At 73.4% G+C, this 55,573-nt stretch carries 56 protein-coding genes (2 of these 56 cut by a window edge); 33 read left to right on the top strand and 23 right to left on the bottom strand.

Annotation, left to right across the window (positions count from 1 at the left end; genetic code table 11):
* The 4 genes in view from ACWCHM_RS10255 to ACWCHM_RS10240 are tightly spaced (at most 34 nt apart) and all read right to left on the bottom strand, a layout consistent with a single transcriptional unit that may run on beyond the window.
* Positions 1-447, bottom strand: partial view of a carbohydrate ABC transporter permease gene (locus ACWCHM_RS10255; RefSeq protein WP_239485956.1) — the 5' portion only. It extends 435 nt beyond the left edge of the window; 447 of the gene's 882 nt are visible here — the first part of the coding sequence; its start codon is at positions 445-447; the stop codon falls past the left edge of the window.
* Positions 447-1,424 (bottom strand): carbohydrate ABC transporter permease, encoded by a 978-nt coding sequence (locus tag ACWCHM_RS10250; protein ID WP_454222226.1) that lies wholly within the window; start codon positions 1,422-1,424, stop codon positions 447-449. Before ACWCHM_RS10250 ends, ACWCHM_RS10255 begins: the two co-directional genes overlap by 1 nt.
* 34 nt (positions 1,425-1,458) lie before the next feature.
* Entirely contained in the window at positions 1,459-2,799 is a 1,341-nt protein-coding gene (locus ACWCHM_RS10245; protein ID WP_204960555.1) for an ABC transporter substrate-binding protein, read from the bottom strand.
* Between the two features lie 16 nt (positions 2,800-2,815).
* Entirely contained in the window at positions 2,816-3,934 is a 1,119-nt protein-coding gene (locus ACWCHM_RS10240) for a LacI family DNA-binding transcriptional regulator (RefSeq protein WP_204960554.1), read from the bottom strand.
* 237 nt (positions 3,935-4,171) lie between these two features.
* On the opposite strand from ACWCHM_RS10240, the gene ACWCHM_RS10235 reads away from it, so the two are divergent.
* The 6 genes from ACWCHM_RS10235 to ACWCHM_RS10210 all read left to right on the top strand — a co-directional run bounded on the left by ACWCHM_RS10235 (position 4,172) and on the right by ACWCHM_RS10210 (position 12,429).
* On the top strand, positions 4,172-5,500 hold the full coding sequence (locus tag ACWCHM_RS10235; protein ID WP_454222224.1) for a Gfo/Idh/MocA family protein: 1,329 nt from the start codon (positions 4,172-4,174) through the stop codon (positions 5,498-5,500).
* Positions 5,501-5,561: 61 nt separating this feature from the next.
* Positions 5,562-6,986 (top strand): glucuronate isomerase, encoded by a 1,425-nt coding sequence (gene uxaC / locus ACWCHM_RS10230; RefSeq protein ID WP_281897028.1) that lies wholly within the window; start codon positions 5,562-5,564, stop codon positions 6,984-6,986.
* Entirely contained in the window at positions 6,983-8,287 is a 1,305-nt protein-coding gene (locus ACWCHM_RS10225) for an enolase C-terminal domain-like protein (protein WP_281897027.1), read from the top strand. Before uxaC ends, ACWCHM_RS10225 begins: the two co-directional genes overlap by 4 nt.
* The gene (locus tag ACWCHM_RS10220) at positions 8,278-9,768 is read left to right on the top strand and encodes a mannitol dehydrogenase family protein (RefSeq protein ID WP_454222222.1); all 1,491 of its coding nucleotides are present in this window, start codon (positions 8,278-8,280) and stop codon (positions 9,766-9,768) included. Before ACWCHM_RS10225 ends, ACWCHM_RS10220 begins: the two co-directional genes overlap by 10 nt.
* Positions 9,765-11,048: a Gfo/Idh/MocA family protein gene (locus ACWCHM_RS10215; RefSeq protein WP_454222221.1), complete on the top strand. Its 1,284-nt coding sequence runs from the start codon at positions 9,765-9,767 to the stop codon at positions 11,046-11,048. The genes ACWCHM_RS10220 and ACWCHM_RS10215 overlap by 4 nt, the downstream gene beginning before the upstream one ends.
* Positions 11,049-11,082: 34 nt before the next feature.
* Positions 11,083-12,429 carry a pectate lyase family protein gene (locus ACWCHM_RS10210; protein ID WP_421488227.1) on the top strand — a complete coding sequence of 449 codons (1,347 nt, stop codon included), beginning with the start codon at positions 11,083-11,085 and terminating at the stop codon, positions 12,427-12,429.
* 47 nt (positions 12,430-12,476) lie between these two features.
* Here ACWCHM_RS10210 and map read toward each other — a convergent pair whose 3' ends face one another.
* Entirely contained in the window at positions 12,477-13,247 is a 771-nt protein-coding gene (map, locus tag ACWCHM_RS10205) for a type I methionyl aminopeptidase (RefSeq protein ID WP_281897016.1), read from the bottom strand.
* A 66-nt stretch (positions 13,248-13,313) separates the two neighbouring features.
* Here map and ACWCHM_RS10200 point away from each other — a divergent pair, with 66 nt between their 5' ends.
* The 3 genes from ACWCHM_RS10200 to ACWCHM_RS10190 all read left to right on the top strand — a co-directional run bounded on the left by ACWCHM_RS10200 (position 13,314) and on the right by ACWCHM_RS10190 (position 14,998).
* A complete protein-coding gene (locus ACWCHM_RS10200; RefSeq protein ID WP_204960547.1) occupies positions 13,314-13,604 on the top strand; it encodes a helix-turn-helix domain-containing protein in 291 nt (96 codons plus the stop codon).
* A 122-nt stretch (positions 13,605-13,726) separates the two neighbouring features.
* Positions 13,727-14,221 (top strand): ATP-binding protein, encoded by a 495-nt coding sequence (locus ACWCHM_RS10195; protein WP_281897014.1) that lies wholly within the window; start codon positions 13,727-13,729, stop codon positions 14,219-14,221.
* 60 nt (positions 14,222-14,281) lie between these two features.
* Entirely contained in the window at positions 14,282-14,998 is a 717-nt protein-coding gene (locus ACWCHM_RS10190) for an HD domain-containing protein (RefSeq protein WP_204960545.1), read from the top strand.
* 57 nt (positions 14,999-15,055) lie between these two features.
* On the opposite strand, the gene ACWCHM_RS10185 is transcribed toward ACWCHM_RS10190, so the two are convergent.
* The 3 genes from ACWCHM_RS10185 to ACWCHM_RS10175 form a co-directional block, all read right to left on the bottom strand.
* Positions 15,056-15,496, bottom strand: coding sequence for a barstar family protein (locus ACWCHM_RS10185; protein WP_454222217.1), 441 nt, complete (start codon positions 15,494-15,496; stop codon positions 15,056-15,058).
* A 61-nt stretch (positions 15,497-15,557) separates the two neighbouring features.
* Positions 15,558-15,959 carry a ribonuclease domain-containing protein gene (locus tag ACWCHM_RS10180; RefSeq protein WP_308447890.1) on the bottom strand — a complete coding sequence of 134 codons (402 nt, stop codon included), beginning with the start codon at positions 15,957-15,959 and terminating at the stop codon, positions 15,558-15,560.
* A gap of 277 nt (positions 15,960-16,236) precedes the next feature.
* A complete protein-coding gene (locus ACWCHM_RS10175) occupies positions 16,237-17,484 on the bottom strand; it encodes a cellulose-binding domain-containing protein (RefSeq protein WP_454222215.1) in 1,248 nt (415 codons plus the stop codon).
* Between the two features lie 394 nt (positions 17,485-17,878).
* Between ACWCHM_RS10175 and ACWCHM_RS10170 the strand changes: the two genes are divergently transcribed.
* On the top strand, positions 17,879-18,931 hold the full coding sequence (locus tag ACWCHM_RS10170; protein WP_204960543.1) for a hypothetical protein: 1,053 nt from the start codon (positions 17,879-17,881) through the stop codon (positions 18,929-18,931).
* A gap of 180 nt (positions 18,932-19,111) precedes the next feature.
* Here the strand turns inward: ACWCHM_RS10170 and ACWCHM_RS10165 are convergent, their stop codons facing one another.
* The 4 genes from ACWCHM_RS10165 to ACWCHM_RS10150 form a co-directional block, all read right to left on the bottom strand.
* A complete protein-coding gene (locus ACWCHM_RS10165) occupies positions 19,112-19,966 on the bottom strand; it encodes a hypothetical protein (protein ID WP_454222213.1) in 855 nt (284 codons plus the stop codon).
* A 386-nt stretch (positions 19,967-20,352) separates the two neighbouring features.
* Entirely contained in the window at positions 20,353-20,628 is a 276-nt protein-coding gene (locus ACWCHM_RS10160) for a GntR family transcriptional regulator (RefSeq protein ID WP_454222211.1), read from the bottom strand.
* 75 nt (positions 20,629-20,703) lie between these two features.
* On the bottom strand, positions 20,704-21,441 hold the full coding sequence (locus tag ACWCHM_RS10155; protein ID WP_454222210.1) for a VOC family protein: 738 nt from the start codon (positions 21,439-21,441) through the stop codon (positions 20,704-20,706).
* Between the two features lie 99 nt (positions 21,442-21,540).
* Positions 21,541-23,343, bottom strand: a complete 1,803-nt coding sequence (locus tag ACWCHM_RS10150) for an ABC transporter ATP-binding protein (protein ID WP_454222208.1) — start codon at positions 23,341-23,343, stop codon at positions 21,541-21,543.
* Between the two features lie 164 nt (positions 23,344-23,507).
* Between ACWCHM_RS10150 and ACWCHM_RS10145 the strand changes: the two genes are divergently transcribed.
* Positions 23,508-23,900: a MarR family winged helix-turn-helix transcriptional regulator gene (locus ACWCHM_RS10145; RefSeq protein ID WP_454223053.1), complete on the top strand. Its 393-nt coding sequence runs from the start codon at positions 23,508-23,510 to the stop codon at positions 23,898-23,900.
* A 364-nt stretch (positions 23,901-24,264) separates the two neighbouring features.
* Here the strand turns inward: ACWCHM_RS10145 and ACWCHM_RS10140 are convergent, their stop codons facing one another.
* A complete protein-coding gene (locus tag ACWCHM_RS10140) occupies positions 24,265-25,227 on the bottom strand; it encodes an endonuclease domain-containing protein (protein ID WP_421488222.1) in 963 nt (320 codons plus the stop codon).
* A 385-nt stretch (positions 25,228-25,612) separates the two neighbouring features.
* On the opposite strand from ACWCHM_RS10140, the gene ACWCHM_RS10135 reads away from it, so the two are divergent.
* From ACWCHM_RS10135 to ACWCHM_RS10105, 7 genes are all read left to right on the top strand, one after another.
* Positions 25,613-26,932 (top strand): flavin monoamine oxidase family protein, encoded by a 1,320-nt coding sequence (locus ACWCHM_RS10135; RefSeq protein WP_454222207.1) that lies wholly within the window; start codon positions 25,613-25,615, stop codon positions 26,930-26,932.
* Positions 26,933-27,111: 179 nt separating this feature from the next.
* Entirely contained in the window at positions 27,112-27,846 is a 735-nt protein-coding gene (locus tag ACWCHM_RS10130; RefSeq protein ID WP_454222205.1) for a lysozyme, read from the top strand.
* A gap of 35 nt (positions 27,847-27,881) precedes the next feature.
* A complete protein-coding gene (locus tag ACWCHM_RS10125; RefSeq protein ID WP_454222203.1) occupies positions 27,882-28,616 on the top strand; it encodes a peptidoglycan recognition protein family protein in 735 nt (244 codons plus the stop codon).
* A 36-nt stretch (positions 28,617-28,652) separates the two neighbouring features.
* On the top strand, positions 28,653-29,024 hold the full coding sequence (locus ACWCHM_RS10120; protein ID WP_204922997.1) for an ArsR/SmtB family transcription factor: 372 nt from the start codon (positions 28,653-28,655) through the stop codon (positions 29,022-29,024).
* On the top strand, positions 29,021-29,662 hold the full coding sequence (locus ACWCHM_RS10115; protein WP_454222202.1) for an SRPBCC family protein: 642 nt from the start codon (positions 29,021-29,023) through the stop codon (positions 29,660-29,662). Before ACWCHM_RS10120 ends, ACWCHM_RS10115 begins: the two co-directional genes overlap by 4 nt.
* 79 nt (positions 29,663-29,741) lie before the next feature.
* Positions 29,742-30,344 carry an NADAR family protein gene (locus tag ACWCHM_RS10110; RefSeq protein ID WP_454222201.1) on the top strand — a complete coding sequence of 201 codons (603 nt, stop codon included), beginning with the start codon at positions 29,742-29,744 and terminating at the stop codon, positions 30,342-30,344.
* Between the two features lie 34 nt (positions 30,345-30,378).
* Positions 30,379-30,885 carry an NUDIX domain-containing protein gene (locus ACWCHM_RS10105; protein WP_454222200.1) on the top strand — a complete coding sequence of 169 codons (507 nt, stop codon included), beginning with the start codon at positions 30,379-30,381 and terminating at the stop codon, positions 30,883-30,885.
* 51 nt (positions 30,886-30,936) lie between these two features.
* On the opposite strand, the gene ACWCHM_RS10100 is transcribed toward ACWCHM_RS10105, so the two are convergent.
* Entirely contained in the window at positions 30,937-31,605 is a 669-nt protein-coding gene (locus ACWCHM_RS10100) for an NAD(P)-dependent oxidoreductase (protein ID WP_454222198.1), read from the bottom strand.
* A gap of 89 nt (positions 31,606-31,694) precedes the next feature.
* Positions 31,695-32,405 carry a DsbA family oxidoreductase gene (locus ACWCHM_RS10095; protein ID WP_454222197.1) on the bottom strand — a complete coding sequence of 237 codons (711 nt, stop codon included), beginning with the start codon at positions 32,403-32,405 and terminating at the stop codon, positions 31,695-31,697.
* A 105-nt stretch (positions 32,406-32,510) separates the two neighbouring features.
* Between ACWCHM_RS10095 and ACWCHM_RS10090 the strand changes: the two genes are divergently transcribed.
* The gene (locus ACWCHM_RS10090; protein WP_204960530.1) at positions 32,511-32,924 is read left to right on the top strand and encodes a winged helix-turn-helix transcriptional regulator; all 414 of its coding nucleotides are present in this window, start codon (positions 32,511-32,513) and stop codon (positions 32,922-32,924) included.
* A gap of 128 nt (positions 32,925-33,052) precedes the next feature.
* Here ACWCHM_RS10090 and ACWCHM_RS10085 read toward each other — a convergent pair whose 3' ends face one another.
* Positions 33,053-34,231: an LLM class flavin-dependent oxidoreductase gene (locus tag ACWCHM_RS10085; RefSeq protein ID WP_454222195.1), complete on the bottom strand. Its 1,179-nt coding sequence runs from the start codon at positions 34,229-34,231 to the stop codon at positions 33,053-33,055.
* Between the two features lie 129 nt (positions 34,232-34,360).
* Here ACWCHM_RS10085 and ACWCHM_RS10080 point away from each other — a divergent pair, with 129 nt between their 5' ends.
* The 5 genes from ACWCHM_RS10080 to ACWCHM_RS10060 are packed head-to-tail and all read left to right on the top strand — an operon-like array spanning position 34,361 to position 39,027.
* Positions 34,361-35,332, top strand: a complete 972-nt coding sequence (locus tag ACWCHM_RS10080) for an aliphatic sulfonate ABC transporter substrate-binding protein (protein WP_454222194.1) — start codon at positions 34,361-34,363, stop codon at positions 35,330-35,332.
* On the top strand, positions 35,329-36,162 hold the full coding sequence (locus tag ACWCHM_RS10075; protein ID WP_454222193.1) for an ABC transporter permease: 834 nt from the start codon (positions 35,329-35,331) through the stop codon (positions 36,160-36,162). The genes ACWCHM_RS10080 and ACWCHM_RS10075 overlap by 4 nt, the downstream gene beginning before the upstream one ends.
* Positions 36,135-36,965 carry an ABC transporter ATP-binding protein gene (locus ACWCHM_RS10070; protein WP_454222191.1) on the top strand — a complete coding sequence of 277 codons (831 nt, stop codon included), beginning with the start codon at positions 36,135-36,137 and terminating at the stop codon, positions 36,963-36,965. The genes ACWCHM_RS10075 and ACWCHM_RS10070 overlap by 28 nt, the downstream gene beginning before the upstream one ends.
* Positions 36,966-36,979: 14 nt before the next feature.
* Complete coding sequence (locus ACWCHM_RS10065; protein ID WP_454222190.1) at positions 36,980-38,398, top strand: selenium-binding family protein; 1,419 nt, start codon at positions 36,980-36,982, stop codon at positions 38,396-38,398.
* The gene (locus ACWCHM_RS10060; protein ID WP_454222189.1) at positions 38,395-39,027 is read left to right on the top strand and encodes a hypothetical protein; all 633 of its coding nucleotides are present in this window, start codon (positions 38,395-38,397) and stop codon (positions 39,025-39,027) included. The genes ACWCHM_RS10065 and ACWCHM_RS10060 overlap by 4 nt, the downstream gene beginning before the upstream one ends.
* A gap of 366 nt (positions 39,028-39,393) precedes the next feature.
* Here the strand turns inward: ACWCHM_RS10060 and ACWCHM_RS10055 are convergent, their stop codons facing one another.
* The gene (locus ACWCHM_RS10055) at positions 39,394-40,821 is read right to left on the bottom strand and encodes an endo-1,4-beta-xylanase (protein ID WP_454222188.1); all 1,428 of its coding nucleotides are present in this window, start codon (positions 40,819-40,821) and stop codon (positions 39,394-39,396) included.
* A 223-nt stretch (positions 40,822-41,044) separates the two neighbouring features.
* The gene (locus ACWCHM_RS10050) at positions 41,045-42,988 is read right to left on the bottom strand and encodes an ABC transporter ATP-binding protein (protein ID WP_454222187.1); all 1,944 of its coding nucleotides are present in this window, start codon (positions 42,986-42,988) and stop codon (positions 41,045-41,047) included.
* Between the two features lie 234 nt (positions 42,989-43,222).
* Here ACWCHM_RS10050 and pgi point away from each other — a divergent pair, with 234 nt between their 5' ends.
* From pgi to ACWCHM_RS10030, 4 genes are all read left to right on the top strand, one after another.
* Positions 43,223-44,860, top strand: coding sequence for a glucose-6-phosphate isomerase (gene pgi, locus ACWCHM_RS10045; protein ID WP_454222186.1), 1,638 nt, complete (start codon positions 43,223-43,225; stop codon positions 44,858-44,860).
* Between the two features lie 153 nt (positions 44,861-45,013).
* Positions 45,014-45,715 (top strand): FadR/GntR family transcriptional regulator, encoded by a 702-nt coding sequence (locus tag ACWCHM_RS10040; protein WP_454222185.1) that lies wholly within the window; start codon positions 45,014-45,016, stop codon positions 45,713-45,715.
* 100 nt (positions 45,716-45,815) lie between these two features.
* Positions 45,816-46,643: a sterol desaturase family protein gene (locus tag ACWCHM_RS10035; protein WP_421488212.1), complete on the top strand. Its 828-nt coding sequence runs from the start codon at positions 45,816-45,818 to the stop codon at positions 46,641-46,643.
* Complete coding sequence (locus ACWCHM_RS10030; protein WP_454222184.1) at positions 46,640-47,353, top strand: lysoplasmalogenase; 714 nt, start codon at positions 46,640-46,642, stop codon at positions 47,351-47,353. The genes ACWCHM_RS10035 and ACWCHM_RS10030 overlap by 4 nt, the downstream gene beginning before the upstream one ends.
* Here the strand turns inward: ACWCHM_RS10030 and ACWCHM_RS10025 are convergent.
* Positions 47,298-48,137, bottom strand: a complete 840-nt coding sequence (locus tag ACWCHM_RS10025; RefSeq protein ID WP_421488210.1) for an ATP-grasp domain-containing protein — start codon at positions 48,135-48,137, stop codon at positions 47,298-47,300. The two genes, ACWCHM_RS10030 and ACWCHM_RS10025, sit on opposite strands and share 56 nt — an antisense overlap.
* 206 nt (positions 48,138-48,343) lie before the next feature.
* On the opposite strand from ACWCHM_RS10025, the gene ACWCHM_RS10020 reads away from it, so the two are divergent.
* A complete protein-coding gene (locus tag ACWCHM_RS10020) occupies positions 48,344-48,643 on the top strand; it encodes a hypothetical protein (protein WP_454222183.1) in 300 nt (99 codons plus the stop codon).
* A gap of 126 nt (positions 48,644-48,769) precedes the next feature.
* On the opposite strand, the gene ACWCHM_RS10015 is transcribed toward ACWCHM_RS10020, so the two are convergent.
* Positions 48,770-49,804 carry an ABC transporter substrate-binding protein gene (locus ACWCHM_RS10015; RefSeq protein ID WP_454222182.1) on the bottom strand — a complete coding sequence of 345 codons (1,035 nt, stop codon included), beginning with the start codon at positions 49,802-49,804 and terminating at the stop codon, positions 48,770-48,772.
* Between the two features lie 103 nt (positions 49,805-49,907).
* Here ACWCHM_RS10015 and ACWCHM_RS10010 point away from each other — a divergent pair, with 103 nt between their 5' ends.
* The 3 genes from ACWCHM_RS10010 to ACWCHM_RS10000 are packed head-to-tail and all read left to right on the top strand — an operon-like array spanning position 49,908 to position 52,835.
* Entirely contained in the window at positions 49,908-50,948 is a 1,041-nt protein-coding gene (locus ACWCHM_RS10010; RefSeq protein WP_454223052.1) for a FecCD family ABC transporter permease, read from the top strand.
* 35 nt (positions 50,949-50,983) lie between these two features.
* Positions 50,984-52,009 carry a FecCD family ABC transporter permease gene (locus tag ACWCHM_RS10005; protein WP_454223050.1) on the top strand — a complete coding sequence of 342 codons (1,026 nt, stop codon included), beginning with the start codon at positions 50,984-50,986 and terminating at the stop codon, positions 52,007-52,009.
* A gap of 37 nt (positions 52,010-52,046) precedes the next feature.
* Positions 52,047-52,835 (top strand): ABC transporter ATP-binding protein, encoded by a 789-nt coding sequence (locus tag ACWCHM_RS10000; RefSeq protein WP_204960746.1) that lies wholly within the window; start codon positions 52,047-52,049, stop codon positions 52,833-52,835.
* On the opposite strand, the gene ACWCHM_RS09995 is transcribed toward ACWCHM_RS10000, so the two are convergent.
* The 3 genes from ACWCHM_RS09995 to ACWCHM_RS09985 are packed head-to-tail and all read right to left on the bottom strand — an operon-like array spanning position 52,808 to position 55,397.
* Positions 52,808-53,362, bottom strand: coding sequence for a GerMN domain-containing protein (locus tag ACWCHM_RS09995; RefSeq protein WP_454222181.1), 555 nt, complete (start codon positions 53,360-53,362; stop codon positions 52,808-52,810). The genes ACWCHM_RS10000 and ACWCHM_RS09995 overlap by 28 nt on opposite strands.
* Positions 53,359-54,714, bottom strand: a complete 1,356-nt coding sequence (locus ACWCHM_RS09990) for a sensor histidine kinase (RefSeq protein ID WP_454222180.1) — start codon at positions 54,712-54,714, stop codon at positions 53,359-53,361. The genes ACWCHM_RS09995 and ACWCHM_RS09990 overlap by 4 nt, the downstream gene beginning before the upstream one ends.
* Positions 54,711-55,397 (bottom strand): response regulator transcription factor, encoded by a 687-nt coding sequence (locus ACWCHM_RS09985; protein ID WP_454222179.1) that lies wholly within the window; start codon positions 55,395-55,397, stop codon positions 54,711-54,713. Before ACWCHM_RS09985 ends, ACWCHM_RS09990 begins: the two co-directional genes overlap by 4 nt.
* 150 nt (positions 55,398-55,547) lie before the next feature.
* Between ACWCHM_RS09985 and ACWCHM_RS09980 the strand changes: the two genes are divergently transcribed.
* On the top strand, positions 55,548-55,573 hold the 5' end (the start) of the coding sequence (locus ACWCHM_RS09980) for an STAS domain-containing protein (RefSeq protein ID WP_204960513.1). The gene runs 373 nt beyond the window's last position; the window shows 26 of its 399 coding nt (coding positions 1-26); it begins with the start codon at positions 55,548-55,550; its stop codon lies beyond the right edge, outside the window.

Genomic DNA, 55,573 nt, shown 5'->3' with positions numbered 1-55,573 from the left:
GCCGACCAGGCCGAGGCTGCGGAACAGGATGTACTGCGGCACGATCAGCACGTGGCCGGGGAGCAACAGGGTGCCGATCATGACCGCGAACCAGACCCCCCGCAGCCGGAACCGCAAGCGGGCCAGGGCGTACGCCGCGAGCAGGCAGGAGACCGCGTTGCCGACCACGGTCAACAGGCTGACCATCGCGCTGTTGAGGAAGAACGTGCCGAAGCTGAGGTCGAAGTTGCCCCAGCCGGTGGTGTAGTTGCCGGGGGTGAACCGCTCGGGCAGCAGGCCGATGTTGTTGACGATCTCTTCCTGCGACTTGACCGAGGTGCCCAGCATCCACAGCAGCGGGTAGAGCACCACCGCCACGATCACGATCAGCACCAGCAGCCGTACGGCCTGCCGGCCGCCCTGCCGGCGACGGCCGGGCCGCCGCGCCGTCGAGGTCACCGCCGCCATCACTTCTCCCCGTCGGAGTAGTGCACCCAGAACCGCCCGGTGCTGAAGAAGACCACGGTGATCAGGCCGATCGCGAGCAGGAACACCCAGGCCATCGCGGAGGCGTAGCCCATCTCCAGGTCGGTGAAGCCCGATATGTAGAGCTTCAGGGTGTACATCAGGGTGGAGTCGACCGGCCCGCCGGTGCCGTTGCTGAGCACGAAGGCGGCGGTGAAACCCTGGAACCCGTTGATGGTCTCCAGCACCAGGTTGAAGAAGATGACCGGGGAGAGCATCGGCAGGGTGACGTGCCAGAACTGCGACCACCGGCCGGCGCCGTCGACGGAGGCGGCCTCGTACAGTTCGGTGGGCACCTGCTTGAGCCCGGCCAGGAAGATCACCATGGGCGCGCCGAACTGCCAGATGGCCAGCACCATCAGGGTCTGCAACGCCCAGTCCGGGTCACTGACCCAGGGCAGTCCCTCGATGCCGAACAGCGCGAGGAACGAGTTGAACGCGCCGTCCCGGTTGAACATGTTGACCCAGACGATGGCCAGCGCGACGCTGCCACCGAGCAGCGACGGCAGGTAGAACAGCGCCCGGAACAGGCCCACCCCGCGCCACGCCTTGTTGAGCAGCAGCGCCACCCCGAGGGCTGTGGCCAGCTTCAGCGGGACGGCCACCAGGGCGAAGGTCACCGTGACCCGGACCGCGTGCCAGTACGACGGGTCGGCGGTGAACATCCGCTCGTAGTTGGCCAGCCCCACCCACTGCACCTCGGACAGCGGGGTGAGGATGTCGTAGTTGGTGAAGCTCAGCCAGAGCGAGAGCAGCATGGGGATCGCCGTGACGCCCATCAGGCCGATGAGCCAGGGCGAGAGGAATACGTAGCCCGCCAGTCCTTCGGCGTGCCGGTCCCGCCCGCCCCGACGCCGGTTGGCGCGGGGGCGGGCGGAACCGGTGCGTCCGGTCCGGCCGGGCGCCGTGGTGAGGGCCACGGGCCGGCTCCTTTCGTCGTCCGCGACGGGTCGGTCAGGCGATCGCGGACTTGCAGGCGGCGATGAACTGCTCCGCCGCCTGCGCCGGGCTGGCCCGCTGGTACTGGACGTTCTCGGCGGCCTTGACCAGCTCGGACTTGACCTTGCTGTGTCCCTTGATGGGCACCTGCGGCGACTGGCCGAACTTCTGCGCCAGCTCGGTCTCGACCTGGATGGACTGCTTCATCGCCGGGTCGGTCACCGTCTCGCTGACCGTGGCCCGCAGGTCCATGTTCGACGGCAGCCCCCGGTCGGTGCCGAGCAGCGCCGCCGCCTCCGGATCGTTGGCCAGGAAGTTGATCACGTCGACGGCGGTGTCCCGGTGCTTGCTGCCCTTGAACACCGACCAGTACATCGAGGCGCGGGCCCACTGGGCGCTCGGGTCACCCGGGTACGCCACCACACCCAGTTCGTCCTTGGTGTTCTTCTTCAGGTCAGGCATCTGGTTGACCCAGACCCAGGAGGTCGCGGCCTTGCCGGTGACCACCAGCTGCTTGGTCACGTCGCTGGCGTTGCCCTCATGGATCACGTCGGGGGTGGGGGTGGCACCCCGGTCCCGGGCACCCTTCCACAGCTCGAACCACGTCGTCACGTCCTCGGCGGTGAAGCCGAGGTCGTTGCCGTTGTAGAGGTCCTTGCCCTGCTGGCGCAGCCACACCCAGAACGCCTTGTAGTCGGCGCTCGGGTCCTGGGTGCCGGGGACCTTGGCCTTCTTGGCCACCTGCTCGGCCCAGGCGATGTGCTCCTCCCAGCTCTGGCCGGTGGTCGGCTCGGGCAGGGCGTTCTTGGCCAGCAGGGTCTTGTTGTAGACCAGGCCCTGGGTGTTCTCGCCGGCGGCCACCCCGGCCAGCTTGCCGTCGACGACGCCGTACTCCAGCAGGCTCTTGGGGAACTTCGACACGTCGAGCTTGCCGGAGTCCTGGTAGCTCTTGAGGTCGAGCACGGTGCTGCGGCCGGCGTACTCGGCCAGGTAGTTGTCGTCGATCTGGAACAGGTCGGGCGGGTTGCCGCCGGCGGTGAGGGTGGCCAGCTTGTCGAAGTAGCCCTGGTTGGCCTGCCAGGTCTTCTCGAACGTCACGTTCGGGTGCTTCTTGGTGTAGAGGGCGAGGGCGTCCTCGGTGAGCTTGGCCCGCGCCTCACCGCCCCACCAGAAGACGGAGAGCTTGACCTGGCCGTCGGCGCCGGCGTCGTCGTCGCCGCAGGCCGCCGCGCCGAACATCAGCGGTACGGCGACGGCGGTGGCGACCAGGCCGCGCAGGAATCGACGACGGGGCACGGGGGTACGGTGGTGCGGTTCGGCCGGCGTGCCGGCGGTGGGGGACGTTGCGGGGTGCATGCGCTCACTCCTCGGGCTAGGAGGCGACGACGCCACCGGTGGTCACGGTCGGGCCGCCCGGGTCCGCAAGGCGATGCGGGCCCGGGCCATCCGGAACGGATCCGGGACGGGATCGACCGGGTACGGGTCCGGTCGAGTCGCGAATGACCAGTTCGGTCTGGAGCATTACCTGTGCGGTGGTACGACGGTCGCCGACGGCCGCTGCCCGACCCGCGCCGCGCGGGCGCGGGTCGGAGTCGTGTTGCAGCAGCATGTCGACGGCCGTCCGGCCGGCGGCCGCGGTTGGCGTGGCCACCGTCGTCAACTTGGGGCGGGTGAGTCGGCTCAGCGTGATGTCGTCGACGCCGACCACGCTGACGTCCTGCGGCACCCGGATGCCGAGGTGGTCGAGCCCCTCGATCAACCCGATCGCCATCAGGTCGTTGTAGGCGAGCACGGCGGTGACGCCGCTGTCGCGTACCTGGGCGGCCAGTGCGCCGCCGCCGGTCTCGGTGGGCGGGTTGGGCCCGAGCACGGTCAGCTCGGCCCCGCCGGAGCGGGCGGCGGCACCGGCCGCCCGGCGCATCTGCTGGTTGGTCCAGGAGCCGCGCGGCCCGCCGAGCAGGGCGAGCCGCCGGTGGCCGAGGCCGAGCAGGTGCTCGATCGCCGTGCGCGCCCCCTGGCCGACGTCCATCATCACGCAGGGCAGGCCGGTGACCTGCCGGTTTATCACCACCACCGGCACCTCCCGGCTGACCTGCTCGATCAGGCCGTTGCTCATCCGGGGGCTGCACAGCAGCACCCCGTCGACCTGCTTGGCCAGCGCGTGGACCAACTCCTCCTCGGCGGCCGGGTCCTCGTTGGTGTCGGCCACGAAGACGTGGTAGTCGCGGTGCCGGGCCTGCCCCTCGGCCGCCTTGATCAGCGGCGGGAAGAACGGGTTGGCGATGTCCGCGATGATCAGACCGATGTTGTGGGTGCGGCCGGTGATCAGGGCGCGGGCGGCCCGGTTGGGCCGGTAGCCGAGGTCCTCGGCGCAGGCCAGCACCCGGCCCCGGGTCTCCGGGTTGACCAGGTGCGGCGCCGAGAAGGTGCGGGACACCGTGGAGATGTGCACGCCCGAGGCCCGCGCGACGTCGCGGATGGTGGCTGGCACGGGCGGCCCTCTCGTCGATGGTGTGGTCGGGGTCACGTGGGTGTCGCCAATTAATGCAAACGGTTGCTCCACTGTCAACGGGAGTTTGTTACAGGTCGATTGCAGGAGGGCTCCTGCCATGCCCCCTTAAGCGCATGAAACGGTATCTATGCCACGGGATTGGCATCGATCGTTGACGTGCTCTTCATCCGCGTGGTTTCTTCACTGCAAACCTTTGCAGCCACGGGAGGTCCACGGATGTCACCACCAGCCACGCCGCGTCGACGGCACGCCCTCGTCGGCACCGGGGCGCGGGCGGAGATGTTCGTCCGGGCCCTGGTCACCGCGCACGCCGACACCGCCGAGCTGGTCGCCTTCGCCGACGTCAACCAGACCCGGATGGACGCCCACAACCGGTGGCTGACCGAGCTGGGCCAGCCGGCCGTGCCGACGTACCCGGCCGCCGACTTCACCGCCATGCTCGCCAAGGAACGCGTCGACGTGGTGCTGGTGACCAGCGTGGACGTCACCCACGACGAGTACATCGTGGCGGCCCTGCGCGCCGGTTGCGACGTGGTCACCGAGAAACCGATGACCGTCGACGCGGCCCGCTGCCGGCGCATCCTCGACGCGGTCGCCGAGACCGGCCGGCAGGTCACCGTCGCTTTCAACTACCGCTACAACCCGTTGCACGAGCAGGTCAGAAGGCTGCTCGCCGACGGTGCGGTCGGCGAGATCGGCTCGGTGCACTTCGAGTGGCTGCTCGACGTGCGGCACGGCGCGGACTACTTCCGCCGCTGGCACCGGGACAAGGCCAGCTCCGGCGGGCTGATGGTGCACAAGGCCAGCCACCACTTCGACCTGGTCAACTGGTGGCTCGACGCCACCCCCGTCGAGGTGTACGCCGCCGGCCGGCTGTTCTTCTACGGCGACGCGGGCCGCCGGCACGGCTACGCCCGCGACTACGACCGAGCGCACGACTCCCCCGCCGCCGCCGACGACCCGTTCGCCCTACGGATGGCCGAACACCCCCGGCTGCGGGAGCTGTACCTCGACGCCGAGGCCGAGGACGGCTACCACCGCGACCAGAACGTCTTCGCCCCCGGGGTGAGCATCGAGGACGACATGGCGGTGCTGGCCCGCTACTCCACCGGCGCGACGATGACCTACCACCTCACCGCGTACGCCCCCTGGGAGGGCTACCGGGTGATGGTCAACGGCAGCCGGGGCCGGCTCGAACTGGAGGTCACCGAGAGCGACTTCGTCAGCCCGGCCGCCGCCGGGGCGCTCAAGGGCGCCGCCCTGCACGGCGACGAGGCCGCCGCCGAGAACGGCGCGGCCACCCTCACCCTGCGCCCGTTCTGGGCCCCGCCCCGCCGGATCCCGGTCGAGGGCTACACCCGGCAGGGCCACGGCGGCGCGGACGTCCGGATGACCCGGGTGATCTTCGGCGGCGAGGCGGACCCGCTGGGCCGGGCCGCCACCGCCCGCGACGGCGCACTGGCCCTGCTCACCGGGCTGGCCGCCAACCGCTCCTTCGACACCGGCGCACCGGTCCGCGTCGCCGACCTGCTCACCCTGCCCTGACCGGGCCGGCCCCGCCCCCCGAACCGCCGACCCTCCGCCCGCACCCGAGGAGTCCCCCGACGTGCCGACCTCTCCCGACCTGCTCCTGCCGACCGACCCGGGCGTCCGGGCCATCGCCCGCGAGCTGTACGCCCTCGCCGGCCCGCAGCCGATCATCTCGCCGCACGGGCACGTCGACCCGGCGCTGCTGGCCGAGGACCGCCCCTTCCCGGACCCGGCCCGGCTGCTGATCGTGCCCGACCACTACCTCACCCGGATGCTGCTCAGCCAGGGGGTGCCGCCGGCCGAGCTGGGGGTGCCCAGCGTCGACGGCAGCCCGGTGGAGACCGACGGCCGGACCATCTGGCGGCGCTTCGCCGACCACTGGCACCTGTTCCGGGGCACCCCGTCGCGGCTGTGGCTGGAACGCACCTTCACCGACGTGTTCGGGGTGGACACCGCGCTCAGCCCGGCCACCGCCGACACCGTCTACGACGCGCTGGCCGCCCGGCTCGCCGAGCCGCAGTTCCGGCCCCGGGCGCTGTTCACCCGGTTCCGCATCGAGGTGCTCGCCACCACCGAGTCCCCGCTGGACGACCTCGCCGCGCACGCCAAGCTCGCCGCCGACGGCTGGGGCGGTCCGGGCGGCCGGGTGGTCACCACGTTCCGCCCCGACAACGTCGTGGACATGGAGTTCGACGGCTGGGCCGACAACGTGGCCCGGCTCGGCGAGGTGGCCGGCGTCGACACCGGCACCTACGCCGGCTACCTGGACGCGCTGCGGGCCCGCCGGGCGGCGTTCGTCGCGGCCGGCGCGACCTCCTCCGACCACGGCCACCCCACCGCCCGGACGCTCATGCTCGACGCCGACGAGGCCGCGCGGCTCTACGACCGGGGCCGGCGCGGACTGGCCGACGCCGCCGACGCCGAGGCGTTCCGGGCGCACATGCTGGTGGAGTTCGCCCGGATGTCGCTCGACGACGGGCTGGTGCTGCAACTGCACCCCGGGGCGGTGCGCAACCACAACCGCAAGCTGTACGCCACCCACGGCCGCGACGTCGGCGGGGACGTCCCGCACGCCACCGAGTACGTGCACGCGCTGGCCCCGCTGCTCGACGCGTACGGCAACGACCCCCGCCTGCGGGTGGTGCTCTACACCCTCGACGAGTACACGTTCACCCGGGAACTGGCCCCGCTGGCCGGCGGCTACGCCGCCCTCTACCTCGGCGCACCCTGGTGGTTCCTGGACTCCCCGGAGGTGCTGCGCCGGTTCCGGGAGGCGGTCACCGAGTCCGCCGGGTTCTACAACACCGCCGGGTTCGTCGACGACACCCGCGCGTTCTGCTCCATCCCGGTCCGCCACGACGTGGCCCGCCGGATCGACGCCGGTTTCCTGGCCCGCCTCGTCGCCGAGCACCGGCTGAGCGAGGACGAGGCCGCCGAGACGGTCGTCGACCTGGCGTACCGGTTGCCCAAGAAGGTCTTCAAGTTCGGGGAGTCCGCATGAGCACCAGGATCACCGACGTCGACGTGCACGACGTCCGGTTCCCGACGGCGGCGGCCGGCGACGGCTCCGACGCGATCAACCGGGGTGACTACTCGGCCAGCTACGTCGAGCTGCGCACCGACGACGGGCCGACGGGCGCCGGGTTCACCTTCACCAACGGCCGGGGCAACGAGATCACCTGCGCGGCGATCGAGGCCCTCGCCCACCACGTCCGGGGACGCACCGTCGCCGAGATCGCCGCCGAACCGGTGGCGTTCTGGCGGTCGCTCACCGCCGACGTGCAGCTGCGCTGGCTGGGGCCGGAGAAGGGGGTCATCCACATGGCCGCCGGCGCGCTGGTCAACGCGGTCTGGGACCTACGGGCCAAGCTCGCCGGCAAGCCGATGTGGCGCTACCTCGCCGAGCTGTCCACCGACGAGCTGGTCGCCAACATCGACTTCCACCACATCACCGACGCGCTCACCCCCGACGAGGCGGCCACCCTGCTCGACAAGGGGCTGGTCGGGGCGGCGGACCGGCTCGCCGTGCTGGAGCAGGACGGTTTCCCGTCGTACACCACCTCGGTGGGGTGGCTGGGGTATCCGGACGACAAGGTGCGGGCGCTGACCCGCGAGGCGTACGCCCAGGGGTGGCGGGCGATGAAGATGAAGGTCGGCGGCCCGCCCGCCGACGACCTGCGCCGGGCAAGGATCATCCGGGCCGAGATCGGCCCGGACGCGCTGCTGATGATGGACGCCAACCAGGTCTGGGACGTCGACGAGGCGATCACCAACATGACCGCGCTGGCCGAGGTCGACCCGTACTGGATCGAGGAGCCGACGCACGCCGACGACATCCTCGGCCACGCCCGGATCGCCCGCGCGGTGACCGGGCTGACCGACGGCCGGTGCCGGGTCGCCACCGGCGAGGTGGCCGCCAACCGGGTGATCTTCAAGCAGCTGCTCCAGGCCGAGGCGATCGGCGTGATGCAGATCGACGCCTGCCGGGTCGCCGGGGTCAACGAGGTGCTGGCCGAGATCCTGCTGGCGGCGAAGTTCGGGGTGCCGGTCTGCCCGCACGCCGGCGGTGTCGGCCTCTGCGAGTACGTGCAGCACCTGGCGATCTTCGACTACCTGCGGGTCGGCACCAGCCTGGACGGACGGATGGTCGAGTACGTCGACCACCTGCACGAGCACTTCGTCGACCCGGTCCGCACCCGGGGCGGCCGGTACCTGCTGCCCACCGCCCCCGGCTACAGCGCCACCATGCGCCCCGAGTCGGTCGCGCGGTTCCGCTTCCCGGACGGCCCGGTGTGGCGGTGACCGTGGACACCGACCGGCTGGGCCTGGCCACCCTGCACCGGCTGCCCGAGCAGAGCCGACCGCTGGTCCGGCCGGGCACCGTGCCGGCCGGCATCGTCCACCTGGGACTCGGCGCGTTCCACCGGGCCCACCAGGCGGTCTGCACCGAGGCGGCGATCGACGCGGCCGGCGGTGACTGGGGCATCGTCGGCGTCGCCCCGCGCAGCACCACGCTGGTCGAGGCGCTCGCCGCGCAGGACGCCCTGTTCAGCGTCACCACGCTGGCCGCCGACCGGTCGGCCACCCGGGTGGTCGGCGCGCTGGCCGGGGTCCGGCACGCCGCCAGCGACCCGGCGGCGGTGGTCGCGTTGCTCGCCGACCCGGCGATCCGGGTGGTGACGCTGACGGTGACCGAGAAGGCGTACCGGCTCGACCCGGTCTCCGGCGCGTTGCGCGCCGACGACGAGCTGACCCTCGACCTGACCACCGACCGGCCCCCGGTCACCGTGCCCGGTCTGCTGGTCCGTGGTCTGCTCGCCCGCGCCGCCGCCCAGGCGGGGCCGATCGCGCTGGTCAGCTGCGACAACCTGCCGTCCAACGGGCGTCGGCTGCGCGGCCTGGTGCAGCAGTCACTCGCCCTGGCCGGGGTCCCGGACGCCGTCCAGGACGCCCTCGCCGGGCAGGTCAGCTTCCCCGGCACGATGGTGGACCGGATCGTTCCGGCCAGCACCGACGCGACGCTGGCGGTGGCCCGCGCCGCGCTGGGCGTCACCGACCTGGCGGCGGTGGCCGCCGAGCCGTACCTGAAGTGGGTCGTCGAGGACGACTTCCCCGGCGGCCGGCCCCGGTGGGAGCAGGCCGGCGCGGTGCTCACCACCGACGCCGGCCCGTGGGAGCGGCTGAAGCTGCGCGGCCTCAACGGCGTCCACTCGGCGGTGGCCTACCTGGGGGCGGTGGCCGGCCACGAGACGATCGCGGACGCGCTGGCGCTGCCCGGCCTGACCGACGTGCTGCGCCGGTTCGTCGCCGACGACGTGGCCGAAAGCTTCACCCCACCCGAGGGGGTACGGGTCACCGACTACGGCGACGAGGTGCTGGCCCGGTTCGCCAACCCGGCGATCCGGCACCGCACCCTCCAGGTGGCCATGGACGGCTCGCAGAAGCTGCCGCAGCGGGTCCTGCACACCGCCGCCGACCTGCGCGCGCAGGGCCGGCCGGCGTACTGGTCGGCGCTGGTCGTGGCAGCCTGGCTGCGGTTCCTCGACGGGCGGGCCGACGACGGCACGGTGCTGCCGCTGGACGACCCGCTGGCCGGGCGGATCACCGCCGCGCTCGCCGCCGCCGACGGCACCCCCGCCGGCACGGTCGGGGCGGTGTTCGCCCTGTCCGAGGTCTTCCCGGCCGTGCTCGCCGACGACGACGGGTTCCGCGCCGACGTCGCCGGTTGGTTGGGCGCGTTGCGTACCCACCCGGTGGCGGCGGTCCTGGCCGGTGCGGCGTGACCGCCCCGGTGCCGCCGGCCGCCGTCGACGGGCCCGCCGCCGCCCGGGGCATGCCGGCCACCCCGACCGGGGCCCCGTCGGCCAGCCCGGCCGGGCCCGACGCCACGGCCGTGCCCCGGGTGGCGATCGTCGGCGCGAACGGCCACGGCCGCTGGCACCGGCGCAGTGTCGCCCCGCTGCACGCGGCGGGACGGCTGCGGCTGGTGGCGCTGGTGGACGTGCGGCCGATCGAGGACGAGCCGGCCGCGCCGGTGCCGCCCGGAACCACGGTGCACACCGACCACCGGGAGATGCTCACCGCCGCCCGCCCCGACGTGGTGATCGTCTGCACCCCGCCGCACACCCACCTGCCGATCGCCCTGGACGTGCTCGCCGCCGACGCGGACCTGCTGCTGGAGAAGCCGCCGGTGCTGTCCACCGCCGAACACCGCACGCTGGCCGGGGAGCTGGCCGCGACCGGCCGGGCCTGCCAGGTCGGCTTCCAGGCGCTCGGCTCGATGGCGCTGGCGCAGCTGTCGGCCGCCCTCGGGCAGGGCCGGCTGGGCACCGTCACCGGCATCGGCACGGTCGCCTGCTGGCAACGCCCCGACGGCTACTACGCCCGCTCGCCGTGGGCCGGCCGGCGCAGCCTGCACGGCCGGCCGGTGCTCGACGGGGCGCTGGCCAATCCGCTGGCGCACGCGGTGATGCAGTGCCTGGCGGTCGCCCAGACGGTGACCGGCGGGCCGGTCCGGCCGTCCCGCATCGAGCTGGAGCGCTACCGGGTCCGGCCGATCGAGGTGGACGACACGGCCACCCTGCGCATCGTCACCCCGGACGGGCCGCCGATCGTGGCGGCGGTGACCCTGGCCGGGGAGGACTTCGTCGCCGGTGAGGTGATCGTGACCGGCACCGCCGGGCGGGCGGTGCTGGAGTACCCCACCGACCGGCTACTGCTGCCCGGTGACCCGCACCCCCGGCAGGTGCCGGGGCGGCGGGGGCTGCTGGAGAACCTGCTCGCCCACCGCGCCGACCCGGCCGGCACCCCGCTGATCGCCCCGCTGGCCCGCACCGCGCCGTTCACCGCCGTGCTGGAACAGGTGCAACGCGCCCCCGAGCCGACCCTGCTCGACGGTGACCTGGTCACAGTCACCGGCAGCGGGCCGGAACGGGTGGTGACGGTGCCCGGGATCAACGCGGCGCTGCGCCGGGCCGCCGGGCAGGGGGCGCTGCTGTCGGAACTGGCGGTGCCGTGGGCGGTGCCGCCGGCGCGTATCCCCCTGGCGGCCCAGGACGACTGACCCGCCACCCACCACCACCCTTCGGGAGAGTCCCATGCGTCCACGCACCACCGGGGCGGCCCTGGTCGCCCTCACCCTCCTGCTGAGTTCGGGGACCGCCGCATCCGCCGCGCCACCCGACGGGCCACCCCGGGCGGTCGAACGGATCGCCAGGCAGACCCTGCCGGCCGGCGACGGCTGGGCGGCCGAGGGCCCCGGCACCACCGGCGGCGCGACGGCCGCCCCGGATCAGGTCCACCTGGTGCGCAGCCGGGCCGACCTGGTCCGGGCGCTGGGCGGCGACAACGCCACCAACAAGAGCAACGCCACCCCGAAGGTGATCGTCGTCGACGGCACCGTCGACGGGTTCGCCGCCGACGACGGCCACCTGCTCGGCTGCGCCGACCTGGCCGACCCGGAGTACAGCCTGCCCGCCTACCTGGCCGCGTACGACCCGGCGGTGTGGGGGATGGTGCCGCCGACCGGGGCGTTGGAGGCGGCCCGGGTGCGGTCGGTGGCCAACCAGACCCGGCAGACGCAGATCAACGTCGGCCCCAACACCACCATCGTGGGGCGGCGCGGGGCGGTCCTCACCGGGCTGACCCTGATGATCGACGGGGCGAGCAACGTGATCGTCCGCAACCTGACCTTCGACGACGCCCGGGACTGCTTCCCGGCCTGGTCCCCCACCGACGGCGCGACCGGCAACTGGAACTCCCAGTACGACCAGATCTCGGTACGCCGCAGCGAGCACGTCTGGGTCGACCACAACACCTTCACCGACGGCGACAACCCGGACAGCGCCCAGCCGGTGTACTTCGGCCGGCCCTACCAGGTGCACGACGGGTCGTTGGACGTCACCCACACGGCCAGCCTGGTGACCGCCTCGTACAACCGGTTCTCCGGGCGGGACAAGCTGATGCTGATCGGCTCGTCCAACACCGTCGGGCCGGACGTCGGCAGGTTGAAGGTGACGCTGCACCACAACCTGTTCGACCGGGTGCTCCAGCGGCTGCCCCGGGTCCGGTTCGGTCAGGTCGACGTCTACAACAACTGGTACCGGCTGGCCGGCGACGACTTCGTGTACGCGATCGGGGTGGGCGTGCAGTCCGCCGCGTACGTGGAGAACAACTTCTTCACCCTCGGTGCCGGCATCGCCCCCGGCAACCTGCTCTACGACTGGGGTGGCACCGCCGTCACCACCCGGGGCAACTGGGTGGACGCGCACGGCGCGCTGCCCCGTCCGGTCGACCTGGTGGCCGCGTACAACGTGACCCACGACCCGGACCTGGGCGGCGACGCCGGGTGGACGCCGACCCTGCGCGCGGCGCAGCCGGTGCCCGCGCCGCTGGTGCCGCTGGTGGTGGGGCCGTTCGTCGGGGCCGGCCGACTGCCGTTGTGAGCAGCCTGCGTCGGGCCGCGCCGTCCGTCGGCGCGGCCCGACCGGGGTCACCTCGGCAGGGTGAGCACCTCCGCGCCCTCGGGGGTGATGGCGATGGTGTGTTCGCTGTGTGCCGTGCGGCAGCCGGTGGCGCTGCGCAGCGTCCAGCCGTCGGCGTCGGTGACGAGGGTGGCGGTGTCGGCCATGATCCAGGGTTCCAGGGCCAGCAGCAGCCCGGGACGCAGCCGGTAGCCGCGACCGGGCCGGCCGGAGTTCGACACGTGCGGGTCCTGGTGCATGGTCGACCCGACGCCGTGTCCGCCGAACTCGGTGTTGACCGGGTATCCCGCCGCGTGCAGGACCGTGCCGATGGCGTGCGAGAGGTCACCGACGCGTGCGCCGGGGCCGGCGGCGGCGATCCCGGCGCGCAGCGCCCGCTCGGTGGCGTCGATCAGCGCGACGCTCTCCGGGGGGCGGATGTCGCCCACCAGGAAGCTGATCGCCGAGTCGGCGACCACCCCGCCGAGGGAGACGGCGAGGTCGAGGGAGAGCAGGTCGCCGTCGGCGAGGTGGTAGTCGTACGGCAGCCCGTGCAACACCGCGTCGTTGACCGAGGTGCAGATGTAGTGGCCGAAGGGTCCGCGGCCGAAGGACGGCGCATAGTCGACGTAGCAGGACGTCGCCCCGGCGTCGACGATCATGCGCTGCGCCCAGGCGTCGATCTCCAGCAGGTTGGTGCCGACCACGCTGCGGCTCCTGAGTGTCTGGAGGATCTCGGCGACCAGCGCGCCGGTGTCCCGTGCGCGCCGCACGTCGGTGGGGCTCAGGATCTCGATCATGCGGCGCCTTCCGTGGACCACCAATAATTATCCCGGCCATGTTATCCCGGTACTAGAATCGCAGCCATGGTCAGGCTGCCGCTCACCCCCGCAGAGGTCGCCCGCGGGCGACGCCTCGGCGCCCTGCTGCGTCGCGCCCGGGGACAACGGTCGATGCTCGGCACCGCGCTGGCCGCCGGGCTGTCACCGGAGACCCTGCGGAAGATCGAGTCCGGCCGGGTGGCCACCCCCGCGTTCCCGACCATCGCGGTGCTCGCCGACGTCCTCGGCCTCTCCCTCGACGCCGTCTGGTCGGAGATCAACCAGTCCGACACCGGGCTCGTCGTGCCCGGCCCCGGCGAGCGGCTGGCCTCCTAGCCCCGCCGCCGGGCATTGCGCCCAGGGGCGGTGCCCGGCGGCGGGCCGGGACAGGGAGAATGGCCCGGGTACGGTCGGGCTGCCGACCCCGGGCGACGATGATCAGCGGGAGGTGGACCCGGGTGGCCGGTGGACGCGACGTCGGGGCGGACCGGCCCGATCCGGCGGCCGGCCCGGCACCGCACGTCGACCCGGCAGCGTCGGCCGGTATCACCGCCGACGGCGCGCCGTCGGCGTTCCGGACGACACTGGCCGCCGATCCGGCCCAGCTCTCCCCCGCCCGCGAGGCGCTGCGGGCGTGGCTCACCGGGGCCGGGGTCGACGAGGCCGACGTGGAGGTGGTGCTGATCGCCGTCGGGGAGGCGTGCGCCAACGCCATCGAGCACGGCTGCCGGTTCGCGCCCGGGACGAGCGTCACGGTGTCGGCCCGGCTGCGCGCCGGGCGGCTGGAGGTCGAGATCCACGACGCCGGCGGCTGGCGCGCGGGCCCGTCGCAGGGACGCGACCGGGGCCGGGGACGACTGATCATGACCCGCTTGATGGACGAGGCACAGCTCGACGGCGGCCCTGACGGGACGACAGTTCGCCTGGTCAAGCACCTTTCCGGCCGGCAATGAGGCCGTCACATGCCCGATGACGGGGTCGGACCGACAGTGAAGATCGGCTATAAGTAGGCGATGGAGTTCCCGCCGTACCTCGCCACCATGCCGATGCACGCGATCACCGAGCTGCACGGCGAACCGGGCCTGCTGGCCCGGTTCCGGCTGGAGTTGCCGGCCTTCGCCACGGCCGACCGGGAGCGGCTGGTCGAAGCCCTCGACCTGGCCGCCGAGCTGCACCGCGACGACCGGCGGTCCCGCGAGCCGTACCTCAACCACCTGCTGCGGGTGGCGATCCGGATGATGCACCACTACCAGGTGCGCGACCCCGACGTGATCGTCGCCGGACTGCTGCACGACGCGGTGGAGGACCACCCGGGCGAACTGGCCGGCGCGGGCGCGGCCGACCCGACGGCGGCGGCGCTGGCCGCGCTGGCCGGCCGGTTCGGCGACCGGGTGGCCCGGCTGGTCGCCGCGGTCACCAACCCGGTGTACGACCCGGAGCGGGACCCGCACGTGCAGTACCGCGAGCACGTGGCGGCCAGCCTGGACCGGGAACCCTGGGCCCGGGTCATCAAGATCTCCGACTTCACCGACAACGGGGTGGGCGTGGTCTACGCCGTCGGACCGAAGGTGGCCCGCTCGGCGGCGAAGTACCGGCCGCTGGTGCCGGTCTACCGGGAGCTGATCGCCAGGCCGGACACCCCGCTGTCGGCACCGGTGAAACGGCACATCTTCGCCCAGCTCGACCTGGCCGAGGAGCGGTTCAGCGCAATCCTCGACCAGCCCAACTGACCCCACCACCGCCCCGCCGGGCGGGACGGCGACGGTGGGCCGGTGGCGACGGGGCGCTCAGCGCACCGCGCCGCCGGGTGGGACGGCCACCCCGCCGCCACCGAGGACGGCGTGCAGCCGGTGCCGCAGCTCGGGCAGTCGCTGCGGGGTGTCGCGCAGCAGCAGGCAGATCGGCTCCCGGGCGCCGGCCGACACCCCGCCGACCACGTCGAGCAGCGTCCCGAGCTGACCGGGCGGCTCGTCGGCCAGCAGCAGGCCGGCGTCGGTCACCTCCAGGGTGAGCGGGCCGGCGTCGAGCCGGTCGGCCAGCACGTCGGCGAGCGCATCCCAGGTACGACCGAAGTAGCCGGGCAGGTCGAGCACGTCGGCGAGCGCGTCGAACAGCGCGGGGCGGGTACGGGCCGCCGCCCCGGCCACGGTGACCGACGGCGTCGGATGCCCCGACGGCCGGGCCTCGTCGGTCACCCGTAGCCAGCCCGGCTGGCGCTGTCCGGTCATGGTGCATCCTCCTGCTCGACGGGGCGGGCCGGCGGACCGGCCCGCCCCGGGTGGTCCTCGGTCAGATCCGGTAGAAGTTCGCGTAGTGGTCGGGAGAGAACCAGGTCGCTCCGCTGCTCTTGTTCACCACGATGCGGTACGCGTCGCGCGCCGCGCCGGAGACCCGCGGGTAGACGTCGTACTCGTAGTAGGTGGCACCGGCGGGCAGCTGCCCCTCGTAGTTGTAGAACTGGCCGCCGGCGAAGTTCGACAGGCCGCCGCTCCAGCTGTACCAGCCCCGGCTGGTCGGGAATCCCTTGGCCGACCAGCCGGAGCGGGCGGTACGGGCGTCCGCGCAGCGGGACATCGTGCAGGAGCCGTAGACCGCCGCCGACGCGGAGTCGGTCAGCCTCGGGGTCACCACGGACGGTCCGACGAGCAGCGTGGCGACCAGGGCGGTCAGCAGCGCGAGGATGCCCGGCAGACGGCGGGCGCGGGGGCGCGGGGTCGGGGCGGTGGCGGGGGTGACGGGGTTCGCGGGAGTGCTCAACGGGTCCTCCGGGTCGCGGGGGCCGACAGGAATGCATCGATCGGAATGGTTGTCCCGATCAGCCACATTCTGGCGGGAGGCGAGCCCCGCCGACCAGAGGTCAGCCTGGCAACCGTGGATGAACGCGCCATGATCGGCATGCCACCGCCGGCTGAAATGCCCGGTGCACGCGGGACCGGGCGGCCCGGTCGGCCACCCGGTCCCGGTCGGGTCAGCAGCCGATCCGGCTGGCCCCCAGGGCGACATCGTCGTACCAGAGGGTGTCCGCGCCCTCGCCGTAGCTTTCCCAACCCAGCTTCAGGTCGGTCAGCCGGGGACGCCAGGTGCGGTTGTACCACTGGCTGTCGATGTCGTGGGTGGGCGTCCCGTCGGCGGTCAGCCCGGTGACGGCGACCCCGTCCAGCCAGGTGCGCAACTGCCCCTGGTTGCCGTCGACCATGAATTCCAGGCACGTCCACCGGCCGGTGGGCAGCGGCACGCTCAGCGCCACCCCGGACGGGCTCTGCTCGGGCAGGGTCGCGTCGTCGGAGGCCCGGTTCCACTGCAACGCGGCGTTCTGGCCGCCCATCCGCAGGTCCTTGTTGCCGTCGGCGGCGTCGGTCATCGCCATCATGGTGACGTGCTGGGTCGGCAGGGCGGTGGTGTGGCGCAGCCAGATCCGGCCGTACCGGACGGTGCCGACCGCGCTGAGATCCTTGGTGGAGCGCACGAAGACGTGGTTGCAGTAGCCCTGCGCGCCGTCGATGCGCAGCGAGCGGCTGCCGCTGTGCGTGGTCGCCGTGTCCACCGAGGCCCGGCCCGTCCCGGAGCAGTCCGGGTTGACCACGCTCCAGTCGCCGGACGGCGTCGAGCCGCTCTGGTTCTCGAAGCCGTCACAGAGCACCGCACCGGCACACCCGGCCGGCGGCGGCGTGGTCGGCGGCGGGGTCGTGGGGGGCGGGGTGGTGGGCGGAGGCGTAGTCGGCGGAGGCGTCGTGGGCGGCGGGGTCGTGGGCGGCGGCGTGGTGGGCGGAGGCGTGGTGGGCGGAGGCGTAGTGGTCGGCGGCGGAGCGCCGTTGCACGGTACGCCGTTGAGCGTGAACCCGGTCGGCGCGGCGGAACCCGAGGTGCTGGTGCCCTGGACGCCGAACTCGGTGGAACCACCGGCCGGGACGCTGCCGTTCCAGGCGGCGTTGCGGGCGGTGACCGTCGTGCCGGCCTGGCTGACCGTGGCGTTCCAGCCACCGGTGATCCGCTGCCCGCCCGGGTAGGACCAGGTGACGGTCCAACCGCTCAGGGCGGTGTCGCCCGGGGAGACCCGGACGTTGGCGGTGAAGCCGCCGCTCCACTCGTTGGGCTGGTAGTCGATCCGGCAGCCCTGGGCCGCCGAGGCGGTGCCGGCGAGCACGGTGGTGACGGCCGCGGCCACCGTGGCGGTGGCGGCCACGACGGCGGTGATACGGGTACGGGAGATCCTCACAGGGGTCCTTCCGGCTGGCCGTCGGTGTGGACCGACGGCGCGGGAGCAGTGACGTCGCTCGCGCGTCGACGCGCCGTGTCGACGCGTGGACAACAGCCCGGCTCAGGCCAAACAGCCGCCCGGCAACCCAGCGGCACCCGAACCCAATGTAGTGATGGTTGCCTATGGAAACAAGTCCCGGTGATCAGCCGCAGGCCACCGGTCGCAGCCCGGCGCGGGAAACCGCCGCCACTCCGCCAGCACACTGTCGAGTTCCTGTCATTGACACACCCGTATAGATTTTTTGAAGATTTGCGGTGCCTCGGCGGTCCGGCGGTGCCCGAGCCGGCCCCCCGAGCGTAGGAACCCGCCGGTTCCCGAGAGATCCGACAAGAGGACTGCCGTGCTGCAAATAATGCTCTGCGGTGCATCCGACACCGACCGGATCAAAGGCCAGTTCGTCAGGATCGTCAGCGACTACGGCGCAGAGCCCTGGCACTACCAGTCCGGCCGCGTCCTCCATCTGAACATGGCCGGGGCGAGCTGGGCGGGCAACTCCCGTTCCACCGTGCAGAACGCGGACCTGTGCGTCTTCGTCATCGTCGAGAAGTACGGCTCCATCACCTGGGAGACGGAACTGCGCACCGCGCTGCTGGCCGGCAAGCCGTTCCTGGTCTTCTGTCTGGAGGACACCTACAAGGCGTATCTGACGCTCAGGAAGAGCGTCGCCGACCTCTCGACCCTGACGAACCCCAACGAGAAGCGCCTCGTGGAGATCATCCGAGAGTTGGAGGGCGACAGGCAGTTCACGGTGATCCCATTCTCCTACGACCTGTTCGGCGAGGAGTTGCGACGACAACTGGCCACGTTGTTCGGACTCTCGCTGAACCGTCTCGAAGAGCGGAACCTGCGCAGCCTCGCCGCGCGGATGTTCGGCGATCCGGCTCGCCTCACCTCTGCCGACCTGGCCGTGGCGGCGACGATCGCGATCGACGAGGTCGAGGAGAAGGGCCTGCGCAAGCAGGCGGTACGCGCACTCGCCGAACGTCGGGCAGCCGACGAGGAGACGGTGTTGAGCCTGTTGGGAAGTACCGAACAGGGCGTCCAGCGGTTGACTCTGCAACTGCTGCCCGACCTCTACACGCCGCGTCCGGCCGAGCCGGACTTCCTCGAACAGTGCGTCCGGGTCGCCAACAGCTCCGATGATGTCGGCCTCGCCCGTCGGCTCATCCCGTCGCTCCTGTCGTTGGACCTGGCGGGGGCGGTCCAGGCGTTGGCTGAGCTGGACCTGTCCGAGGTCGGCTCGCGACGGCGGCTGGCCACGGCGCTGGAACAGCACGAGGCCGACATTCGTCGGCTCCGGCTCACCGCGGAGGTCCGTGCCCTGCTCATCCGGTGCCTCGGCGGCACCGACGAGTCGGACTGGAAGGCACGGTGCAAAGCATTCAGCGACCGGCTCGGCTCCTGAGCCGCCCCTACCCGTCTGCCGGGCCGATGCCCTGAGCAGCCGACGAGGAAGGTGCCTGCGGCCGTGCCGCGAGACCGCAGACACCATGGCGGCCGGGCGTTGCCCACGGCGTCGACCGCGCTGGCCGGCCCGGCGGCGGCCAGCGCCGGCGCATCGGCGGCCCGGGGTTCCCCACCGGCGTCAGCGGCCGGCGGAGAGGCTGGCGCAGTCGGTCTCGTCGGGCAGCAGCGGGCGCAGGGTGACCGCCCAGGGCTTCCCGCCGGAGGTCCACGCCGTCGCCGCGTTGGCCCTGCCGGCCGCGTCGATCAGCTGCTTCACGGCGTCACCGGTGACCGTCACACACCCCAGGTCGAGCCCCGCGCCGAGGCTGGCACCGGGCAGCGCCGGACCGGGCCAGGCCACCCTGGGCTGCTTCGCGGTCTCCGGCGTGGCCACCCAGGGCGCGGCCACCGCCGCGATCGCCGTCGGCTGGTACGACTGCGTCGCCGCGTTCCCCGGGTCGGCCAGCCGGTCGGCGAAGGTCCGCAGTTTCTCCCGGGCTGCCTGCTGGGCGGGGGTCAGGCCGGCCTCGGGACCGGTGGCCTCGCCCAGGGCGTAGACCTCCAACTGCTCGCTGCCGACCGTTTCCCGGATGGTGAAGCGGGTGGTGGTCACGTCGGTGATCGTCGGGGTACCCACGTCGACGGAGCTGCCCACCCCGGCCGCGCGGGCCTGCTCGACCAGCCTGGTCACCTCGGCCGCGCTGACCATGCGGACCTGGAGGTTGGGCAGCGCCGGGCCGGGATAGCTCAGGATGGTCGGCCCCTGCGTGATCACCCGTCCGTCGCTGTAGACGCTGACGGACGGCAGCCGGGTCACGTTCGTCTCGGGTCGCACGAAGCCGCCCGTCTGGTCGATCTGCAGGACCGCCACGTCGGCGGGAAGAGTGAGAGGGGCCGCATCGGGTGCCACGCCCGCCCCGTCCTGTCCCGCGCAGGCAGCCGTGAGCAGAACCACCGGCACGACCGCCACCCACACACCTCGAAATCTCGTCATACCCCTTGGACGCCCCCCGACCCCCCACGGCTCCCCCCACTTTCCCCCAACCCCCCACACCCCACCCCCACCCGCCCCGCCCGACCCGCCACGCCCCGTTGATCAAGAGGTTTACGTCAACTTCGATCTTCAACGTGACGTAAACCTCTTGATCAACGGAGCCAATCGACGCGAACGCCCCCTGCAGGCAGAGCCGGACCGCAACAGCCCCCCAGAACGCCCCTGCTGTTGGTGATCAAGAGGTTCGCGTCACGTCAAAGATCGAAGTTGACGTAAACCTCTTGATCACTTGACGCAAAGCTCTTGATCACCGGGCAGGGCCCGGGGGGCGAGGGATCGGCGACGAGGGCAGGGCGTGCAGGGGCGGGTGGGGGTGGGGTGCCTGGTCAGGGTTCGCGTCTGCAGAGCTTCGGGTCGGCGATGACGATGCCCTTGCCCCGGTGCCGGCGAATGACACGCAACGCCTCCAGCCGCACGTGGACCAGCTGGATGGTGGACGTGCCGACCTTGTCATCGGCAGCCATCTTCGCGCTGGAGGGCAGCGTGTCGTCTGGCTTGAGCCTCTCGCCCCGGACCCCGGACATGGGATCGTCGGCGATGCGGATGTCATCGGGGAGGTCCTCGTCCGACTCGCCGGCCTGCGTCCGCCTCCGCCCCGGCACAGGCGGCTCGGCACCCCGGGGGTCGCTCCCGCCGCGCCTCCGGTCGGGTCGGGCTCGGCACGGCGGCGGGCTGGGTCAGGCTCCCGGCGCGGGTGCGGGAACCTGCCGATCCGGCTGAGGTTGACGGTCGGGCTGAGGTTGACGGTCGGGCTGAGGTTGACGGGCCCGCAGGAACGGGCCCAGGCCCGTGCCGTCCTCGGTGGCCAGGAACGCGCCGCGCGCGGTCAGCAGCGTCTCGTCGGCGTGCGCCATGCAGCTCCACGCCGTGTCGCCCCACGAGTCGGCGAGCTTGACCTCGGCCGGCTCGGTACAGGGCTCACCGCGCGGGCCGCCGATCTGGCAGCGGGCCGGTGCGCCACCCCGTCGGCCGACCGCCTCGGCGGCCTCCCGGATCAGCGAGAACCGCGCCTCGCCGCCCGCCTGCGGGTCACGCTCCTGCTGCGGTACGGCCTGCCGCTGCCCGAAGGCGACCACGTTGCCGTCGGGGTCGGTGACCCGGCACTCGCCGCCCGGCGCGTGCTGCGGGTAGCCGGCCTTCTCGACATGGTGCCCGGCGGCGGTGAGCCGTTCGGCGGTCGCCGTCAGGTCGTCGACGTACAGGTAGACCAGCAGCGGCAACTCCACGGTGACCAGGCGCGGGGTGACCGCCGCCAGGAGCAGCGTCAACTCCCCGCACCGCAGGTACGACCAGCGCGATCCACCGTCGCCGCCGGCCCGGATCTCGGTGTAGCCGAAGTTCTCGTAGAACTGTCGGGCCGCGTCGGCGTCCGCCACGTACAGCACCGGCACCTGGGCCCGCACACCATTTTGCACGGCGTCACTCTAGTCACCGATGATCGGCGACTCGCGTCTTGCAGATCGGGTTTCTCTACCCCACCGGGCCGCTCCTGGTCACGGCCCTGCCCGCCCGGGTCAGCCGGCCAGGGTGGCGTACCGGCCGGCGCGGGCCAGCAGCGTCTCGTGGGTGCCGGACTCGACGATCCGGCCGTGGTCGAGCACCGCGATCTGGTCGGCGTGGCGCACCGTGGAGAGCCGGTGCGCGATGGTGATCACCGTACGACCCTCGGCGAGGGTGTCGAAGGCCCGTTGCACGGCCCGTTCGGTCTCGGTGTCCAGCGCGCTGGTCGCCTCGTCGAGCACCAGCACCCGGGGGTCGCGCAGCAGCGTACGAGCGATCGCCAGGCGCTGTTTCTCGCCGCCGGAGAAGCGGTGGCCCCGGGAGCCGACGACCGTGTCGTACCCGTCGGGCAGGGCGGCGATCAGGTCGTGGATCTGCGCGGCGCGGGCGGCCTCTTCCAGCTGGGCGTCGGTGGCGTCGGGGCGCGCGTACCGCAGGTTTTCCCGGATCGTGGTGTGCAGCAGGTAGGTCTCCTGGCTGACCACGCCCACGACGGCGGCCAGGTCGGTCAGCCGCAGGTCGCGCAGGTCGACGCCGTCGATGGTGATCCGGCCGGCGTCGGGGTCGTGCAGCCGGCTGACCAGGGCGGCGAGGGTGCTCTTGCCGGAGCCGGTCTCGCCGACCAGGGCGAGGCTGGTGCCGGCCGGGACGTCGAGGCTGATGCCGGCGACGGCGGCGGTGTCGCTGCCCGGGTAGCTGAAGGTGACGTCCTCGACGCGCAGGTGACCGCGCACCCGGGCCGGGTCGATGGTCACCGGCCGGGCCGGATCGTCCACCTCCACCGGCAGGTCGAGGTACTCGAAGATCCGGGCGAACAGCGCCAGCGAGGCGGTCAGCGTGACGCCCACGTTGAGCAGCCCCATCAGCGGCCGGAACAGCCCGCCCTGCAGGGCGGTGAAGGCGACCAGGGTGCCTATGCTGAGCGTGCCGGCGGTGCCGGGCAGCCCCGCGCCGAGATAGATGACCGCCGGGATGGCGGCGAAGATGATCGTCATGGTGGCCATCCGCCACCGGCCGGCCAGCTCCGAGCGCAGCTCCAGGTCGACCAGCCGGGCCGAGCTGGCGGTGAACCGGTCGATCAGCGCGCCGCCCGCGCCGAGGGTCTTGCTGAGCTGCACGCCGCTGATCGACAGCCCCTCCTCGATGGTGACGTTGAGGTCGGCCAACTCCCGCTGGCGCTGGGCGGTGATCTCGCGGCGCATCGCGGCGACCCGGCGGGTGAGCCAGATGGCCGGCGGCAGCACCACCAGCGAGACGAGGGTGAGCCGCCAGGACAGCGCCACCATGGCGACCAGCGTGGCGACCACCGTGGTCAGGTTGGACGCGATCGAGGTGGCGGTGGAGGTGACCACGGTCTGCATGCCGCCGATGTCGTTGGTGATCCGCGACTGCACCTCACCGGTGCGGGTGCGGGTGAAGAACGCGATCGACTGCCGGTGCAGGTGGGCGAAGACGTCGGTGCGCAGCCGGTGCATCACCAACTGCCCGACCCGGGTGGAGATCCAGGTCTGCGCCACGCCGAGCACGGCCGTCACCGCGGCCACGGCGATCATGCCGGCGACCAGCCAGACCAGCAGGGTCAGGTCACGCTCCGGCAGGGCCCGGTCGATCACCGCCCGCAGCAGGAACGGCGAGGCCATCGCGACCACCGACGACACCACGATGATCGCGGTGACCACGGCCAACTGACCACGGTACGCGGTGAACAGCCGGCCGATGCGGCGCAGCGAGACGTTGCGGGCCTGGGACTTCTCGGCGGCACTGACGGTCCGGGGGGCGCCGCCGCGGCCCTCCCGGTGGGTTGGCGTGGTGTCCAAGGGGGTCCTTCTTCCGTCCGGGGATGTTTACTGAGGTTACCTCATCATGAGGGAACAACAGCGACTCCTGCTACCGTATTCCGGTGACCGGCGCGACATTCGACCCGCCAACCGATCCGGCCGCACGCTGCGCCGGGCCACCGACCGACCCGGCCGAGGAGAGCCTGGCCGAGCTGTTCTGGGCGGTGGCCCGTCGGCTGCGTCACCAGTCCCGACGTACCCTCGAACCCTGGGACGTCAACCCCGGCCACGCCCGCGCCCTCGCGGTGCTGACCCGGCACGGCGCGATGCGGCTCAGCGCCCTCGCCGAGCACCTGCACATCGCGCCCCGCTCCACCACCGAGGTCGTCGACGGCCTGGAGGAACGCGGGCTCGTCGCGCGCCGTCCCGACCCGGCCGACCGGCGGGCGACCCTGGTCGCGCCGACCGACGAGGGAACCCGGGTCGGCGCGGCCATCCGGACGGCCCGCAGCGCCGAAGCGGAACGCTTCTTCGGTCACCTTCCCCCCACCGACCACGCCGACCTCACCCGCATCCTGCGCACCCTGCGCGACTGACTGCGCCCCGCGTCACCCGCTCCACCCGACCCCGACCCGCCCTGCCCAGCTCGACCCGGCCCACCGACCCTGCCCGACCAAGTGGCGGCCGACCCAGCCCCACCCGGCCCAGCCCTGCCGACCCAGCCCGGCCGACCCAGCCCAGCCCGAGTAGCGGCCGACCCCGCCCTGCCTGGCCCAGCCCTGCCCGACTCGCGCTTCGGCCGCTACTCGGCCGGCAGCTCGACCGGGTTCCGCGCATGTCGGATCCTGGAGGAGGGCCCGCGATCCGGGAGCCCGCAGGCCAGGGAGTCGGGGCCGGTGCGCCGACCAGCGGCGGCGCGGGCTGGCCCGGCGACGCGTGAGTCATCGGCCGGCGCGCCGGTCACCTAGCAGCCGCATCGCGGCGGGTGGCGAGGATGGCGCGTACCTCGTGGCGGACCGCGTCGGGCTCGTGGATCAGGCGGTGGCGGGCGAAGCGCACCACCAGGATGCCGACGGTGGCCAGCAGGGCGTCCCGGCGCAGGTCGATCTCGCGTTGGCGGGGATCGCCGTGGGTCGTCGCGCCGTCGAGTTCGATGTCCACCCGCTCCCGCTCGGCGTACACGTCGAGGTACATGGTGCGGCGGCCGACGACGATCCGGGCCTGCCTGCGGAACGCGGGCATCCCGGGGCCGGTGAAGACGTGGTCGTGTCCCCAGATCTCCAGCGGACTGCGGCATCCGGCGGCGAGTCGGTCGAGCAGGGTACGCAGCTGCGCACGGCCGGTCAGCCTCGGCACGGCGGCGAGCGCCGACGCGATCCGTGCCGGGGTGGTGAGCCGGTCGTTGACGGCCCTGATCACCGGGGCGGGGCGATCCGGCACGGGCAGCAGCGGCCAGGCGTCGACCAACGCCCGCTCCAACCGCACCACCGGACGACCACCCCGAATCAGCACCTGGGGTGGGACCAGGGCGAAACCCTCTCGATGGTGGATCTTCAGGTGCGCCCGGGTACGGAGCCCGGAGCCGGCGACCACGTTCAGGCACACCGGTTCCCCGGCCGGCTGGCCGCGCACACCCCACGCGGCCAGCGCGGTGAGGCTACCCAGCGCCGCGCGCCCCTGCGCCCAGGCGAGCGCCGCACGGATGCGATGGGCCACGTCGAGCAGTGGAAAGGTCGAACCACCAGCCGGGTGGGCAGCGGCGGGAACGACGGCGGCGTCGACGTAGACGCCGGGCAGGACCTGTCGGAGTTGGCCGACGCGATCAGCGTGGGCGAGCACCCAGGGTGGAACCACCTGCACCGCCGCTCGTCGGGTCAGCACGCCACCGCCCTGCTCGACGAGGGATCGCAGGACCGGGTTCATGTCCCGAGGCTGCCCTCCCGACCCGCACCACCTCCACCTTCCACCCTCTCCCTGTGGACGCGGACCCCCCTTGTGGACAACCCCCAGGTCCACCGGAACCCTGCTATGGAGCCTCAAGATCGTATTGCGATTTGTTGCACTCTCCCCGGCGTGTCGTCTGTATTTCGGCAATTTGATCATGGGCTGGGCTGGGCTGGGCTGGGCTGGGCTGGGCTGGGCTGGGCTGGGCTGGGCTGGGCTGGGCTGGGCTGGGCTGGGCTGGGCTGGGCTGGGCTGGGCTGGGCTGGGCTGGGCTGGGCTGGGCTGGGCTGGGCTGGGCTGGGCTGGGCTGGGCTGGGCTGGGCTGGGCTGGGCATAGCGGGTCGGCGGCGGGGTATGCCCGGTCGTGCGGGTGGTGGTGGTCGGTGCGGGGTTCTCGGGGCTCGCCGCGGCGGCGGCGTTGTGCCGGGGTGGGGCGCGGGTGGTGGTGCTGGAGGCGCGGGACCGGGTCGGGGGGCGGGTGGCGACCCGACGGCTGGACGACGGCACGGCGCTGGACCTGGGCGCGCAGTGGATCGGCCCGACCCAGGAACGGATGGCCGCCCTGGTGGCCGAGCACGGGCTGACCACGTTCCCGTCGGCCGCGCAGGGCCGGCCGGTGGTGCGCTGGGACGGCCGGTCGCGGGAGACGCCGCCGGCGTCGGTCCGGCAGACGGTCAGCCTGCTGGACGACCTCTCCGCCGAGGTGGACCCGGCGGCCCCGTGGCGGGCGGCGCGGGCGGACGAGTGGGACCGGCTCACCCTCGGCGGCTGGTTGGGCGCCGCCGCGCCCGATCCGGTGACTGCCCGGTACGTGGGGCGGCTGATCGCCGGCGGGTTGCTGGCGGTGGACCCGGACGAGGTGTCGCTGTTGCAGGTGCTGTTCTATCTGCGCAGCGGCGGCGGGAGCGGGTTGCTGCTGGGGATGGCCGGGGGCGCACAGCAGGATCGGCTGGTGGGCGGGCCGGCCCTGCTGGCGGAGCGGATGGCGGCGGCGCTGCCGGCGGGGACGGTACGGTCCGCAGCGCCGGTGCGGACGGTCCACCAGGACGGTCACGGGGTGGTGGCGTACACCGACGAGGGGGCGTACCGGGCGCAGGCCGCGGTGGTGGCGGTGGCCCCGGCGCTGGCGGGCCGGATCGCGTACTCACCGGCGCTGCCGGCCCTGCGCGACGCGTTGACCCAGCGGATGCCGATGGGGTCGGCGCTGAAGCTGCACGCGGTCTACCCGACGCCGTTCTGGCGGGCCGACGGGTGTTCCGGGGTGACCACGTCGACCGACGGGCCGCTGACCGAGACGGTGGACAACTCGACGCCGGGTTCGAGGCGTGGGGTGCTGACCGCGTTCAGCTACGGCCGGCAGGCCCGGGAGCTGCGCCGGCTGTCGCCGGGCCGGCGACGGGCTGCGGTGCTGGCCGCGCTGGTGGAGCTGGTCGGCCCGGCCGCCGCGGAGGCTGACGACCTCGTCGAGTACGACTGGTCGGCCGACGAGTGGACCCGGGGCTGCTTCTGCGGGGCGTTGACCCCCGGCTCGTGGCGGGACTACGGTCCCGAGCTGCGCCGGCCGGTGGGGCGGGTGTACTGGGCGGGCACCGAGACGGCGACCCGCTGGGCCGGTTACCTGGAGGGCGCGGTGCTGGCCGGCGAACGGGCGGCGGCCGAGGTCCTCGCCCACCATGCCGCCTGACCCGGGGACCGGTCGGCCCGCCCGAACCGGATTGTCGGGAGCACAGCCGGCAACGGCACGTACAGGAATAGATAATCTTGATTCAATCTATTGAAAACTATCTCCGGTCGTGACCTAATACCTGACAGTTCCTTTCGTCGCTCCCGCCGTAACCATGCGGCATCCCCCAGGGAGGAAGGATGAACCGTCTCCGTACGGTCACGGGCACGCTGCTGGCGACCGCCACCATGGTCGCCGCCGCCACCCTCGGCGTCGCCACCCCGGCCGCCGCCGCCCCGGCCGGCCTGCCCGGCATGGACGTCTCCAGCTATCAGGGCAACGTCAACTGGTCCGCCGCCTGGAACAACGGTGCCCGGTTCGCCTACGTGAAGGCCACCGAGGGCACCTACTACACCAACCCGTACTTTGCCCAGCAGTACAACGGGTCGTACACCGTCGGGATGATCCGGGGTTCGTACCACTTCGCCCGGCCGGACACCTCGACCGGCGCCGCCCAGGCCAACTACTTCGTCGACCACGGCGGCGGCTGGTCGAAGGACGGCCGGACACTGCCCGGCGCGCTCGACATCGAGTACAACCCCTACGGCGCGACCTGCTACGGGCTGAGCCAAAGCGCGATGCGCAGCTGGATCGCCTCCTTCGTCAACCAGTACTACGCCCGCACCGGGCGCTGGGCGACGATCTACACCACCACCGACTGGTGGACCACCTGCACCGGCAACTACAGCGGGTTCGCCGCCACCAACCCGCTCTGGCTCGCCCGGTACGCCGGCACGGTGGGCACGCTGCCGGCCGGCTGGGCCACGTACTCCTTCTGGCAGTGGGCGTCGTCGGGCGTCTTCCCGGGCGACCAGAACGTCTGGAACGGCACCCTCGACCGGCTCCGGGTGCTGGCCTGCAACGGCCCCTGCTGACCCCGCCCACCCCCGGAGCACCCGAGGAGCCTGCCATGTCCGTACCCGTGTCCCGGCGCAGCGTGCTGCGCGGCGCGGTCCTGCTCGGCACCGCCGGGGCGTTCGCGCCGACCCCGTTCGGCGGATCCGCCGCAAGCGCCGCCACGGTGGGCCACTCCCCCGTCGACCCGACCCTGACCACCGGCGGCACGTCGGCCGGCGGCCGGGTCACCCTCGGTCGGGTGGACCAGCCGGTGATCGCCAACTGCGCGACCTGGGGGGCCCGGCCGCCGTCGTCGCCGGTGAGCGTGGTCGGCAGCCGACCCAACAAGATCATCGTGCACCACACCGCGTTCCCGAACTCGACCGACTACAGCCTGGCCCACGCGTACGCCAACTCGCGGGAGATCCAGGACCTGCACATGGACGGCAACGGCTGGTTGGACTCCGGGCAGCACTTCACCAACAGCCGGGGCGGCCACCTCACCGAGGGCCGGCACGGCAGCCTGTACGCGCTGCTGCACGGGCAGACCATGGTGCAGGGCGCGCACTGCGTGGGGCAGAACAGCCAGGCCATCGGGATCGAGAACGACGGGATCTACGTCGACGTGCAGCCGCCGCAGGCGCTGTGGGACAGCCTGGTGGTGTTCTGCGCGTTCACCTGCCAGCAGTACGGCATCCCGGCCAACCAGATCTACGGCCACAAGGACTTCGCCAGCACCCAGTGCCCGGGGCTGCTGCACGACCGGCTGCCCGAGCTACGCTCCGCAGTCGCCGCTCGACTTGGCTGATTGCTTATATAAGTGATGCCTGATACAAAGGGGACCGTGCACGCCTTCGACGTCCTCGGCGACCCGGTGCGCCGGCGCATCCTCGAACTGCTCGCGCAGGGCGAGCGGAGCGCCGGCGGGGTCTGCGCGGTCATCCAGGAGGAGTTCGGGATCACCCAGCCCGCCGTCTCGCAGCACCTCAAGGTGCTGCGGGACAACGGGTTCGCCACGGTCCGCCCGCAGGGCGCCCGTCGGCTCTACGCGGTCGATCCCGCCCCGCTGCGGGAGGTCGACAGGTGGCTGGAGGGGTTCCGCCGGTTCTGGACGCCGGCCCTGGACGCCCTGGCCACCGAGATCGCCCGGGGTCGGCGCGAACGGCGGGCGCACACCACGACCGACGACCCGACCGAGCACCGGAGCACTTCATGATCGAGACCAGCCACCAGATCAGCGCCGTACGACGCACCGTGGGCAGCCGCAGCCTCGAAGCGGGTGAGGCGCGGGTGCTGACCATCAGCCAGACGTACCCGACGACGCTGGACGACCTCTGGGACGCCTGCACCAACGCCGACCGCATCCCGCGCTGGTTCCTACCGATCTCGGGCGACCTGCGGCTGCACGGCCGTTACCAGTTCGAGGGCAACGCCGGTGGCGTGGTGCAGCGCTGCGACCCGCCGAAGAGCTTCGCCGCCACCTGGGAGATGGGCGACGAGATCAGCTGGATCGAGGTCCACCTCACCCCGGAGGCCGACGAGCGGACCCGGTTCACCCTGGAACACGTCGCCCACGTCGACGACGTCCGGTGGACCGAGTACGGCCCCGGCGCGGTCGGCGTCGGCTGGGACTCCGGCCTGCTCGGTCTGGCCAGCCACCTCGACGCCGACGGTGGCGGCGTCACCCCCGACCAGGCCGCCGAGTGGATCGGCTCCGAGGACGGGCGACGCTTCATGACGCTCAGCGGCGGGGCGTGGGCCGAGGCCGACATCGCCGGCGGCACCGACCCGCAGGCCGCCCGGGCCGCCGCCGCCCGCACCATCGCCGCGTACACCGGCGCGCCGCCGGCCTGACGGTACGGGTCGCGCCGGGTCGCCCGGCCCGGCGTAACCCAGGTGCGTGCTGCCGGTGCCGGCGGTCAGACTGGGCGGTATGTCGATGCGCCGCGCCGAAGACGTCCTCGCCCTGCACCGCGCCGGGCAGCGGGTGCGCTACCTCTGCTTCTGGGGGCACCGGCCGCAGCGGGACGGCAGCGTGGGCCGCAGCTGCCTGAGCCAGTGGTGGCCGGCGTCGTTCACCGTCGACGGGCGGCGCTTCGCCACCGCCGAGCACTGGATGATGTGGCGCAAGGCGCTGCTGTTCGACGACGCCGAGGCCGGCGAGCGGGTGCTCGCCGCCGGCCACCCGCAGCAGGCCAAGGCGGTCGGCCGCCAGGTCCGCCGGTTCGACCAGGCGGTGTGGGAGGCCGAGCGGTACGCCGTCGTGCTGGCCGGCAGCCTGGCCAAGTTCGGCCAGCATGCCGACCTGCGGGCGTACCTGCTGGGCACCGGGGACCGGGTGCTGGTGGAGGCCAGCCCGGTCGACCGGGTGTGGGGGGTCGGGCTGGCTCCCGACGACCCGCGCGCCGAGGACCCGGCCCGCTGGCGTGGGCTCAACCTGCTCGGGTTCGCCCTGATGGAGGCCCGGGAGATGCTGCGCGACGAGCGGCCGTCCGGCCCCGGGCGGCCCGCCCGGTCGACAGCGGACCTGCCCTGAGCCGGGCGGCCCGGGGGCGGTAACGTGCGGCGGCATGACCGTCCTGCCGTACACGCACTGTCACTACTGCGGGGCGGCCTACCCGCCGGACGCCGGCTGGCCCCGGCTCTGCGTGGCCTGCGGGCAGACGGTGTGGCGCAACCCCACCCCGGTCGCGGTGGCGCTGCTGCCGGTCCGCACCGACGCCGGGCTCGGCCTGGTGGTGGTACGCCGGGACATCGAACCGGCCCGGGGGCAACTCGCCCTACCCGGCGGCTTCGTCGAGTACGGCGAGGAGTGGTCCGAGGCGCTGGTCCGGGAGCTGCGTGAGGAGACGGGGCTGGTCGACGAGGCGCAGCGGGCCCGGCTGTTCGCGGTGCACGGCGCCCCGCACGGCGGCACCATGATGATCTTCGGGGCGCTGCCGGAGCGGCCGGCCGCGCAGCTCCCCCCGTCGACGCCGACCGAGGAGGCCACCGAGTGGCTGGTCCTCACCGAGCCGGTCGAGCTGGCCTTCTCGACCCACACCCGGGTGCTGGCCGACTTCCTGGCCAGCACCTGAGGCGGAGCGCCCCGGCTGATGGCGGGACCACCCGCATCCCGACGGGACGGGTCAGCCGCGGGTGTTCCAGACCAGAGGCGCTGCGCGGATCCACGCGTCGTCCTCGATCGTCCGGACGAGGAACCGGGCGAGGTCGGCGCGGTTGATCCGCGCGCCGGGCTTCTCGGTGCCGGCCTCGGCGGCCCGTACGGGACCACCGGCGGGCTTGTCGGTCAGGGTCACGGCGCGGGCCAGGGTCCAGTCGATGCCGGACGCGGCGCGGACGACCCGCTCGACGCCAGCGTGGTCCTCGAAGCCCGTCCTGATGTTCGACCGCTTGATGAACGCCCTGACCAGCGGGTTGAGCCGGGCCCAGTCGTCGCCCGCGCCCTGCGTGGACGTCAACACGATCCGGCGGATGCCCTGCTCGCCCATGACGGTGAGGGTGTGGCGGGCGGCGGTGGTCATGAACATCGGCGGGCTGACCGGCCTGGCCCACGGGTTGTCGGAGGCGCGGGCGTTGTTCAGCACGCTGATCACCCCCTCGACGCCCTCGGCGGCCCGGCGGATGTCGTCGATGGCCGCCGGGGTGCCCCGGATCAGCTCGACGCCGGCCGGTGCCTGCACCCGGTCGGGGTCGCGGACGAGCGCGCGGACGCGGTGGCCGCGCCCAGCCGCGTACGCCAGCACGTGAGCGCCGGTGCGGCCGCTGCCGCCGAGGACCAGGAGGTTCGTGCTCATGGTGATCAGATGCCTTTCGCTCGGTTCCGGGTGGGTCAGGCGGTCGGTCGACCGGTCAGGGCAGAGCCCGCGCGGTGGGGCAGCCGGGATCAGGCGCGCTGGGGGACGGCGCAGCCGTCCGATCCGCAGACCGGGTCGTCACCGGCGCGACCGGTGCGGGGGTGACTGTCGTTCCAGACCGTGCGCAGCAGTTCAAGGAGGCTGTCGCTGTCCTGGGCACCAGACACGCCGTAGCGGTCGTCGACGACGATGAACGGCGCGCCGGTCGCCCCCAGGCGTCGGGCGCGGGCTGCGTCGTCGCGGACCTGCCGGCGGTAGCGGCGGTCGGTGAGGGCCTGGCGGGTCTGCTCGCGGTCCAGGCCGAGTTCGTCGGCCAGCCCCAGTAGGTCGTCGGAGGAGAAGACCGGCTCGGCCCGGCCGAAGTAGGCGGTGAAGACCGCGTCCCAGGCCTCGCGGTTCCTGCCCTGGGCGCTGGCGTGGGCGAGGAACTCGTGCGCCAGGTCGGTGTTGCCCACCGTGTTGTCCAGCACCTGGTACGGGGTCAGCCCCTCGCTCGCGGCGAGCTTCTCGATCCGCCGGGTCGAGGTCTCGGCCTGGCTGCCGCCGACACCGTGCCGGCGGAGCAGGGCCTCGCGGACGGGGAAGGTGTCCCCCTCGGGGAAGCTGCTGCTGAGCGGGAACGAGTGGTGGACCAGTTCCACCTCGTCCGCATGCTCAAACCGCTCGATGGCCTTGGTCACCCGGTGGTTCCCGAGGCCGCACCAGGGGCAGGTCACCTCGGACCAAATATCCACTTTCATCGCGTACCTCCTTTTCCTACGAGTTGTGCGTAGCGCAACGGTAGGCCAGCATGGGAGGCGATACAAAAGGCACACCGGTGTGCGTGCCGGAGAGGAATGTGCGTCATGGAGTTGGCCGACGGAACAGAGGCGACGGCGGGGGCGGCGGCGATCGGGCCCTGCGCGGCCATCCCTGCCGAACACATGGACTTCATCCGCCAGACCCTCGACCGCGTCGGCGACAAGTGGAGCCTGCTGATCATCGCGGTCCTGGAGTCCGGACCGCTGCGCTACACCGACCTGCAACGGCAGGTCCCCGGCATTTCACAGCGCATGCTCAGCCTCACCCTTCGCCAGCTCGGGCAGGACGGCCTGATCACCCGCACCGCCTACGCCGAGGTCCCGCCGCGCGTCGAGTACGCCCTCGCCCCGCTGGGCCGCGGTCTGCACGAGATCGTCACCTCGCTGATCGGCTGGGCCGCCGACCACCACGACGAGATCCGCGCCAACCGCGAGCGCGCCGCGACGACCGGGTCCTGACCGCCACGCGGGCGGAACGCCCCCCTCCTCGCCGGCCGGCACCGACCCGACGCGCCCGGCCGGCCGGCGGGTCGGGTCAGCCGGCGGCGTCGGGTCAGCCGGCGGGTCGGGTCAGCCGGCGGGTCGGGTCAGCCGGCGGGTCGGGTCAGACGCGGGCCGGCTGGGGGGGCGAACGGGATGCTCGCCGTCGCCTCGGTCACCGGGTCGCCCGCCGGATGCCGCCACAGGCCCCGGGCCCGCAGGATCGGCAGCACCCCCTCGCCGAACCAGTACGCCTCCTCCAGGTGCGGGTGGCCGGAGAGGATGAACTCGTCGATGCCGAGCGCGTGGTACTCGGCGATCCGGTCGGCGACCTCGGTGTGGCTGCCCACCAGGGCGGTGCCGGCCCCGCCCCGGACCAGCCCCACCCCGGCCCAGAGGTTCGGGGCGACCTGCAGCCCGTCGCGGCTGCCGCCGTGCAGGGCGAGCATCCGGCGCTGCCCCTCGGACTCGCTGCGCCGCAGCCCCTCCTGGGCGGCCCGGATGTCAGCCTCGTCGATACCGTCGAGCAGCCGCCCGGCCTGCGCCCACGCCGCCTCGGCGGTGTCCCTCGCGATGACGTGCAGGCGGATACCGAAGCGCGGTGACCGGCCGGCGTCGGCGGCGAGGGCGCGGATCCGGTCGAGTTTGCCGGCCACCTGGGCGGGCGGCTCGCCCCAGGTCAGGTAGACGTCGCTGTGCCGGACAGCCACCGGGCCGGCGGCGGTGGACGAGCCACCGAAGTAGACCGGGGGCACCGGGTCGGGCAGCCGGGCCAGCCGGGCGCCCTCGACCCGCAGGTGTTCCCCGGCGTGGTCGACGGTCTCGCCCCGCCACAGTGACCGCACGACGTGCAGGAACTCGTCGGTGCGGGCGTATCGGGCGTCCTTGTCGAGGAAGTCACCGTAGGCGCGCTGCTCGGTGGATTCCCCACCGGTGACCACGTTGAGCAGCAGCCGGCCGCCGGACAGGCGCTGGAAGGTGGCGGCCATCTGGGCGGCGAGGGTGGGTGAGAGCAGCCCGGGGCGGAACGCGACCAGGAACTTCAGCCGTTCGGTGACCTCGGCCAGCATGGCGGTGGCCAGCCAGGCGTCCTCGCACCACGCCCCGGTCGGGGTGAGCGCGCCGACGAAGCCGAGCTGCTCGGCGCTGCGGGCGATCTGCCCGAGGTAGGCGACGGTGGCGGGGCGGGCCCCACCGGCGGTGCCGACCGCGACGCCGTGGCCGCCGCCGACGATGTCGCGGCTGTCGCCGTAGGTGGGCAGGAACCAGTGGAAGGTCAGCGACATCGGGGGTCCTCCTGAGGGATGGGACGACGACCACGACAGGCTACCCATAAAACCTATCGGCTTGGTAGGTTACTGCGCGCCGCCGACCTGCGGCGTCGCGAGCACACCGTCCACTCCCGAGGAGCCGACATGCCCACCCCGCCGAGGAGCCTGCGCCGGCTGGCCACCGCCCTGTTCACCGCCCTGTCCCTGGTCGCCGTCGGCGGGGTCACCGGCTGCGCCGACGACGCCGCCGACGCGCAGGCCGGCAAGGGCCCGCTGCGCATCGGCTACCAACGCTTCGGCGGCCTGAGCCTGGTCAAGGCCCGCAACGCCGCACCCGACGCGCAGTGGTCGCTGTTCGAGAGCGGCCCGGCCCTGACCGAGGCGCTCAAGGCCGGCGCGATCGACATCGGACAGGTCGGCGAGGCACCCCCGGTCTTCGCCGCCGCCGCGAAGATCCCCTTCTCGGTGATCGGCACCTCGGCCCCGATCCCGCAGGGCGAGGCGGTGCTGGTCAAGCAGAACAGCGGCCTGAGGACCTTCGCCGACCTGCGCGGCCGGACCGTGGCGCTGAACAAGGGCAGCAACGTGCACTGGCTGCTGGTCCGGCTACTGGCGGCGAACAACATGACGCTGAAGGACATCAACGTCAAGTACCTCAAGCCGGCTGAGGGACGACCCGCTTTCGACAACGGCCAGGTCGACGCCTGGATCATCTGGGACCCGTACTTCGCCCTCGCCGAACAGCCCGGGGTGAAGGTCCTCGCCGACGCCACCGGCCTGGCCAGCAACCGGGAGTACGTGCTGGCCTCCCCCGAGGTGGTCCGGGACCGCACCGACGACGTCCGCGCCTTCCTCACCGCGTACCGGAAGGTCACCGACTGGGGCATCGCCAACCCGGCCGAACGCGCCACCGTGCTCGCCCCCGAGCTGAAGATCCCGCTGGACGTCACCACCCGGGCGCTGGCCCGCAGCGCCCGCCCGCTGGCCCCGGTCACCCCCGCCGTCGGCGTCGAACTCCAGGCCATCGCGGACGGCTTCACCACCCTCGACCTCGTCCCCGGCCCGGTCGACATCGCCGGTCGGGTGGACGACCGGTTCAGCGCGGTGTTCCAGTGAGCACCACCGTGGTGGTCACCGCGCCACCGGCCGCCGTCCCGGCCCCACCCGACGCCGGCCCGCGCCGTCGGGCCGGGCGGCGCCGGTGGCGACTGGTCAGCCCGGTCCTGCTCGTCGCCGGGTGGGAGGCCGCCGCCCGCGCCGGGCTGCTCGCCGAGGACAAGCTGCCCGCACCGAGCCGGGTGCTCACCACCGGCGTACGGCTGGCCGGCGACGGGACCCTCGGCGTCCACCTGCTCGACTCGCTCACCCGGGCCGGCATCGGGCTGCTGCTCGGCGGGGTGCTGGCGCTGGTGCTCGGTGCCGCCGCCGGCCTGCTCCGCCTCGGTGACGACCTGGTCGACCCGCCGGTGCAGATGGCCCGGATGCTGCCCCACCTGGGGCTCGTCCCACTGCTGATCATCTGGGTGGGGATCGGCGAGTCGTTGAAGATCACCCTGGTCGCGCTCGGGGTGTTCTTCCCGATCTACTTCAACACCTACGCCGGCATCCGGGACATCGACGAGCGGCTCGTCGAGGCGGCCCGCACCTGCGGCCTGGGGCCGGCCGCGCGGCTGCGGCACGTGGTGCTGCCCGGGGCGCTGCCGTCGCTGTTCCTCGGGCTGCGGCTGGCGATCGGGGCGGCCTGGCTCAGCCTCGTCGTCGGCGAACAGGTCAACGCCCAGACCGGCGTCGGCTTCCTGATGATGGAGGCCCGGGAGTTCAGCCAGACCGACGTGGTGGTGCTCGGTCTGGTCATCTATGCGCTGCTCGGGCTGCTGTCCGACCTCGCCCTGCGGATCCTGGAGAGGAAGACCCTGACATGGCGACGCGGCCTGCGCGCGACCTGACCGGCGGGGCGGACGACGCCGCACGCGCGGTGACCGGCCCGCACGACGCGGTGACCGGCGGGACGACCGGCCCGGCCGGCGCGGCGGCGGTGCTCACCGCCCGCACGGTGCGGCGGGCCTTCGACGGCCGGCCGGTGCTCGCCGGGGTCGACCTGGCCATCGCCGCCGGTGAGGTGGTGGCGCTGCTCGGCGGCAGCGGCTCCGGCAAGAGCACCCTGCTGCGGATCCTCGCCGGCCTGGACGCCGACGCCACCGGCGAGACCCGGGTGCGGGGCACCGCCGCCGTGGTCTTTCAGGAACACCGGCTGCTGCCCTGGAAGCGGGTCGGCGACAACGTCGCGCTGGGGCTGACCGGCCCCGACGTGCGCGCCCGGGTGGACCGGGCGCTGACCGAGGTGGGGCTGGCCGACCGCCGCCGGGCCTGGCCGGCGGAACTGTCCGGCGGTCAGGCGCAGCGGGTCGCGGTGGCCCGCGCGCTCGTCCGCGAGCCGGACCTGCTGCTGCTCGACGAGCCGTTCGGGGCGCTCGACGCGCTGACCCGGCTGCGGATGCAGTCCCTGCTGCGGCGGCTGCGCGCCGAGCACGGCTTCGCCGCACTGCTGGTCACCCACGACGTCGAGGAGGCGCTGCTGCTCGCCGACCGCATCCTGCTGCTCGACGGGGGCGTCATCGCCGAGGAGATCGTCGTCGACCTCGGCCCCGCCGGGCACGCCGCCGACCGCCCCGCCCGCTCCCCCGAACAGCCCGCCTTCGGCGCGTTGCGTCGCCGGCTGCTCGACCGCCTCGGCGTACCCGCCGCCTGATCCCGGAGATGACGATGACCCGCTGGACACCCGACCCGAGCTTCTACCCCTCCCCCCGCGAGGCGGCCACCGCGCCCGTCGAGAAGCTAGCCTACGTCGCGGCGTTCGACCGTACGGCGCAGCGGCCCGACGCGATCGTCGTGCTCGACACCGATCCGGAGTCCGCCGACTACGGCCGGGTGGTGGGCTGGACGGACCTGCCATACACCGGCGACGAGCTGCACCACTTCGGCTGGAACGCGTGCAGCAGCTCGCTCTGCCCGACCGCCCCGCACCCGCACGTCGAGCGGCGTTACCTGATCGTGCCGGGGCTGCGGTCGTCACGCATCCACGTGTTCGACACCCGGCCGGACCCGCGCGCCCCGCAGCTGGTGAAGGTGATCGGCGCGCAGGAACTGGCCGAGAAGGCCGGCTACTCCCGCCCGCACACCGTGCACTGTGGCCCGGACGGCATCTACCTGTCGGCGCTCGGCGGCGTCGACGGTGCCGAGGGTCCGGGCGGGATCGCCGTGCTCGACCACACCACCTTCGCCGTCCGTCGGGCGTGGGAAGCCGACCGGGGCCCGCAGTTCCTGGCGTACGACGTGTGGTGGCACCTCACCCAGGACGTCCTGGTCACCAGCGAGTGGGGAACCCCATCGATGATCGAGGACGGCATCGTCGGCGAGCTGCTGCTGGGACGGAAATACGGGCACGCGATCCACTTCTGGGACCTCGCCAAGCGCCGGCACGTGCAGCGGGTCGACCTCGGCGACCAGTACCAGATGGCGCTCGAACTGCGTCCCGCGCACGACCCGACCCGGTCGTACGGCTTCGTCGGGGTGGTGATCAGCGTCGAGGACCTGTCGGCGTCGGTCTGGTTGTGGCACCGCGACGGCGACGGCGCGGGCGCGCCGTGGGCGGTGACCCGGGTGATCGACATTCCCGCCGAGCCCGCCGACCCGGCCAGTCTGCCCGACCTGCTCAAGCCGTTCGGCGCGGTCCCCCCGCTGGTCACCGACATCGACCTGTCGGTGGCCGACAGGTTCCTCTACGTCTCCTGCTGGGGCACCGGGGAGCTGCGCCAATACGACGTAACCGACCCGTTCCACCCGGTGCTGGTCGGCTCGGTGCGCCTCGGCGGCATCGTGGCCCGCACGGCCCACCCGGCCGCTCCGGACGAGCCCCTGGCCGGTGGTCCGCAGATGGTGGAGGTCAGCCGGGACGGCCGCCGGGTCTACGTCAGCAACTCGCTCTACGGCTCCTGGGACGACCAGTTCTATCCCGACGGGGTGGGCGCGTGGCTCGCCAAGCTGGACGTCGACCCGGAACGCGGCGGGCTCACCCCGGACGTGCGGTTCTTCCCGCACGGCGAGCAGTTCCGGGGGCTGCGGGTGCACCAGACCCGGTTGCAGGGCGGCGACGCCAGCTCCGACTCGTACTGCTTCCCGTGACCGGGCGGACCCTGCTGGCGGTGGCGGCGCTCGGCGCGTTCCACGGGCTGAACCCGGCGATGGGGTGGCTCCTCGCGGTCGCCCGGGGGTTGCAGGAGCGTCGCCGGGCGGCACTGCTGGCCGCGCTGCCTCCGGTCGCGGCCGGTCACCTGGCCTCGGTGGCGGTGGTCGCCGCGCTGGTCTGCGCCACCCGCTCGGTCACCGCCAGCACCGCGCTGACGGTGACCGGCGGGGCGGTGCTGGTCGGGTTCGGGCTGTGGCGGCTGTTGTCGCGGCGGCACTTCCGCTGGGCCGGGATACGGATGTCGACGGCGCAGGTCGCCGGCTGGTCGTTCCTGATGTCGTCGGCGCACGGCGCCGGGTTGATGCTGCTGCCGGTGCTGCTGGCCGACCCACCGGCCGGCGGTCACGCCGGGCACCTGGGGGCGGCACCGGCCGGCGCGCTGACCGGACTGGCCGCCGCCGGGGCGCACACCGTGGCGATGCTGGCCGTCGCGTCGGCCGTCGCGCTGCTGGTGTACGAGGTGCTGGGGGTCGGGGTGCTGCGCCGGGCCTGGTTCAACGTGGACCGGCTCTGGGCCGGGGTGCTGGTCGCGGCGGGGGTGGTGACGCTGGCCGCCGCGATCTGACCGAATGGCCCCGGCCCGGGTGGGCCAGTGGTTCTCCCCCGGTCGCAACTCCTACTGATTCAATAGGAGTTGTCGCCGCCGAGCCGAAGGAGCCCCGGTGTCCACCGTTCTGTCGTACGACGAGGCCGACCACGACGCCCGCCGGGCCCGGCAGTGGCTGGCCGGCCAGGCCCGCGCCGACGGGGTGTCCCGCGCCGCCCTGGTCGCGTGACCGGCCGTGGTCAGGCCGACCGGGCCGGGGTCGACGACCTCGGGTACCTCTTCGACGGGGTAGTCCGGCATCCGGTGACCGCGGTCTGACCCGCCCGCCACCCGTCCGGCCCGCCGACCGCAGGACTGCCCGGCACCCGCCGCCCGGGTGGCCGGTCAGGGGCGGGCGCAGGTCGCCGCGCCGGTGGGACCGTTGCCGGTGCCCTGGAAACCGAATTCGGTGCCGGTTCCCGCACCGACGGCGCTGTTGTAGCCGAGATTGCGGAAGCTGACGTCACCGGAGGTGCCGGTGTTCTGCGCGCTCCACACGTTGGTGACGGTGACGCCCGACGGCAGGGTCAGGTCGACCACCCACCCGTCGAGCCCGGCCGGGCCGGCGGTGACCGTGACGGTGGCCACGAAGCCGCCGGACCAGGCGTTCACCGACACCGACGCGGCGCAGTCACCACCGGGCGGCGGGCTCGTGGTAGGAGGCGGCGGGGGCGTGGTGGGCGGTGGGGTGGTGGTCGGCGGCGGCGTGGTCGGCGGGACGGTGGTGCCGCCCGCGTTGAGCGCGTCCAGCGTGGAGGTGTACGCGGCCTTCTTGGTGCCGTTGCCGTCGAAGAGCAGCGGGGTGACGCTGGCCCGCCACGAGTCGGTGTCCCGGATGCCGGAGACGGTGATGCCGGTGCAGCGGGAGATCGCCAGGCAGGCCCTGACCACGCGGGAGTAGCTGTCGGCCTGGGCACTGCCGGAGCCCTCGACGTCCAGCTCGGTGATCTGCACCTCGACGCCGAGGTCGACGAAACGCTGGAGGTTGGCCTGGTAGTCCGACGGCACCGGCGACTGGGCGGTGACGTGGGACTGGAAGCCGACGCAGTCGGTCGGCACGCCCCGGGCCCTGAAGTCCCGGACCATGGCGTACACGGCGTTGCTCTTCGGGTTCTGCCCGTCGGTGTTGTAGTCGTTGTAGCAGAGCTTCGCGCCCGGGTCGGCGGCGCGGGCGGCCCGGAACGCCGCCTCGATCCAGTCGTTGCCGGTGCGCTGCAGGTTGGAGTCACGACGCCCACCGCTGCCACCGTCGGCGAACGCCTCGTTCACCACGTTCCACGCGTCGATCCTGCCCCGGTAGTGGGTGGCGACCTGGGTGACGTGGTTGAGCATGGCGTTGCGCAGCGCGGTGCCGGACAGGACCGCCGTCCAGCGTGGTTGCTGCTGGTGCCAGGCCAGCGTGTGGCCACGGACCCGCATCCCGTTGGCCTCGGCGTGGCTGACCAGCTTGTCGCCGCCGGCGTAGGTGAACTGGTTCGGGCTGGGCTCGGTGGCGTCCCACTTCATCTCGTTCTCGGCGGTCACCGAGGTGAACTCACGGTTCAGGATGCCGACGTAGACGGCGTCGGAGAGCCTGTTCACCGCCACCGCGGCGCCGAAGTAGCGGCCCGTCTCGGCGGCGGCGGCACCGAGGGTGGTGCCGGCGCTGGCACTGGCGGCGAGGGCGACGGTGGTGCCGACGGCGACCACGCCGGTGGCGATCGAGAGCAGTGCGGCACGCAGCCGCGGTGGTGTCGTCCGACGCCCGCTGCCGCGGGCGGACACACGTGTCATGGCAGAAGCCTTTCACGACGGTGGGGGTGCACCGTCCGACCTTTCGCCCGAGTGCGGTGGCCGGCCCGGGGAGGCGGTGTGGTCGCCCGGAGGCCACACCCGCCCGCGTCGTCGCCCAGCCGCCACCGCCGAGGTCGAGCGGTTACCCGGGTGACGCTATCGAAACATCTCCAAGAGTTCAACGAACGTCGATGCCTTGGTCGCGTCCTCGCCGGAGCCGCCGCTAGTCGGTGGCGGCGAGGTAGCCGCTGGCCTGCAACGCGAACAGCTCCCGGTAGGGCCCGTCGGCGGCCATCAACGTGTCGTGGTTGCCCTGCTGCACCAGCCGGCCACGGTCCATCACGAAGATCTGGTCGGCGTGCCGGACGTTGGCCAGCCGGTGGGTGATCAGCACGACCGTGCGGTCGGGCCGCCGCCGCAGCTGCTCGAAGAGCGCGTGTTCGGCGCGGGCGTCGAGGGCGGCCGACGGTTCGTCGCAGATCAGCAGGCGGGCGTTCCGGTAGAGGCCACGCGCGGCCACCAGCCGCTGCCACTGCCCGCCGGAGAGGTCGTGGCCGTTCTTGAACTCCCGCGCCAGCAGGGTGTCGTAGCCGAACGGCAGGCCGGCGATCATGTCGTGCGCGGCGGCCGACCGGGCGGCGTCCTCGACGGTGGGCCCGGCCGCGTCCGGGGCCCGGTCGTACCGGCCGATGCGGATGTTCTGCGCGGCGGTGAACGGGAACTTCCACCACTCCTGGGTCATCACCGCCACCTGGGCGGCGGTCGACGCCGGGTCCAGCTCGGCCACGTCGACGCCGTCCCAGCGGATCGCCCCGCCGGTGGGCCGGTAGAGGCCGGCGATCAACTTGGCCAGGGTGGTCTTGCCGGAGCCGTTCTCCCCGACCAGCGCGACCACCTCGCCCCGCCGGACGGTGAGGCTGACCTCGTCGACGGCCGGGGAGTCGGTGTCCGGGTAGCGCAGGCTCACCCGGTCCAGCTCGATGGTGTCGAAGCCGGTGGCGGGTCGCTGCGGCCCGGTGGCGGTCCGGCCCTCGGCCCGGTCGAGGAAGTCCCGGTAGTCCTGGTAGTAGAGGGCGTCCTCGTAGAGGTTGTTGGTGGCGAAGACGGCGAGGGCGAGGCTGCTGCGGGCCGACTGGAGGGCGAGCAGCGCGGTCGCCGCCGCGGCCAACGCGACCAGGCCGGCGAGCAGCAACCCACCGAGCACGGCGTAGACCGCGAAGGCGGCGACCCCGCCGACGGACATCCCGACGGCCCGGGTCCGGCTCTGCGCGCGGGCCAACCGCAGCAGCGCGGCCGTCTCGGCGCTCATCATCCGGCGGAACTCGGTGAGCAGGAAGTCGCGCATCTGGTAGGCCCGCACCTCGGCGGCGGTGTGCCGGTTGGCCATCAGGTTGGCCAGCATCCACATCCGGCGACGCCGGTTGATCCGGGCCAGCATGTCCAGGTACTGCCGGCGGGCCATCCGGACCGCGGTGACCGCCTCGGGCACCGCGGCGAGCAGCAGGCACGGCAGCAGCAACGGCTGGATCACGGTCACCGCGGCGGCGGTGGCCAGCACGCCCACCACCCCGGTGAGCAGGTTGACCGTATGGTCGACGATGGACGCCGCCTCGGCCGTGCCCCGGTCGCGGACCCGGTCCATCTCCTCGGCGAAGCCGGCGTCGTCGAAGGCGGCCAACTCGACCGCCGTGGTGGTCTCGAACAGCCGCAGCTCCACCGCGTAGGTGATCTGCGGGATCAGCCGGGCCTGCGCCCAGCCGGCGGTGACGGTCAGGGTGCCCTTGGCGGCCACCGCCGCCGCGGCCAGCGCCAGCGCGGGCAGCGCGGCCCGGACCCGGTCCGGCGTCGGGCCGGCGGCGAACAACTCCCGCAGGACGCCGGTGGTGGCGAGCAGGCCGAGGGTGGTCATCACCCCGGCGGCCAGGTTCAGCCCGATCGCGGCGAGGGTGTCGCGCCGGCTGGTGGCCCAGCCCAGGGCGACGGCCTCGCGCACCAGCCGGGGCAGCCGACGGGCCACCGCGCGGAAGCTGGTGTGCGCGAACGTGGTGGCGTGGTGCATCCAGGCGCCGTCGGCCAGCTCCGGCAGGTCGAGCCCGGCGTCGGCGGCGTCGTGCTCGGCGGGCTCGTCCGCGCCGGCCGCCCGGCGGGGACCGGTCACCGTCGCCATGGTTCCTCCCGGGCCGAAGGGGGCGGGGCAGGGGCGAGCCTACTGTCAGCGACGGCGGGCTGTCTCGCCGTGGCGGCGTGTCGTACACCTGTCGCATTGGCGTGTCGCGGGGCACGCCGCGCCGCCCGCCGCGCCGGGTCGCGTCGCGTGACCGCGCCCCGGGTGGCAGGCTGGGACGCGAACCGTCGGCGGCACCACGCGCCGACGACCGTCGTGAAGGAGAAGATCGACCCGATGGCTGCGAGTGTGACCACCACCGACGAATGGCAGGCGCTGCGCAAGCACGCCGAGACGATGCGCGGCACCCACCTGCGGGAGCTGTTCGCGGCCGACCGGCAACGGGGTGAGCGGCTCACCGGCGAGGTCGCCGACCTGCACGTCGACTACAGCAAGAACCTCGTCACCGACGAGACGTTCGGGCTGCTCACCGCGCTGGCCGGGCGGGTCGGGCTGACCGACCGGATCGCCGCCATGTTCGCCGGGGAGCACATCAACTCCACCGAGGACCGGGCCGTGCTGCACACCGCGCTGCGGCTGCCGCGCGACGCCGCGTTGACCGTCGACGGTCAGGACGTGGTCGCCGACGTGCACCGGGTGCTGGACCGGATGGCCGCGTTCAGCGACCGGGTCCGCTCCGGGCAGTGGCGCGGGCACACCGGTGAGCGGATCAGCACGGTGGTCAACATCGGCATCGGCGGTTCCGACCTCGGGCCGGTGATGGCGTACGAGGCGCTCAAGGCGTACCGGGACGGCGGGATCGCCTGCCGGTTCGTCTCCAACATCGACCCGACCGACATCCACGACAAGACCCACGACCTGGACCCGGCGAGCACCCTGTTCGTGGTGGTGTCGAAGACCTTCTCCACGCAGGAGACGCTGGCCAACGCCGAGCAGGCCAAGACGTGGCTGCTGTCGGGCCTGGACGCCGACGACGACGCGGCGATCGCGAAGCACTTCGTGGCAGTGAGCACCAACGCGGGCCGGGTGGCCGACTTCGGCATCGACCCGGAGAACATGTTCGGCTTCTGGGACTGGGTGGGTGGCCGGTACTCACTGCCGTCGGCGGTCGGGCTGTCGGTGATGCTGTCGGTCGGGCCGGACCGGTTCCGCGAGCTGCTGGCCGGCTACCACGCCGTCGACGAGCACTTCCGCACCACGCCGGTGGAGCGGAACCTACCGGCGCTGCTGGGCCTGCTCAACGTCTGGTACGTCGACTTCCTCGGCGCGCAGACCCACGCCGTGCTGCCCTACTCGCAGTACCTGCACCGGTTCCCGGCGTACCTGCAACAGCTCACCATGGAGAGCAACGGCAAGTCGGTGACCCTGGACGGCACGCCGGTGGACCACCCGACCGGGGAGATCTTCTGGGGCGAGCCGGGCACCAACGGCCAGCACGCCTTCTACCAGCTCATCCACCAGGGCACCGTGCTGATCCCGGCCGACTTCATCGCGTTCAGCCAGCCCAACCACGACCTGGGCGAGATGCACGACCTGTTCATGTCGAACTTCTTCGCGCAGACCGCCGCGCTGGCCTTCGGCCGGACCAAGGAGCAGGTCGAGGCGGAGGGGACGGCCGCCGACGTGGTGCCGCACCGGGTGATGCCGGGCAACCATCCGACCACCTCGATCATCGCGCCGAAGCTCACCCCGTCGACGCTGGGCCAGCTCATCGCGCTCTACGAGCACATCGTGTTCACCTGCGGCGCGGTCTGGAACATCAACCCGTTCGACCAGTGGGGGGTGGAGCTGGGCAAGGTGATGGCCAACCAGCTCGCCCCGAAGCTAACCGGTGACGCGCCGGACCTGGCCGACGTGGACTCCTCCACCGCCGCGCTGATCCGCCGCTACCGCCGGGAGCGCGGCCGGGGCTGAGGTCCGGACGGCCGCCGCCGGGCGCACTCCGGCGGGGGTCACCGGTGGGTCCGTCGGACGGCGGCCGGGTCACCCGACCCGGCCGCCGTCATTTTTCGACGCAACTGGTCCAACCAGTTGACGGGTTGACCGGTACGCCGCCAGACTGCTGCCGTGACCTTCGTCCCGGCACCCCGCAGCTCCGTCTCCGACCACGTCTTCGGCCAGCTCCGTGACGCCATCGTCAGCGGGCGGCACGCCCCGGGTGACCCGCTGCCGGGGGAACGCGAACTCGCCGCCGCGTTCGCGGTCAACCGGCACGCCGTCCGGGAGGCGTTGCGTCGGCTCCAGCAGCTCGGGCTGCTGCGGGTCAGCCAGGGCGGCGTCACCCGGGTGCTGGACTGGCGGGTGCACGCCGGCCTCGACCTGGCCCTGTCCCTCGCCCAGTCCGGCGACGTGCTGCCGGTGGAGCACCTGGTCCGGGACATGCTGGAGATGCGCGCCTGCGTCGGGGTCGACGCGGCCCGACGCTGCGCGGTGCGGGCCCCCGCAGCGGTACGCCGGGTCGTGGTCGACACCGTCGAGGGGTTCGCCGCGCTCGCCCCCGACCTGTCCGCGATGGCCGAGGCGAACATCGCGCTGTGGCGGCACATCGTCACCGGCAGCGGCAACACCGCCTACCTGCTCTCGTTCAACAGCCTGGTGGCCGGGGCGCTGGCCGTCGGCGAGGTGCCGCCGGCCCGACGCGCGGCCGAGCTGCTGGACGTCGCCGGGCACCGTCGGCTGGCCGCCGCGATCGCCGAGGGCCGGGGCGACGACGCCGCCACCGAGGCGCACACCCTGCTCACCGCGTCCCTCACCAGCCCGACCGGCTGACCGGCGGGCATCCCCCACCGGTCGACCCGCACCACCCCACCCGCCGACCCGTCCCGGGCGTCCACCCCCGTCGCCCGTCCCCCGGAAGGGAACGTCGCGCATGATCCCCGCCGTGCTCTACGCCGTACCGGCGTTCCTGCTGCTCATCGCCGTCGAGGCGTGGTCGTACCGGTTCGCGCCGGACGACGACGAACGCGGCTACGAGCGGCGGGACACCACCACCAGCCTCACCATGGGCGCCGGCAGCCAACTGATCGGCTTCCCGTGGAAACTGCTCACCGTCGGCCTCTACGTCGCGCTGTGGACGGTCGCGCCGGTGCAGCTCTCCCCCACCAGCGTCGGGACCTGGGTGCTGCTGTTCGTCGCCGACGACCTGGCCTACTACTGGTTCCACCGCACCCACCACGAGGTACGCCTGTTCTGGGCCAGTCACGTGGTGCACCACTCCAGCACCCACTTCAACCTCTCCACCGCGCTGCGGCAGAGCTGGACGCCGATGACCTCGCTGCCGTTCTGGCTGCCGCTGGCGCTGCTCGGCATCCCACCCTGGATGATCTTCCTCCAGCAGTCGGTCAGCCTGCTCTACCAGTTCTTCCTGCACACCGAGCGGATCGACCGGCTGCCCCGGCCGGTGGAGTGGTTCTTCAACACCCCGTCGCACCACCGGGTGCACCACGGCGCGAACCGCGAGTACCTGGACCGCAACTACGGCGGCATCCTGATCGTCTGGGACCGGCTCTTCGGCAGCTTCGCCCCGGAGGACACCGCCGTCCGGTACGGGCTGACGACGAACATCGGCACCTACAACCCGCTGCGGGTGGCCACCCACGAGTACGCCGCGATCTGGGCCGACGTCCGGCGGGCCGGTTCGTGGCGGCACCGGCTCGGGCACGTTCTCGGCCGTCCCGGCTGGCAGCCCACCCGATGAACAGCACCCGAGCCGGCCTGGGCCGGCCGGCGTCCGGCGTGGTCGGCCGGTGGTGGCTCGGGTCGTTCGGGCTGGCCGCCGCCGTCGAGCTGATGGGGGTCGCCCTCGACGCGCCGGCCGTGCAGTGGGCGGCCAAGCCGCTGCTCGCCCCGCTGCTGCTCGGCTGGCTGCTCGCCGTCAGCCGGCGGTGGGACCCGGTGGCGACCGGGCTGGTCTGCGCGACCGCCGGTGACGTGACGCTGCTGGTGCCCGGCAGCACCGCGTTCCTGCTCGGGATGGGGTGCTTCCTCGGCACCCAGCTGGCGTTCCTGACCGCGTTCCTGCGGCACCGGCGGCCACCCGCGCCGGCCGTCGCCGGCTACCTGGCCCTGTGGGCGGCGGCGAACGCGCTGCTCTGGGGCCGGCTGGGCGACCTGCGGCTACCGGTGCTCGGCTACAGCCTGGCGTTGACCCTGATGGCCGCCGCCGGCTGGGGGGTGTCCCGGCGGGTGGCCGCCGGGGGCGCGCTGTTCCTCCTGTCCGACCTGCTGATCGGGGTCGAGGCGACGGGCGTCCGGCTGCCCGGCCACGGGCTGTGGGTGATGACCACCTACCTCGCCGCCCTGCTGTTGATCACCACCGGCTGGGCGGGCCGCCGGGTCGGGCCGCCCCGGCTCAGCCGAGGGCGGCGATCAGTGCCTGCGGGGCCATCGTGGACGGGCGGTCGCTGACCTGACCGTCGCCGATCTCCACCAGCCGCCACCGGCCGTCGGCCCGCCATGCCAGGTCGGCGGTGACGAAGGGCAGGTCGAGCGCCGCCACCACGGCGGCCAGCGGCCCGAGGTCCGCCGGCACGTCGGGCAGCTCCGTCGGGGTGTCCGGGTGCGGCCCGGTGAGCACGCAGCGGCCGTCGACCCACCAGGTGCGGATCTCGACGCCGGCCAGGGGTTCGAAGCGGCGCAGCACGAAACCACCGGCGACGTCGTCGTCGCGCAGTTCGCGCAGCCGGGTCGCGACCCGCCAGGCGGCGTCACCGTCGGTCAGCTCCGGCACGAAACACGCCTCGTGCCAGTGGTGCTTGGCGGATTTGGTCCAGTCCCGCAGCACCGCCGGGCCGCTGCCCAGCGCCGTGCGGACCCGGTCGAAGTCGGCCCGGTCGACGCCGACCGTCCAGCGGGACTCCGGGGTGAGCGCCGCCGCCGTGGCGTACCACCCGGGCAGCTCGTGGGCGCGGCGGTAGCGGTCGGGGTCGGTGCGCAGAGTGACCTGCCGGGCGCGCAGCGCCTCGGCGAAGCCGGCGTACCGGGTGGCGGAGAGCATCCAGCCCCGGTAGACCGCGTCGTCGGCGGCGGGCACCCCGGCGACCGCCCGGGTGACGTCCCGCCCCGCCGCGAGGGCGTCGTGGTCGACGACGGCGACCGGATGCCCGGCCTCCCGGGCCGCCTGCGCCTCCGCCGCGAAGTGCGGGTCCGGTCGACGGGGACGCAGCGGGTCGGCCGGGACGATCAACAGCATGCCGGCATCCTCCCCCGGCCGGCCCGCCCGCAACCACCGTCTTTTTCCCGCGAACGCAACGCACGGACTTACCCGGAATGGGGGCACGAACGGTCACGCTGTCGGACAGATCCGCAGCGTGGCGGTGGTCATCCCCACCCGGGGCGGTTGGTTTCGCTTGCGCGCGGGGTGGAGACTCTTCTTCGGTACCGACAAAGGGGGAGACCGTGCCCGACACCGACCGCCCGCAGCGACATACCCGAGCCGCCGTTCCCGCCGGGGTCACCGATCCGCTCCTGTGGCGGATGGCCCTCGACGTGATCGACGCGCACCACCCCGACCAGTCCGGGCGGTGCGACAACCTGCTCTGCGAACACCAGGAGTGGCCCTGCGACGCCGCCCGCAACGCCCACCGGGCGCTGACCATGGCCGGCGACGTGACGACAGGCGTCGTCGACGACAGGCGCACCGTACGGGAGCAGCCCGGCCGACCCACGCGCCGCACGCGTACCGTCGAGGCGGCCTGAACCGTCGATCGCCGTCCCCCTCGCCCCCGGCGGCTGGCGCACCGGACCGGTGAGGGGGACGCGGCGTGTCCTGCCGGCTGCGGCCCGCCGGACTCCCGTCCGACCTGGACGGCCGCCGGCCGGCAGTCAGCCGAGGCGCTTGGCCGAACGGATCGCGGCGGCCAGGTTCTCCAGCAGCGGGGCCGCCCCCGCGTACGAGAACCGGGGCACCGCGTCCCACGGGGTCACCTGGTTGGCCCGGACCGCCGGCAGCTGCGCCCAGGTGGGCTTGGCCGCGAGGTCCTTGGGCTGCAACGCGGTGGAACGGTTGTCCAGCAGGATCAGGTCGGCCGGGAACTTGCCGGCGTTCTCCCAGCTCAGCGCCTCGAAGTAGTCGCCGGCCTCCAGCTTGGTGGGCACCACGATGTCCACCCCCAGCTCGGCGAAGTACATCAGGTCGGTGCTGACCTTCGGGTTGGAGACGTAGAACAGGTCGGGGCTGCCCGAGGAGGCCATCACCCGGATGCCCGGGTTGGCCTTGACCGCCGCCCGCACCTGCTCGGCGGCGGCCTCGAAGCGGGCCTTGGCCGTGGTGACCTTCGCAGCGGACAGGTCCGCGCCGAGCGAGCGGGCCAGTTCGGCGTACCGCTCGATCGGGCGGGTCATCGGGGTACGCGCGGTGGCGATCGCCACGCTGGGCGCGAGCTGGAGGATCTTGTCGCGGCTCTCGTCGGGGACGTACCACAGGGCGTCCGGGTCGTACATGTGGGTGACCAGCAGTTCGGGGCGCAGCGCGGCGTACTTCTCCACGTTGAACTCGCCCCAGACGTTGCCCAGCACGGTGACCTTGTCGACGTCGAGGTCACCGGCCTGCGGCTCGCGGGAGCCGTCGGTGCGGGTGGTCTCGCCGAACACCCCGACGAGCGCGGAGTCGAGTCCGAAGTCGACCAGCGCGGCGGCCACCCCGGTGAAGGCGACCACCCGGGTCGGCGTGCTGGCCGTCTCGACCTTGCGCTGGCGGTCGTCGGTGAAACTCCACGGGCCGGCCGGGCCGTTGCCGGCGGGCTCCGCCGGGTCGTCGCCCCCGCCGCAGGCGGCGAGGAGCGCGGTCAGGGCTGCACCCCCACCGGCGGCGAGCAGCCCCCGGCGGGAGAGACGGGGTGAGGACGAGGAAGGCAACATGCGATGTCTTTCGATCCGGTGCGGACCGTGACGACCCGCGACAGCCCAGTTAGGGTAACCTAACCTAAATCACTGTCAACCCGGTGCACGCCGCTCTTCGCCCCTGGAGCCGACACTGTCCGCCACCCTATCCTCACCCACCGCCGCGGCGGCCCGGACGCCGACCCGCCGGCGCATCGGCATCAGGGCCGCCGGACTCGGCACCGGCCTGCTGCTGCTCGTCGCCGTGACGGTGCTCAGCATCGCCGTCGGCGCGAAACAGCTCACCCTCGTCGAGGTGTGGCACGGCCTGTTCTCCCCCGACGCCCCCGAACACGCGGTGGTGCAGCAGATGCGGTTGCCGCGTACCCTGCTCGGGCTGCTCGCCGGGGCCGCCCTCGGGGTGGCCGGCGCGCTGATGCAGGCGCTCACCCGCAACCCGCTCGCCGACCCCGGCCTGCTCGGCATCAACGCCGGCGCGTCCGCCGCCGTGGCCACCGCCACCGCCCTGCTCGGCATCGCCACCGTCCGCGGCTGGATCTGGTTCGCCCTGCTCGGCGCGGTGATCGTCACGGTGGCGGTGCACGCCGTCGGCGGCGGCCGACAGGCCACCCCGGAACGGCTCGCGCTGGCCGGGGCCGCCCTCAACGCGGTGCTCTACTCGTTCGTCAGCGCCGTCATGCTGCTCGACGCGGCCTCGCTGGACCGGCTGCGGTTCTGGACGGTCGGCTCGCTGGCCACCGCCGACTTCACCACCGTCGCCACGGTGGCCCCGTTCATCCTGGCCGGCCTGCTGGTCGGGTTGGCCGGGGCCCGCCCGCTCAACGCCCTGGCCCTCGGCGACGACGCGGCCCGCGCGCTGGGTGCCAGCCCCGCACTGATCAGGGCCGGCACGGTCACCGCGGTCACCCTGCTCTGCGGCGCGGCCACCGCCGCCTGCGGACCGATCGTCTTCGTCGGGCTGCTCGTCCCCCACCTGGTCCGCGCGCTGACCGGCCCCGACCTGCGCTGGCTGCTGCCCTACGCGGCGGTGCTCGCCCCGGTGCTGCTACTCGGCGCCGACGTGCTCGGCCGGGTCCTCGGCCGACCCGGGGAACTCCAGGTCGGCCTGGTCACCGCCGTGCTCGGCGGGCCGCTGTTCCTGCGTCTGGTGGCCCGCAGGTGAGCCACACCCGCCCCGCCGCCGAACCCGCTCGGCCACTGGCCCGGGCGGTGCGGATCGGCACCCGCTCGGTACGCTGGCGCGGCCGCAGCGTGGCCGTCGGGCTGGTCACCGCCGCCCTGACCGTCGTCCTCGGGGTGCTCGCCATCGGCGGCGGCGACTATCCGATGGGCACCGCCGACGTGCTGCGTACCCTGACCGGCGGCGGCACCGTCGCCGAGAACTTCATCGTCGGCGAGCTGCGGCTGCCCCGGCTGGTGACCGCGCTCGGCGTCGGCGCGGCGCTGGCGCTGTCCGGCGCGATCCTCCAGTCGCTGGTCCGCAACCCGCTGGGCAGCCCCGACGTGCTCGGTGTCACCCAGGGCGCGTCGACCGGCGCGCTGATCGTGGTGGTGACCGGGGGCGGCACCCTGCTGCTGTCCGGCGCGGCGCTGCTCGGCGGCCTCGCCACCGGCCTGCTGCTGTGGACGGTGGCCGGCCGGCACGGCGTGCACGGCTACCGGCTGGTGCTGGTCGGCATCGGCACCACGGCGATCCTCACCGGCGTCAACGGGTGGCTGCTCACCCGGGCCCCGCTGATGGACGCGGCCCGCGCCGTGCTCTGGCTCACCGGCAGCCTCGACGGGCGGGACTGGGCGCAGGCCGTCCCGCTGCTCGGCCTGCTGGCGCTACTCACGCCGGTGGTGGCCGGCACCGCCCGGGCGCTGAACCTGATCGAGCTGGGCGACGACACCGCCACCGCGCTCGGCGTGCCGGTGTCGCTGGTACGGCAACTGCTGCTCGGCGCGGCGGTGCTGCTCGCCGCCGGGGCGGCGGCCGCCGCCGGACCGGTGTCCTTCGTGGCCCTGGTCGCGCCGCACCTGGCCCGCCGGCTCACCCGGACGCCCGGACCGAACCTGGCAGCCGCCGCCGGCACCGGGGCGGTGCTGCTGCTCGCCGCCGACCTGGCCGCCCAGCGGACCATCGAGGGCCACCAACTGCCCGTCGGGGTGGTCACCGGGTTGATCGGCGGGGCCTACCTGGTGTGGCTGCTCGCCGCGCGCCGTCGCGCGGCACGGATCTGAGGAGGACGCGGTGACGAGTCGACTCGGCGGGGTCGGGATGACCCTGGCCTACGAGCGGCGGGTGGTGGCCCGGGACCTGACGGTGGCCGTGCCGGACCGGTCGTTCACGGTGGTGATCGGCCCCAACGCCTGCGGCAAGTCCACCCTGCTGCGGGCCCTGGCACGGACGCTGCGGCCGACCGCCGGCACGGTGCTGCTCGACGGCCGGGACATCCACACGATGCGGTCCCGGGAGGTGGCCCGCACCCTCGGCCTGCTGCCGCAGACGTCGGTCGCGCCGGAGGGCATCACCGTGGCCGACCTGGTCGCCCGGGGCCGCTACCCGCACCAGGGGCTGCTGCGGCAGTGGTCGACCGAGGACGAGCGGGTGGTGGCCGAGTCGATGGCCGCCACCGGCGTCACCGAGCTGGCCGCGCGGCCCGTCGACGAACTCTCCGGCGGGCAGCGGCAGCGGGTCTGGATCGCGATGGCGCTGGCCCAGCAGACCTCCCTGCTGCTGCTCGACGAACCCACCACCTACCTGGACGTCGCGCACCAGATCGAGGTGCTCGACCTGTGCGCCCGGCTACACGAGGAACAGGGCCGGACCCTGGTCGCGGTGCTGCACGACCTGCACCACGCCGCCCGCTGGGCCACCCACCTGATCGCCATGCGCGACGGCCGGGTGGTGGCCCAGGGCGACCCGCGTGAGGTGGTCACCGCCGCCCTCGTCGAGGAGGTGTTCGGGCTGCCCTGCCGGATCGTCGAGGACCCGGAGACGGGCACCCCGCTGGTCGTGCCCCGGGCCCGGCGTGGGCGTCAGTCCGGGCCGGTGAGCGCCGGGTAGTCGGCGGCGGTCAGCGGCCCGGCCGACAGCGAGCCGTCGGCGCGGGGCACCTCCAGCGGCCGGCCGCGCAGTAGGAACGACACCCCGGCGACGTCGGAACGGCTGTCCAGGGTGCAGACGATCTGCCCGTAGGCGAGCACCTCGTCGCTGCGACCGGATTCCTCCCCCGGTGGCTCCACCTCCACCTGGGCCCGCCCGTCGACCACCCGGACGCCGAGCACGTGCACCGCGCCGGGCAGGGCGGTGCCCAGGCCGACCGCCCGTTCGGCCCGGGTGGGCCCTTCCAGCAGGCGGCGCAGGTGCCCGTCCACCCCGCCGGCCGCGTCGACCTGCCGGACCGTACGCACCAGCTGACCACCACGGACCAGGCAGAACGCCTGCTCCACCCGGCCGGGGGCGCTGCTCGCGGCCGGGGCGGCGGGCGGACCGAGCGGCGGTTCGACTGACCGGGGCTGTTTGTCGGCCGGCACCCCGCAGCCGGCGAGCAGCAGCGCCGCCACCAGCACCGCCACCGGCCGGCGGGTCACGGTCGGCTCCCCGGCAGCTCCACCCGGAACCGGGCGCCGCCGCCCGGCCGGTCGGACACGCTGGCCCGTCCACCGTGGGCGGCGGCGTGCTGGGCGACCAGCGCCAGGCCCAGGCCGGTCCCGTCGCCGCCGGCCCGGTCGTGCGCGGCCCGCCCCCTGACGAACCGGTCGAAGACCACCTCCCGGTCGGCCACCGGCACCCCCGGGCCGGCGTCGTCGACCTCGACCACCCCGGTGCCGTCGGAGAGCCACAGCCGCACCGCGACCGGGCCGCCGCCGTAACGGACCGCGTTGTCCAGCAGGTTGACCAGCAACTGCTCCAGCCGGCGGGGGTCGACCGACCAGTGTCCCGGGGCGGGCGGCCCGGCCTCCACCAGGGAACCGGGCAGGCCCCGCCCCCGGCACACGTCCCGGGCCAGCGCCACCACGTCGACCTCCTCGCGCTGCGCCGGCCGGTCACTGCGGGCCAGCTCGATCAGGTCGTTGACCAACTGCTGGAACCGGGTGATCTCCTCGCTGACCAGACCGGCGGCGGTGGCCGTCCGGTCGTCCAGGCCCTCGCGCCGCCGGGACAGCACGCTCGCCGCCGCCGCCAGCGTCTGCAACGGCGAGCGCAGCTCGTGGGCGACGTCGGCGGCGAACCGCCGGTCCCGCTCGATGCGGACCGCCACCTGGTCGACCATCCGGTTGAACGAGGTGGACAGCCGGGCCAGGTCCGGGTCGGTGCCGGGGGCGAGCCGGGCCGTCACGTCCCCCGCCGCGATCTTCTCGGCGGCGTCGGCCACCGCCGTCAACGGCCGCAGCCCGTGCCGGGTGGCGTACCAGCCCAGCGCCGCGCCGGAGCCGGCCACGGTGACCGCCACCACGGTCAACGCCAACGCCAGCACCCGGAAGGTCTGCTCCAGCTCCCGCAGCGAGGTGATCTCGTAGTAGCCCGTCGCGTCGGCCAGCGGCACCCCGACCAGCAGCGCCGGCTGCCCGTCGACGCGGACCCGCTGCACCGCCGGTTCACCGTCGGCGACCATCGCCATCAGCCCGGCCGGCACCGCACCGGAGGGCCCCTCGTCGGCGGTGCGGGCGTACCAGCGGCCGTCGCGGTGCACCAGGGCCCGGCGGCTGCCCCCGGTATCCAGGGTGCGCAGCACCTCGTAGACGTCCGGGGTGTCGGTGTCCAGGCCGGCGCGGACCACCGCCGCGTCGAAGTACGCCGCCCGCAGCGCCGTACGCTCCCGCTCGTCGAGCAGCGAGCGGCGCACCAGCTCGTACGAGATCAGCGCCATCAGCGCCGACAGCAGCAACGCCCCGATCGCGAACGCGGCGGTGACCCGGGCCCGCAGGCCGAGCCGCCTCATCGTTGCAGCTTGTAGCCGAGGCCCCGCAGGGTGACCAGGTGCCGGGGGTTCGCCGGATCGGCCTCGATCTTCTGCCGCAGCCGGCCCACGTGCACGTCGACCAGCCGCTCGTCGCCGGTCTCGTAGCCCCACACCCGGCTGAGCAGCTGCTGGCGGGACAGCACCCGGCCGGCGTGCTCGGCCAGCTCGCAGAGCAACCGGAACTCGGTGCGGGTCACCGGCACCGGCCGTCCCGACCGGCGCACCTCACCGGCCTCCGGGCTGATCTCCAACGCGCCGAAGACCAGCACCGGCACCGCCGCCGCCGACGGCGCGACGGCGGTCCGGCCCCGGCGGCGCAACGCCCGCAACCGGGCCGAGAGTTCCTTGATGGCCACCGGCTTGACCAGGTAGTCGTCCGCGCCCGCCTCCAACGCGGCGACGATGTCGTGGGTGTCGTCGCGGGCGCTGACCACCACGATCGGCACGTCGTCGTCACGGCGCAACTGCCTGATGCACTCGAACCCGTCCAGGCCGGGCAACATCAGGTCGACCAGCACGTAGTCGGCGGTGTCCTGCCGCTGCGCCCGCAACCCCTCCTCGGCCGTGGCCGCCCCGCGCGCCAGGTAGCCCTCGTCCTCCAGGGCCAGCAGCAGCGCCAGACGGATCCGGTCGTCATCCTCGATCACCAGTACGCCCGCCATCGGGAAATCGTGCCCGGTGGGCGGCGACGATGACGAACCGGGCACGGCCAACGCGGGATTTGTCACGCAACTGACATACGTCCGCGCGGCGGTCGCCAACCTCACCCCGGAGGCTGGGGCCGGACAGCGAGCGTGGAAGGAGGACGAGTCGTGGGAGCGTCCCGCCCGGAATGCAC

This window comes from Micromonospora sp. SCSIO 07396 (genome assembly GCF_053667945.1).
Note: the sequence above shows the minus strand (reverse complement) of the source record. Positions and strands in the feature narration are given on the sequence as shown.

Bases quoted from the DNA above. Each gene is read 5' to 3' on its own strand.
- ACWCHM_RS10245 (WP_204960555.1), bottom strand. From the start codon at position 2,799: ATGCACCCCGCAACGTCCCCCACCGCCGGCACGCCGGCCGAACCGCAC.
- ACWCHM_RS10235 (WP_454222224.1), top strand. From the start codon at position 4,172: ATGTCACCACCAGCCACGCCGCGTCGACGGCACGCCCTCGTCGGCACC.
- ACWCHM_RS10225 (WP_281897027.1), top strand. From the start codon at position 6,983: ATGAGCACCAGGATCACCGACGTCGACGTGCACGACGTCCGGTTCCCG.
- ACWCHM_RS10210 (WP_421488227.1), top strand. From the start codon at position 11,083: ATGCGTCCACGCACCACCGGGGCGGCCCTGGTCGCCCTCACCCTCCTG.
- map (WP_281897016.1), bottom strand. From the start codon at position 13,247: ATGATCGAGATCCTGAGCCCCACCGACGTGCGGCGCGCACGGGACACC.
- ACWCHM_RS10200 (WP_204960547.1), top strand. From the start codon at position 13,314: ATGGTCAGGCTGCCGCTCACCCCCGCAGAGGTCGCCCGCGGGCGACGC.
- ACWCHM_RS10190 (WP_204960545.1), top strand. From the start codon at position 14,282: ATGGAGTTCCCGCCGTACCTCGCCACCATGCCGATGCACGCGATCACC.
- ACWCHM_RS10185 (WP_454222217.1), bottom strand. From the start codon at position 15,496: ATGACCGGACAGCGCCAGCCGGGCTGGCTACGGGTGACCGACGAGGCC.
- ACWCHM_RS10170 (WP_204960543.1), top strand. From the start codon at position 17,879: ATGCTCTGCGGTGCATCCGACACCGACCGGATCAAAGGCCAGTTCGTC.
- ACWCHM_RS10165 (WP_454222213.1), bottom strand. From the start codon at position 19,966: ATGACGAGATTTCGAGGTGTGTGGGTGGCGGTCGTGCCGGTGGTTCTG.
- ACWCHM_RS10140 (WP_421488222.1), bottom strand. From the start codon at position 25,227: ATGAACCCGGTCCTGCGATCCCTCGTCGAGCAGGGCGGTGGCGTGCTG.
- ACWCHM_RS10130 (WP_454222205.1), top strand. From the start codon at position 27,112: ATGAACCGTCTCCGTACGGTCACGGGCACGCTGCTGGCGACCGCCACC.
- ACWCHM_RS10125 (WP_454222203.1), top strand. From the start codon at position 27,882: ATGTCCGTACCCGTGTCCCGGCGCAGCGTGCTGCGCGGCGCGGTCCTG.
- ACWCHM_RS10115 (WP_454222202.1), top strand. From the start codon at position 29,021: ATGATCGAGACCAGCCACCAGATCAGCGCCGTACGACGCACCGTGGGC.
- ACWCHM_RS10110 (WP_454222201.1), top strand. From the start codon at position 29,742: ATGTCGATGCGCCGCGCCGAAGACGTCCTCGCCCTGCACCGCGCCGGG.
- ACWCHM_RS10105 (WP_454222200.1), top strand. From the start codon at position 30,379: ATGACCGTCCTGCCGTACACGCACTGTCACTACTGCGGGGCGGCCTAC.
- ACWCHM_RS10100 (WP_454222198.1), bottom strand. From the start codon at position 31,605: ATGAGCACGAACCTCCTGGTCCTCGGCGGCAGCGGCCGCACCGGCGCT.
- ACWCHM_RS10095 (WP_454222197.1), bottom strand. From the start codon at position 32,405: ATGAAAGTGGATATTTGGTCCGAGGTGACCTGCCCCTGGTGCGGCCTC.
- ACWCHM_RS10090 (WP_204960530.1), top strand. From the start codon at position 32,511: ATGGAGTTGGCCGACGGAACAGAGGCGACGGCGGGGGCGGCGGCGATC.
- ACWCHM_RS10085 (WP_454222195.1), bottom strand. From the start codon at position 34,231: ATGTCGCTGACCTTCCACTGGTTCCTGCCCACCTACGGCGACAGCCGC.
- ACWCHM_RS10080 (WP_454222194.1), top strand. From the start codon at position 34,361: ATGCCCACCCCGCCGAGGAGCCTGCGCCGGCTGGCCACCGCCCTGTTC.
- ACWCHM_RS10070 (WP_454222191.1), top strand. From the start codon at position 36,135: ATGGCGACGCGGCCTGCGCGCGACCTGACCGGCGGGGCGGACGACGCC.
- ACWCHM_RS10065 (WP_454222190.1), top strand. From the start codon at position 36,980: ATGACCCGCTGGACACCCGACCCGAGCTTCTACCCCTCCCCCCGCGAG.
- ACWCHM_RS10055 (WP_454222188.1), bottom strand. From the start codon at position 40,821: ATGACACGTGTGTCCGCCCGCGGCAGCGGGCGTCGGACGACACCACCG.
- ACWCHM_RS10050 (WP_454222187.1), bottom strand. From the start codon at position 42,988: ATGGCGACGGTGACCGGTCCCCGCCGGGCGGCCGGCGCGGACGAGCCC.
- pgi (WP_454222186.1), top strand. From the start codon at position 43,223: ATGGCTGCGAGTGTGACCACCACCGACGAATGGCAGGCGCTGCGCAAG.
- ACWCHM_RS10035 (WP_421488212.1), top strand. From the start codon at position 45,816: ATGATCCCCGCCGTGCTCTACGCCGTACCGGCGTTCCTGCTGCTCATC.
- ACWCHM_RS10030 (WP_454222184.1), top strand. From the start codon at position 46,640: ATGAACAGCACCCGAGCCGGCCTGGGCCGGCCGGCGTCCGGCGTGGTC.
- ACWCHM_RS10025 (WP_421488210.1), bottom strand. From the start codon at position 48,137: ATGCTGTTGATCGTCCCGGCCGACCCGCTGCGTCCCCGTCGACCGGAC.
- ACWCHM_RS10015 (WP_454222182.1), bottom strand. From the start codon at position 49,804: ATGTTGCCTTCCTCGTCCTCACCCCGTCTCTCCCGCCGGGGGCTGCTC.
- ACWCHM_RS10000 (WP_204960746.1), top strand. From the start codon at position 52,047: ATGACCCTGGCCTACGAGCGGCGGGTGGTGGCCCGGGACCTGACGGTG.
- ACWCHM_RS09990 (WP_454222180.1), bottom strand. From the start codon at position 54,714: ATGAGGCGGCTCGGCCTGCGGGCCCGGGTCACCGCCGCGTTCGCGATC.
- ACWCHM_RS09985 (WP_454222179.1), bottom strand. From the start codon at position 55,397: ATGGCGGGCGTACTGGTGATCGAGGATGACGACCGGATCCGTCTGGCG.